The organism is Rhizobium sp. MHM7A, from assembly GCF_005862215.1.
GTDB lineage: Bacteria > Pseudomonadota > Alphaproteobacteria > Rhizobiales > Rhizobiaceae > Rhizobium > Rhizobium bangladeshense.
This window is the reverse complement of sequence record NZ_VCHT01000010.1, coordinates 57,118-113,034: the sequence shown is the minus strand read 5'-3', so window position 1 is coordinate 113,034 and position 55,917 is coordinate 57,118. Positions and strand designations below refer to the sequence as shown.

Here is a 55,917-nt window from a genome sequence, read left to right as displayed (position 1 = left end):
CCGCGAGCGGTGCGATCGCCGTCTATCTCAGGCGCGGCAGGACGGCCGCGGCCAATCTTTTCTTCGGCGTGTCTGCCAAGGCGCTGGGCATACTGACGGTCGTTGCCGGCGTGCATCTCGCCAATGTTCCGCTGCTGCTGATCGGAACGGTCCTCACCGGCGCCGGTTTCGGCACCAATTTCCTCGGTTCGATCGGCACCATCATGCCGCTCGCCAAGGCGGATGAGCGGGCGGGGCTGCTGTCGGCCTTCTACGTCCAGAGCTACCTTGCCTTCAGCCTGCCTGCAATCCTTGCCGGGTTCCTGGCGAAATCCGCCGGCTACCAGGTGACGACGGATATTTATGCGAGCGTCATCCTGTTGTTGCTGGCCGTCGGGATCGTCGCCCTTCGCACCCGCCGGTGGAGAGCCACGGAAGGCGCGGCTTAGAGATAACTCGTCACTTCAGGCTCGTTCCACCAGGCATCGTGCCTGCCGTCATAATAACGGACCGGCAGTGCCGCCAGTTCCTTCGGTGCGATATCGTCCAGGCAGGCGATGTTGATCGAGACATAGGCGCCGCCGATCGCTTCGATATAACCGTCGCCGAAGGCCGGCACGCCGCAGGTGCGGCAGAAGCGGTGATGGCCGTTCATCGTGTTGAACTGGTAATCTGATGTCTCCGCCTCGCCGCATATCAGCCGGAAATCCTCCGGCTTAACGTTGGCGCCCCAATAGCGGCGCTTGGCGCAGATCGAGCAATTGCAGCGGCCGGTCCCGGCCTCAAGGTCCATATCCACCTCGTAGCGCACTTTACCGCAATGGCAGCTTCCCCTGTAAGTTTTCTTCATGGCAGTCTCCTCCTTCGCGTTGCCTTCAGGGTCGTCATGTGACAATATGTTGTCATTATGAATGAGATACAAAATAGACAACATGTTGTCAAACAGAATCGACCGGAGCGGACGATGGAGGGGGACGCCTTTTCATTTTTCGCGATCACGGCGCTGCGGCTCGCCGGCCACCTGACGGCCGCCGGAGACCGGCTGGCAAAGCCTTCCGGGCAGACCAGCGCACGCTGGCAGGTGCTGGCGGCGGCAAGGCACGGCGACCTTTCGGTGGCGCAGATCGCCCGCGCGCTCGGCATCACACGCCAAGGCGTGCAGCGGCTTGCCGACGTGTTGGAGGGTGAAGGGCTGATCGCCTATGCCGGCAACCCACAGCACCAGCGCGCCAAGCTGGTGCTGCTGACGGCCAAAGGGGCGGAGCGGCTGGGTGCGATCGAGATCGCGCAGGCCCGGTGGGCAAACGAGTTGGGTGCGGCGCTCAAGCCGGCCGAACTCGATGCCGCGCGTGCTGTCATGGGTACTGTCATGCAGATGTTGGAGGCCGACGAAGCCTCTCAAGGCTGAGATGGCACTGGCGGAAAAACGAAAAAAGGCCGGGCGAACCCGACCTTCCCTGCCATCTCGACGAACCGTGCCAGTACATCCGTGGTCACGATCCGGAGATGATATTCAAAACTCCACGCGTCCAACCGGACGCGCTAAGTTCAGGCCGCCTGAAGGCGGTCTGCCGACATCTTGCCGGACTTGTTGTCGCGGACGAGATCGTAGGAGAGCTTCTGGCCATCCTTGAGGTCACGCATGCCGGCGCGCTCGACGGCGGAGATGTGGACGAAAACGTCGGCAGCGCCGTCATCCGGCTGAATGAAGCCAAAACCCTTGGTTGCGTTGAACCACTTAACGATACCTGTGTTCATGACGATATCCTTTCGAATCGCTCATAGAAGATTGCAGCCCGGAGAAATGCCGAGCGGCGATGAAAACCGATTTTGGAGGAAGTTCGCCAGGAACGACGCACACGCCGTTTCAAAGTTCATCTAGCAAGATCGATGTAGGGAGGTGTAATTGGAAATTGTGTCCGGGGCAAGGCGTCGGCGAGGAAAAGTTGGATTAGCCGGCTTGGACCAAACGCAAGATCCTTTTGCGCCCGTGCCGTGGCGCGCCACGGCACGGTGTCAAGATAGTCTCCTCAAAACCAACCCACAAAAGCTTAGGCCGCCGCTTTCGCCCCCGCATAGGGATCGAACCGCCCATAAAACGTCTCGCCCTTGTCAGCCAGATCCTTCAGCAACGGCGTCGGCCTGAAATGCTCTCCGTAAGCTTGCGCTAACCTTTCCGCCAGTTCCACGAAGGCCTTGGCGCCCATTCCGTCGATATAGGAGAGTGCGCCGCCGGTATAGGGGGCGAAGCCGAAGCCGAGGATCGAGCCGACATCGGCTTCGCGCGGATCGGTAACGATGCCTTCTTCCACGGTGCGGGCGGCTTCGAGCGCGATGGTGACGAGGAAGCGTTGTTTGAGCACGGTGATATCTACCTCGCCGGCCTTCTTCTGCGGATAGAAGGTCTTGAGATCCGGCCAGAGCGACTTCTTCGCCGGTTTCGGCGGGTAATCGTAGAAGCCCTTGGAATTCTTGCGGCCGAAGCGGCCCTCCTTTTCGACCATGCGAGAGATGAGCTCCATGTGCCTGGGGTCGATCGCTTTTTCGCCGAGATCGGCAACGGTCGCCTTGAGGATCTTCAGCGAAAGGTCGATCGCCACCTCGTCATTCAAAGCCAGCGGTCCCACAGGCATGCCGGCCATCTTGGCGGCATTCTCGATCATGGCGGGCGGCACACCTTCGATCAGCATGTCATAGCTTTCCGACATGTATCGCAGCACGCAGCGATTGACGAAAAAGCCGCGGGTGTCGTTGACGACGATCGGCGTCTTCTTGATCGCCGCGACATAATCGAGAGCGACGGCGAGCGCCTTGTCGCCGGTTTCGCCTCCGAGGATCACCTCGGTCAGCATCATCTTTTCGACAGGCGAGAAGAAGTGGATGCCGATGAAATCGGCGGGACGTTTGGAATTCTTCGCAAGGCCCGTGATCGGCAGGGTCGAGGTGTTGGAGGCGAAGATCGCGCCCTCGGGCAGCACCGCTTCGACCGCCTCGATAACAGCCTTCTTCACTTCGCGATCCTCGAACACGGCCTCGATAACGAGGTCGGCATTGGCGAGATCGGCATAATCGGCCGAAGGCGTGATGCGGGAGAGCAGGGCCGCCGCCTCAACCTGCGTAAATCGTCCCTTACCAACGGAATCCTTGACCAGGCCTTCGGAGACGGCCTTTCCCTTGGCAGCCGCTTCCATATCGCGGTCGATCAGGGTCACCGGAATGCCAGCAGCGGCAGTGACATAGGCGATCGAGGCGCCCATGAAGCCGGCGCCGACGACGCCGACATGCTTGAGCTCCGTCTTCGGAATGCCGGCGGGGCGGCGGGCGCCCTTACCGAGCTCCTGCATGGAGATGAACAGCGAACGGATCATCGAGAAGGCTTCGCGGGTCTGCAAAACCTCGGTGAAATAACGCTGCTCGATCTTGAGAGCCGTGTCGAACGGAACCTGCAGGCCTTCATAAACACATTTCAAGATGGCGAGTGCTGCCGGATAATTGCCCGACGTCTCGCGACGCAGGATCGCCGGCGCGGCCGGCCAGAGTTGGGCTGACGCCGGCGTCCAGATGCCGCCGCCCGGCAGCTTGAAGCCTTTCTCGTCCCAGGGGGCGACCGGCTTCAGGCCGTCCTTGATCATCTGCTTGGCGGCGGGCATCAGCTGGTCCGGCTCGACCACCTGATGCACGAGGTTCATCGCCTTGGCGCGCGAGCCGCTCAGCGACTGGCCCGTCGTCATCATCTGCAGCGCGTCCTGGGCGTTGGCGAGTCGCGGCACACGCTGGGTGCCGCCGGCGCCGGGGAAGATGCCGACCTTGACCTCGGGCAGCGCGATCTTGACGCTCTTGGCATTGGAGGCGACGCGGCCGTGGCAGGCAAGCGACAGTTCGAAAGCGCCGCCCATGCAGGTGCCGTTGATCGCCGATACCCATGGCTTGCCCGAGGTTTCGAGCTTGCGGAAGAGGCCGCTCATCCGGCCGACCAGACCAAACAGCGTCTGCACCGCCGTCTCCGGGCTCTTTGCCTTCTCCTGCTGATAGGAGCTGAACATCGACTTGATCATCGAAAGATCGGCGCCGCCGGAGAAGGAGGATTTGCCTGACGTGAAGACGACACCCTTGACGGCGGCGTCAGCGGTGGTCGCGTCGATGATCGCGTTGAGCTCTTCCATCACCTCGGCTGTAAAGACGTTCATCGATTTGCCGGGCATGTCCCAGGTGACGAGAGCGATGCCATCGGCGTCGGTTTCGAGCGTGAAGTTGGTGTAGTTGCTCATTGGGAATTCCTCTCCCTGAATTCTCTTGCGGTGAAGCCCCTCCCCTTGTGGAGGGGCCCCGTCCCATCAAACGCGTTCGATAATGGTTGCCGTGCCCATGCCGGCGCCGATGCAGAGCGTTACCAGCGCGGTGTTGAGGTCGCGGCGTTCCAGCTCGTCGAGCACGGTCCCGAGGATCATGGCGCCGGTGGCGCCGAGCGGATGGCCCATGGCGATGGCGCCGCCATTGACGTTGATCCTGCCATGGTCGATGTCGAAGGCTTGCATGTAGCGCAGCACGACGGCGGCGAAGGCCTCGTTCAGCTCGAAGAGGTCGATATCGGCAAGGCTCATGCCGGTCCGTTTCAACAGCTTCTCGGTGACGTCGACCGGCCCTGTCAGCATCAAAGCCGGATCGGAACCGATATTGGCGAAAGCCTTGATGCGGGCGCGCGGCTTCAGCCCCATGCTTTCACCGCCGGGTTTCGAGCCGAGCAGCACGGCGCCGGCGCCGTCGACGATGCCGGAGGAATTGCCGGCATGGTGGACATAGTTGATGCGCTCGATCTCGGGATGGGCCTGGATGCCGACGGCTTCGAAGCCGCCCATCTCGCCGGGCATCTGGAAGGACGGGTTGAGGGAGGCGAGCGCCTGCATGTCGGTGCCGGGGCGCATATGCTCGTCCTTATCAAGGATCGTCAGGCCGTTCTGGTCCTTGACAGGGATAACCGACTTGTCGAACCAGCCCTGTTGCCAGGCGTGGGCGGCGCGCTTCTGGCTCTCGACGGCATAAGCGTCGACATCGGTTCTGCTGAAGCCGTATTTGGTGGCGATGAGATCGGCCGAGACGCCCTGCGGCATGAAAAAAGCCGGGAAATTTACCGAAGGATCCATGAACCAGGCGCCGCCGGACATGCCGAGGCCGACGCGGGACATGCTTTCCACGCCGCCTGCGATGACGATGTCATCGGCGCCCTGGGCGATCTTGCCGGCGGCGAAATTGACGGCGTCGAGGCCGGAGGCGCAGAAGCGGGAAATCTGCATCCCGGGCGCTCTTGTGGAATAACCGGCTTCGAAGGCGGCAGCCTTCGGGATGACCGCGCCGGCATCCATGACCGGATCGACGCAGCCCATGATGATGTCGTCGACGGTCGTGGTGTCGAGCCCGTTGCGGTCGCGGATCGCTTCCAGCGTCTTGGCCGCGAGGCGCACGGAGGGCACCTCATGCAGGGCGCCGTCCTTCTTGCCGCGGCCGCGCGGCGTGCGGACGTGATCGTAAATGAAAACCTCGGTCATTGTCTCGTCTCCCTGGCGGCGCCAACGCGCCTTCAAAATCTGCGAAGACCAAATAGCCCTTCGTTTTAAACTCAGGGCGTTCGGCGCTCGAAACGATTCACCGGATCGTTTCGTCGGCTGCGCCGACCGCTTCTCACCCCCAACCCTCCCCACGAGGCGAGGGAGAACCGGCTCAAAACGCTTCCGCGGCCAGTTCCATCATCGTGTCGGCGCCGGCTTCGATGCGGGCCTTGCGAAGTGCCGTTTCCGGCATGATCCGCTCCATGAAGAATTTCGCCGTGATCAGCTTGTTCTTCAGATAAACCTCGCGGCTTGCGTCACCGGAGGCAAGGCCCTCCTCGGCGGCCTTCGCCATCTTCGCCCACATATAGCCGAGAACGACGAGGCCGAAGAGGTGCATGTAATCGGTCGAGCCGGCGCCGGCATTGTCGGGCTTGGCCATGGCGTTCTGCATGAACCACATGGTCGCGCCCTGGACGTCGTTCAAGCCCTTCTTCAGGTGCTTGGTGAAGAAGGAGAGCTTCTCGTTGCTGCGGTTCTCCTCGCAGAAGTCGCCGATCTCCTTGAACAGGGCCATGGCGGCGCGGCCGCCGTTCAGGGCGAGCTTACGGCCGACGAGGTCGAGCGCCTGGATGCCGTTGGCGCCCTCATAGATCATGGCGATGCGGGCATCGCGCACATACTGGCTCATGCCGTGCTCTTCGATATAGCCGTGGCCGCCGAAGACCTGCTGGGCCATGACGGCGTGATCGAAGCCCCTGTCGGTCATTACGCCCTTGAGGATCGGGGTGACGAGGCCGAGTATATCGTCGGCGGTCTGGCGCTCCTTCCCGTCGGTGGCGCGATGGGCGATATCGGACTTGAGCGCCGTCCAGAGCAGGAAGGCGCGGCCGGCCTCGTTGAAGGCGCGGATGGTCATCAGCGACCGGCGGATATCCGGATGGACGATGATCGGATCGGCCTTCCTGTCAGGCGCCTTGGGGCCGGAGAGCGAACGGCCCTGGATGCGGTCGCGGGCGTAATTCGCGGCATTCTGATAGGCGATCTCGGAAATGGCGATGCCCTGCAGGCCGACCATCAGGCGAGCCTCGTTCATCATCACGAACATGGCGTTGAGGCCGCGGTTTTCGGCGCCGATCAGGAAGCCCGTCGCCTCGTCGTAATTCATGACGCAGGTGGCGTTGCCGTGGATGCCCATCTTGTGCTCGATCGCGCCGCAGGAAACGGCGTTGCGGGCGCGAAGCGTTCCGTCCTCGCCGACGAGGAACTTCGGAACGATGAAGAGCGAGATACCCTTGGTGCCCTCGGGCGCACCTTCGATACGGGCCAGGACCAGATGGACGATGTTGTCGGTCAGGTCGTGTTCACCAGCGGAGATGAAAATCTTCTGGCCTGATATCTTATAGCTGCCATCGGCCTGCGGCACCGCCTTGGTGCGCAGCATGCCGAGATCGGTGCCGCAATGCGGCTCGGTCAGGTTCATGGTGCCGGACCAAGAGCCGTCCACCATCTTCGGCAGATAGGTGTCTTTCTGCTCCTGCGTGCCGTGGACGAGGATCGCGGCGATCGCGCCCTGCGTCAGGCCCGGATACATCATCAGCGACATATTGGCGGCGGAGGTATATTCGCCGACGGCGGCATGCAGCGTATAGGGAAGCCCCTGGCCGCCGAACTCCTCCGGCACCGCAAGGCCGATCCAGCCGCCTTCGCGATAGGACCTGTACGCCTCCTTGAAGCCGCTCGGCGTCGAGACGCTCGCATCGTCATGGCGAACGCAGCCTTCCTGGTCGCCAGAATAATTCACCGGGAAAAGGACTTCTTCGGCAACCTTCGCCGCCTCGCCGAGGATCGCCTCGATCATATCGGGCGTTGCGTCGGCAAAACCGGGAAGATTGTTGTAGCGTTCGAGGCCCAGCACATCGTTCAGAACGAAAAGCGTGTCGGTCACCGGGGCCTTGTAGACTGGCATCTTCAGAATTCCTCCATTCGACTGACCGGATCGCTCCGGCCTCGGGCACTGTCTTACAAAATATTGACGTTTGCGTAAACGTCAAATTCTGCAGCTTCGCTCCCTTTTCTGAAAAAAATCTTGGCCCGGCGAATCTGGGCGGATGGAGGAGACGTCATCTCCCCTTCCTTGTCCATCTGGGAACGGCATATAAGCGGAAGCGTCTTTCAATCCGGAAGTCGCGCAACGCGTCAGGGGGAACCGCCGGGATGATCAGATTCGAGGCGATAAGGCAGCGTGCAGAGGAGCGGAAGGGCGGAGCAGCCGCGTTGCAGGCCATGCTGGAGAAGCACCGGCCGGATCACGACCGGCTGCGCGCCACGTCAGACGATCGCATCCTGGCGGATATGACCCGGCGTATCTTCTACAGCGGCTTCGTGCAGAAGGTGATCGATGCGAAATGGCCGGGCTTCGAGGAGGCCTTTTCAGGCTTCGACCCGGCGGCGCTGAATATCGCGCCCGACGATTATTGGCACGAGCTGACATCGGACGAGCGGATCATCCGCAACTGCGCGAAGATCATGTCGGTTCGCGCCAATGCCGCCTTCGTCCGAGAACTGGCAAGGGAACACGGCAGCGCCGGCGCCTTCTTCGCCGGCTGGCCGCGGGAAGATCAGATCGGCCTTCTCGAGCTGTTGACCAAACGCGGCAGCCGGCTCGGCGGCATGACCGGGCAATATTTCCTGCGCGGCATCGGCCGCGACAGCTTCGTCGCCACGCTCGACGTGCTCGCATGCCTGAGATCGGCCGGTGTGCCGCTCTCCTCCTCCGGCACAACGAAGAAAGATCAGCAGCTGATCCAGCAGGCCTTCAACGAATGGGCCGACGAAACCGGCCTTTCCTACATCCACCTCTCGCGCATCAGCGCCTATTCGATTGACGCGCCGCACTGAAATTCGGCTGGGCGGTGGGGTGGCGCGGCCTCGTCGGGCTTCCTACGTCTTTCCGACGATCCATCGAGGACGATATCATGACCGACTTTCCTTATCAGAGCGCCCTCATCGTCGGCGCCGGCTCCGGCATCAGCGCATCGCTCGCCCGGCAACTGTCGGGGCTGGGCGTCAAGGTCGGGCTCGCCGCCCGCAATATCGAAAAGCTGCAGACGCTCTCAGAGGAGACCGGCGCCAGGGCATTTACTGCTGACGTCTCGCAGCCTGCCAGCGTCGGGTCGCTATTCGACGAGGTTGCCGCGGCAATCGCTGGGCCCGAAGTGGTGATCTTTAACGCCAGCGCCCGACTGCGCGGGCCGCTCGCCGAACTCGACCCCGCCGAAGTCGGGAAGGCGATTGCGACGACGGCGATGGGCGGCTTTCTGGTGGTGCAGCAGGCGGCGCAACGGATGATACCACAGCGCCACGGCGCCATTCTCATCACCGGCGCGTCGGCGAGCGTGAAGGGCTTCGCGCAATCGGCGCCCTTCGCGATGGGAAAATTCGCGCTGCGCGGCCTTGCCCAGAGTGCCGCCCGCGAACTCGGTCCGATGGGCATTCATGTCGCGCATTTCGTCATCGACGGCGCGGTGCGCTCGCAAATCCGGCCGGACCGGGCAGACAAACCGGATGCGACGCTCTTGCCGGACGCAATCGCCCACACCTATCTCGACGTGCTTCGCCAGCACCGCAGCGCGTGGTCGCTGGAGGTGGAAGTCCGGCCGTGGACGGAAAATTTCTAATTGGGCTCGCGCGGCGTATGGCCGACGGAGAAGACAACTTTCACGGCATCTGGACGAACGACCCGTCATCGATCTCCTGCTGACCCCGCGCAGCACCGATTTTCCGCCCGGCATTTTCAATCATGTCGCCTTTAGGCTTTACGAATTCGAGCCGGCTCTGGAGCGCATCAAGGCGAGCGGCTATCGTTACGAATATGACGATATTCCCGACACCGACCTCGGCCAGGTCTTCGTCTATGGCCCGACGGCGTGAAGATCGAGCTGCAATATCCGAGGCCGGCCTGATCGGGTATGGCCGTCCGACCTGACCAATTCTATGGCAACTGGCGGGCAAATTGGCGTCTGGAATGCAAACGTTAAAAAATTCTCATCGATATTAACGGCTTGTTTACCACGTTTCGTGAAAGGTGCGCATTGAGCCGTAGTGATCCGCATTCCTTCTCCCCGTCTCGCGTTTCCCAAGGATGCCGCTACATCGTCCAGCGTGAGGAAAGTCTGATGGCTGATTTCTCGTGGATGAGGCGCTCCGGTCCGCGTCACAAGCGCGGGCCACAGACGGAAAAGCCACGGATCGGGCTCTAACGAGAGGTCGAGCAGTCGAAGCGAGCAAGAAGATGAACGGATCGCGATCAAATCCTTCCCGACAGTCCGACCGGACCTCGCTCGATGCGCTGAACCGCACGATCGAAGGGCTGGAGGCGCGCATCGAAGGTCTGATGGGCAGCGGACGCGATCAGCGGCCGCGCACGCCGACGGCCGAGCGCGATTCTTATACGGCCCCCATTGCGGCACGCCCGGCAAGAGCGCCGCTCGAGCAGCGACCGGATCCGCTGGCGGAAATCCGCCAGCGCCAGCGGGCATTGGAAGCAGGGCGCGAACGTTCCTACGGGCGCGAGCACGCCACGCCGCGCGAACCCGCGCCGCGCGCCATGCCGGCCGCCGCCCCCGCCTTCCGCGCCGGCGACGATACGATGACGGAGATCGCCCAAGCACTCGTCAATCTGCGCCAGGACCTGAAGCGCGACATATCCGAAGGCGTGACCCGAGAAATGAACGCGCTACGCGCCGAACTTCGCGAGATCAAGGCTACCGCCGGAGACAGCCGCTTCGCCGACGAGATTCGCACCGACATGAACCGCCTTGCCCAGAGCATCAGCCAGCTAACCGGCCGCTCGAGCGGGCCGGAGGCTGCCGGCCTGCGCGAGGATTTCGAGGAGCTGCGATCGCTGATGGACGGGCTGGCGCGCGAGGAATCGCTGCGCCACATGGAAAACCGCTGGGACGGCGTCGAGAACCGGCTGGCGGCACTCGATACCGAGGGGCTGCAGGAAGAGCTCGTTTCGCTTGCCTACCGGCTCGACGACATCAAGCGCCATATCGGCGGCATGGGCGAAAGCCCAGCGGTCCGGGCCCTGGAAGACAAGCTCATCGCCATCGCCACGGCGATGGAGCAATTCGGCAACATGATCCAGCCACATGACCGGGTCATGTCGGAACAGTTCGCCGCCATGGACATGCGGCTCGACGAGATCAGCCGGGCGATCGCGGCCAGCGGACGCGCGGCCGCCGGCAACGATCCGACGCTGCTGCAGCGGCTGGAAAGCCGCCTCTCGTCGCTCGCCGATCAGATCGACCTGATGAGCCACGATGCGGCCAGCCGCGCAAACCCAGCCGACGAGCTGGCGATGCGGCTGGAAGCGCTGACGGAGCGCGTCGAGGAGTTGACCAAGGCGGAAGCGACGTCGCGGCTCGACGAGCGGCTGGAACAGCTTTCCTATCTGTTGGAGCGCACGCAGAAGGCGGCGCAACCCGACCTCACCGGACCGCTTTCCGACATCTCCCGCAAGATCGACGCGCTCGAGAACGGCGCCGTCAACGACGTGCTGGCACAGCGGCTCGATTATCTCGCCCGGCGCATCGACGAGATGGCCTATCAGCAGCCCGCACCTGCCGCAGTGATCGATGACGGCACTTTTCAGCGTCTCGAAGGCCGGCTGAGCGACATTGCCGCCCGGCTGGAAGAGACCACAGCGGCGGCGCCCGCCGATCCGCGGGCGCTGAAGAATCTGGAAGACCAGATCGCCAATCTTTCGGCTCTGATGAGCCAGCCTCGCGAAAGCGCTGCGATCCCGGCCGACCTCGACCGGCGCATGGGCGCGATCGAAGACTATATGGCGACAAGCGACGAATATATCATCGAGGCGGCACGGCAGGCGGCTGAAGCCGTCGTCGAGGCCTATTCGCGCAACGGTGGCCTGCAGGGAGCCGTGCCCGCCGCCGACATGTCGGCGCTGACGGCGCTGGCCGAGGATCTGCGCCATCTCGAGGACATCAGCCGCGACAGCGAAGAGCGCACGCACAAGACCTTCAAGGCGCTGCACGAGACGCTGGTCCATATCGCCGACCGCCTAGACGGCATGGAAGAGCGCGGGCGGCCCTCCGTCCAGATGCCGATGGCCGACGTCGATTTCGATGTCGACCCCTACGCGCTGATGGTGGCCGAAGCCGCCCGAACGCCGGACGTGGCTACGGCAACGAACGCCTCACCGGTCATCCGCACGGCAGAGGTCGCAGCGGAACCCGCCGCCCCGGCCCCGGCCCCAGCCGCGGCCAGGAGCGCAACGAGCGCAATCGCAATCGAAGCCGCAGCCGGGACGCCGGAGTCCGCGACACCGGTACCGGCGAAAGCGGGTCTGCTCGCCAACCTTGGCAAGCGGTTGCGCCCAGGCAAGAAAGCCGAGACCAAGGCCCCCGAACGCGCGATGATCGACCCCGCACCGTCGATCGACCCTGCCGACGTGGTGCCGACGGATGCGGCGAACGAACTGCTCGAACCGGGGTCGGGTGCGCCTGACGTCAAGAAAATCCTCGAGCGGGTGCGCGCCAGCCAGAGTGCTCAACGCGGCAAACCTGCCGTCGAGACCGGTCGGGCCGACTACATTGCCGCTGCCCGCCGAGCGGCGCAGGCGGCCGCAATGGAAGTCGACGCCAATCCGAAGCAGGCGAACGCCAGGAGCGAGAAGAAGGGCGCGAAGGCCGACAAGGCCAACAGCAACGATAAGGCGGGCAAGACCAGCGCCTTTTCGCGCTATCGCCGGCCGATCCTTCTCGCCGTCGGCGCTGTGCTGCTCGCCATCATGGCCTTTCCGCTCGCCCGGACGCTGACGAGCGGCGAGCCGGCGCCGCAGCCGCCGGCGGAATTGTCGGCACTGACGGGGGCGACGGACAACGCGCAGCAGACCTTGCCTGAGGCGACACCCGCCCAGCCGGACACCGGTGCTGCCGATACGGACGCCCCGGCAACGGCGAGCGCGCCCCCGGCCGCCGAACAGAGGCAACCGGAAGCAACCCCGCCCGGCGCCGGCGATCATCTGACCGATACGGCGCCGCTCGACGGCGAAGGGGCTGCAACCTTTGCTCCCGCCGGTTCGTCCGGCGCAACGCAAGAAACATCCAGCTTCACTCCGAACAGCCCGACCGCTGCGGCACCCGCGCCGCAGGCTGCGATCACCATTCCCGAGACCGTGCAGCCGAAATCGCTTGCGGATGCGGCGCAGGGCGGCGACGCCCTGGCGCTGTTCGAGATCGGCGCACGCTATTCGGATGGCCGCAACGGTATGACCGTCGATCAGAAACAGGCGGCGAGCTGGTACCAGCTTTCGGCCGAAAAGGGTTTTGCACCGGCGCAATACCGTCTCGGCAGCATGTACGAGAAGGGCAACGGCGTCGAACGCGATGTCAACAAGGCGAAGGCCTTCTACGAGCAGGCGGCGAACCAGGGCAATGCCAGCGCCATGCACAATCTCGCCGTCCTCTACGCCTCCGGCGCGCTCGGCCAGCAGGATTATGCGACGGCCGCCTCGTGGTTCACCAAGGCTGCCAACCTCGGCATCACCGACAGCCAGTTCAACCTGGCAATCCTCTGTGCCCGCGGCAACGGCGTTCCGGCGGATCTCGAAGAATCCTACAAGTGGTTTGCGATCGCGGCGAAGGCCGGCGACAAGGATGCGGCGCAGAAGCGCGACGAAGTGGCCAACGCCATGAAGCCCGCGCAACTCGAATCGGCGCGCGCCAAGGCCGACCTCTGGAAGCCGCAGCCGCTGGACCATCGCGCCAACGGCATCGACATCCCCGACGAATGGGCGGGCACGGGCGTGAAGACGGCAACCGTCGACATGAAGAAAGCGATCCGCAACATCCAGGCGATCCTCAACAATAACGGCTTCGACGCAGGTGTGCCCGACGGCGAAATGGGCGCAAAGACCGTCACCGCGATCAAGAACTTCCAGAAGTCGATCGGCCAGGAGCCGGACGGCAAGGTGACGGACGCGACCGTGAAGGCATTGCTCGAGCGCAACAAGCAAGGCGCCAAGGCGATCTGAGGCGCATCGACGCGGGAAGGCCTGTCCGTCCGCTGCCGGCACCGTGCCTTGATCGAGCAAGCCACAGGCTTCGCCCGTCCTTGGGGGCCCCTTAACAGAGCAAAGGGAAATGCCGCAGCGTTTCGACTCCCTCTTCTCTCCTCGGGGAGAAGGGGACGTGCCGCGACCTCTCCGTTCACCCGCCAAGTCTCTCAAAATTTAAGCTGGGTTAGGCAAGGAGCAGCCATCGGCGCTGGCCTGGCAGCGCTCTGCCGCAAGCTTTTCCGAATTTTTCCAACCCTCGTCACAAAACCTGAAAAAAGCCGAATTATGCCGGACATATCGATCCGCGCATCGCCGAATCTCCTGCCGTCGATCTCCATCAATCGGGGCCGATCGAAAGCCTCTGGCAACGATTTCACAGTATGGTGCGCATTCGAACGGGGACGTGCCAGAACCGCCCGGCAGGAGCGGTCATCATTCGGGGTCGGTTGTGACAATCTATCTGCCTATCGCAGAATTGTCGGTGAATATATTCATCATTCTCGGCATGGGGGCGGCCGTCGGCTTCCTGTCCGGAATGTTCGGCGTCGGGGGCGGCTTTCTCATCACCCCGCTGTTGATCTTCTACAATATCCCGCCTGTCGTCGCAGTCGCCACCGGCGCAAACCAGGTTGTGGCGTCGTCGATATCGGGTGCGATCACCCATTTCCGGCGCGGCACGCTCGACGTGAAGCTCGGCACGGTGCTTTTGGCCGGCGGTCTTTCAGGTGCCACGGTCGGCATCTGGATCTTTTCGCTTTTGCGGAGGGTGGGTCAGCTCGATCTCATGATCTCGCTGATGTACGTCATCTTCCTCGGCACTGTCGGTGGGCTGATGCTGCTCGAAAGCATCAATGCCATGCGGCGGGCTGCCCGCAACGAACCGCCGGCGCCACGCAAGCCCGGGCACCAGCACTGGGTGCACAAGCTGCCGCTCAAGGTGCGCTTCAAGAAATCGAAGATCTATCTCAGCGTCATTCCGATCATCGCGCTCGGCTTTGCGATCGGCATCCTGACCTCGATCATGGGCGTCGGCGGCGGCTTCATCATGGTGCCTGCGATGATCTATCTCCTGCGTATTCCGACCAATGTCGTGGTCGGCACCTCGCTCTACCAGATCATCTTCGTGACCGCCTATACGACGATCGTGCAGGCGGCGACGAACTATTCCGTCGATATCGTACTCGCCTTCATCCTGATGGTGGCAGGGGTCATCGGCGCGCAATACGGCGTGCGCGTTGGCCAGAAGCTGCGCGGCGAGCAGCTGCGCGCCCTGCTGGGGCTGCTGGTTCTTGCCGTCGGCCTCCGTCTGGCGATTGCGCTGGTGGTGACACCTGCCGACGTCTATTCGGTCGTGATGGGAGCAGGCAACTGATGCACCTGCTTGCCTCGATCCTCCTGTTCCTTTGCCTGCTGCCGGCCGTTGCCGGGGCGCAGTGGCTGCCCGGGCAGGCGACGGAAGCGGTGCGCGAAGGCCTTGAGATCGGCACGTCGACCAGCGAAATCGCCATCACTTCGGATTTCCACGGCGCCGATCTCACGATCTTCGGGGCGCTTTCGAACACCGACCAGCTGCTGCTCGCCATCGGCCAGTATGACGTGGTCGTGGTGCTGGAAGGCCCACGCGAGGATGCTACGGTGCGCAAGAAGGAGCGCGTCTTCGGCATCTGGGTGAACAGGCGCTCGATGACCTTCGAGGCGGTGCCGCATTCCTACTCGATGTCGAGCTCGCGCATGATCGACGACCTGACGACGCCGCTCGAACTGACCGATCAAGGGATCGGCATCGACCACATTCCGCTGACACCGGTGGGCTTCGTCGGCGACGGCAGCAATCTCGGCGAGTTCCGTCAGGCTTTCCTGCGGCTGCAGCAGGGAGGCGCCCTTTACGACCGGAACCCGAGCGGCGTGCGGTTCGTTTCATCGAACCTCTTCAAGGCGAGTCTGCGCCTGCCTGCAAATATTCCCAACGGGGTGCATACGGTGCGCGCCTATCTCTTCAAGAGCGGCAGTCTCATCACCGAAAAATCGCTGCCGCTGCGCGTCATCAAGACGGGCATCGAGCAGACGATCACCGATGCGGCCCATGAGCAGCCGATCCTCTACGGCTTTGCAGCCGTATTGCTCGCGATCGTCACCGGCTGGAGTGCCAGCCTGATCTTCCGCAAGGACTGATCCGGCGCCACATGGCAAAAACGTCGCGCCTGCATCTCATGCCTTCAGAAAGGCGAGCCGCTCATCGACGCGGGCCGGGGCAATTTCCAGAATATCGGCGCTGACGACGCCTTCGGCTACAAAAGGATCCTGCTGAATCCGGGTTTCAAGTTCGGAGCGTGAGGTGTTGTGCGCGACGACCGCTCCACCTGCGCTCGGCTGAAGGCCGCCGGCGAGAAGAAAAATTCCGTCGTCGAAGCCGCGTTTGAGCCAGGCATTGTGCGCCTCCATCAGAACGGGCGCTTTCGCCTTGCCATCAGAAAACTTCAGTGTGATGAAAAACATGCAAGGGCTCCTTTAGGAAAGCTGTCGGGAAAGAGTTTCGGGAAAAACGGGTATTCCGGGCCGCTGCGCCGCCAGCCATCCGCGCATGTTTTCCACCTCGTTTCGAACAAAGATTTCGTCGCGGTAGGCGGCTGCGAGCGTCGCAACGCCCTGGCTTCGCATCAGAATGTGCATGGCAAGCGCATCGGCCTCATTCTCGCGGCCGAACGCAATGAACTGACGTGAGAGCCAATGGCGAAAGAGATCGAAAAGCTCGGTTGCCCGGCCCTTGGCAAGGTGATCCAGCTTGGCGAGTTCGTTGCAAAGCGTACCGACCGGGCAACCGTGGGCCATGATCTTGGTCCGGTTCACGACGAGGAGATCGACGAAACTGAGAATGCGCTCCTCAGGCGTCTCGCCGTTCGCCTCCCACACATTGAGCATTGACCTCGTTTTGACGAGGCGATGGGTGATCACCGCATCGAGAAGCTCGTCCTTCGTCTTGAAATGATAGTAAAAATTGCCTCGGGAGAGTCCGACTATCCCCGCAATGTCGGCAAAGGACGTTGCCTCGAAGCCTCTCTCGTAGAAAAGCCCGTCGGCGGCCTCCACTATCTGCTGTCGTGTGGCCGCGGCAACCATTCTCATCCTCCCGCTGTTTCCAAAGGCGCCAGTACAACTCGTAGGTCAATTGACCTAGAAGGTGTTAGGACAATCGACCTAGGGAAGTCAAGCGCCGAAACTGGCCTCAATGTCAGCCGCCCGCATTAAAACCGCTTGCAAATTGATATCGGTCTCTCTATGCTGAACCAGTTGCCTATTGAAAGCAGTTCATGCCGCGAAGGAGGATAAAATGCGGAAGCTTGTCGTCTGGAATCTGATGACGCTCGATGGCTATTTCGAGGGAGCTAAGCCGTGGGATATCGACTTCCACAATCTCGCCTGGGGGCCGGAGCTCAAGCGCTATGCCGAGCAGTTCGGCGAGGAAGGCGATCTCCTGGTCTTCGGCCGCAAGACCTATGAGGGCATGGCCGCCTATTGGCCAACCGCCGAGGACGACGACAAGATCAAGGCCTATATGAATGGCATTGCCAAGATCGCCGTCTCTCGAACGATGACCGAGCCCGGCTGGAACAATGCCCGTATCGTCAGCGATCCTATCCCCGAACTGACCAGGCTGAAGCAGGAGGACGGCAAGACAATCTTCATCTTCGGTAGCGCCGCGCTCGCCGACAGTCTGCTGAAGGCCGGTCTTATCGATGAGATCAGGATATGTGTGGTGCCGGTCATTCTCGGTGGCGGCAATCCGCTCTTCAAACCAGGACAGGATCAGGTGCCGCTGAAATTGCTCGAATCGTCGACTACGGCAAGCGGCGCGTTGATCCTGCGCTACGAGCCGGTCAAGGCGTAGGCAAGGGTTGCCTGGAGAAGTTCGTATTCGACTAAAAACCGCTCCTTAACATTTACGAGTTAGTAATCTCTCGGAAGCGAGAGGTTTTGTCATGCGTACTCGTATCATTCTGACCGCCCTGGGTCTCGCGCTGCTTGCCGGCTGCGCGACTGCGCCCAGGCAGACGAGGAACATCTGCGCCGTCTTCGACCAGCGTGAAGGTCTTTTCTCCAGCTGGCAGAGGGCAGCGGAGCGGACGGAGAAGAAGTACGGCGTGCCCGTACCGATCCTGATGGCAACGATGTACACAGAATCCGGCTTCCAGCCTTATGCGCGGCCACCGCGCACCAAGCTCTTCGGCTTCATTCCCTGGACCCGGCCGTCGACCGCCTACGGCTATTCGCAAGCGCTCGACGGGACATGGGATCACTACCAGTCGCAGACGGGGAACTGGGCGGCGCGGCGGACGAATTTCACCGACGCAATCGATTTCATCGGCTGGTATCATTACCAGAACAGCGCCGAGACCGGCATTCCGCTCAACGATGCCTATAACCTCTATCTCGCCTATTATTCCGGTCCGACCGGATATAAGCGCGGCGACTGGCGCTCGAACGGCCAATTGCAGCAGACGGCGCAGAAGTTTGCGCGGATGGCGGCGACGTATCAGCAGCAGTTGCGGGGGTGCGATTGAATTGAAAAGCGCGCCATCGGCACGCTTGATTCAGGACAGGCATTACCCCCGCAAATTCCCGTACCGGACCGAATAGATCCGGTCCCGCCCCAGCAGATGCGCCACCAACGACGGTTTGTCGAATAGGCCCTTCATCGCCTGATGGCCAAGGTCGAGACCGCCGCTCATCACCCCGAATGCCGGCATGAGGAGCCGGGCGCCGTCGGTGGCGAAACAGGGGCGGCGGATGGATCTTTCGCGCCGGCGCACCGTCGCCGAAGGATGGAGATGGCCGGCGATTTCGCCGCTCTGCAAGCCATTCCTGGGCTCGTGGCGGAAGGTCAGGCCGGCATAATGCATCTCGTCGACCGAGGCGCCCGGCAGATCGACAACACCATCTGGATCGTGATTCCCATTGACCCAGATCCATTCGCGGCCGCGCGCCATCGTCACGATCAATGCGCGGAAATTTTCCGGCAGATGCGCGGAACCGACGCGATCGTGGAAATTATCGCCGAGGGAGACGACGAGCTTGGGATTGTAGCGGGAAATGACGGCGGCGAGCACGGTCAGCGTCGCCAGCGTATCATAGGGCGGCAGCATCATGCCGCGGCGAGCGAAGGCTGCCCCTTTTTCGAGATGCAGATCCGAGACGACGAGCAGGCCGGTATCCGGCAGATAGAGTGCGCCGAGCGGATCGCAGACGGCAGCAACGCCGTGGACCGACGTCTCGACGGCCGCTGTCGCGGCCAGTCCCGATGTGTCGCGCGCCAGCGCCAGGCGGTTCATCACTTCCCAATCCTCGTCAGGCCAATTCGGTCAGGCCCCAATCTTACGCCAAGGCCTCGGCGATCAGATCGTCCGCTGCCTCAGCCAGCAGCGCGTCATGGGCCTCGCCAGGCACGGCCTCTCGTCCGATTTCCAGCATCACCGGCACGGCGAGCGGGGAAATATGGTCGAGAGGGCGATGGGTGATGTGGCCCTTGATTCGCATCAGCATATCGCCAAGACGGCTTATATCCAAAAGCCCCGTCGCCGCATCCTGGCGCGTCGCCTGCAGCAGGATGTGATCCGGCTCATGGCTGCGCAGCACATCATAGATCAGGTCGGCCGAGACGGTGATCTGGCGGCCGCTCTTCTCTTTGCCCGGATGGCGACGCTCGATCAAGCCTGCAATCACGGCGCAATTGCGGAAGGTGCGCTTCAACAGGAAGGATTCGTCAAGCCAGGCTTCGAGGTCGTCGCCGAGCATGTCTTCGTCGAAGAGGTCGGAGAGGCTGAGGCGACCATTGGCGATCATCAGCCCCATATCCTCGAGGCCCCAGACGGCGAGCGAATAGTCGGTGGCGACGAAGCCAAGCGGCTTGGCACCGGCCCGCTCCAGCCGGCGGGTCAGCAGCATGCCGAGCGTCTGGTGGGCGAGACGCCCTTCGAAGGGATAGGCGACCATATAGCCGCGGCTGCCGCGAGGAAACGTTTCGATCAGGAACTCGTCACGCTTCGGCAGCATCGACTTGTCGTTCTGCAGCGACAGCCAGTCGCGCACCTGATCCGGCAGATGGCACCAGCGGTCGGGATCGGCAATTATCGCCCGCACTTGCTCGGCAAGATAGGTCGACAGCGGAAACTTGCCGCCATTGTAGGACGGGATCTTCGGATCGAGCGAAAAGGCCTGCGAAGCCAGGCATTCATTTTCCCGAATGCCTTCGAAGCGCAACACCTTGCCGGAGAAGACGAAAGTATCGCCCGGCGACAATTGTTCGAGGAAATATTCCTCGACCTTCCCCAGCGTGGCGCCGCCACGGCCGATCCGTCCACCCTCGCCGCGCTTGACCATGCGGATGTTCAGCATCGGGCTTTCGACGATGGTGCCGAGGTTGAGGCGGTATTGCTGGGCGACGGCAGGATTGGAGACGCGCCAGCGGCCCTCCTTGGTCTTTCGGATGCGGGCGTAACGCTCGTAGGTCCGGAGCGCATAGCCGCCGGTCGCGACGAAATCGACGACACGCTCGAAGGTCTCCCAGCTGAGATCGGCATAGGGCGAGGCGCTGGTGATTTCATCATAGAGTTCCAGCATGTCGAAGGGTTCGGCGCAGGCCATGCCGAGCACGTGCTGGGCGAGCACGTCGAGCGCGCCGCGGCCGACGGGCGGCGTGTCCTGGGCGCCGATATAATTGGCGTCAAGCGCTGCCCGACACTCCATCACCTCGAAGCGGTTGGCCGGCACGAGGATTGCCTTCGAAGGCTCGTCCATGCGGTGATTGGCGCGGCCGATGCGCTGGGCAAGACGCGAGGCCCCCTTCGGCGCGCCGACATGGATGACGAGATCGACATCGCCCCAGTCGATGCCGAGATCGAGCGTGGAGGTGGCGACGACGGCACGCAGCCGGTTTTCAGCCATGGCTGCCTCAACCTTGCGGCGCTGGGCGACATCGAGGGAGCCGTGGTGGAGCGCGATCGGCAGATTGTCGTCATTGATCGTCCAGAGTTCCTGGAACAACATCTCCGCTTGGCTGCGGGTATTGACGAAAAGCAGCGTCGTCTTGTGATCAAGAAGTTGGCGGTAGACGTCGGGGATGGCATATTTGGCGGAATGGCCGGCCCAAGGAATGCGCTCCTCGGTCGGCAGGATCGAAATATCGGGTTTGGCGCCGCCTTCCACGACGACAAGCCCCGCATGATGCTCCCTCCCCTCCTCCTGGGCGACCAGCCATTTCTGCAGGTCCATCGGCTCAGCGACGGTCGCCGACAGACCGATGGTCTTGAGATGGGGAGCAAGGCGGCGCAGACGGGCAAGGCCGAGCGAAAGCATGTGGCCGCGCTTGGAAGTGACGAGCGAATGCAGCTCGTCGAGGACGACATATTTCAGGTCCTTGAAGAAGCGCTCTGCCTCCCTGTTCGCCAGAAGCAAGGCGACCTGCTCCGGCGTTGTCAGCAGAATATCCGGCGGGTTGAGCTTCTGGCGCTGGCGCTTGGCGTTCGGCGTATCGCCGGTGCGGTTTTCTATCGTGACGGGCAGGCCCATTTCCAGAACGGGCTTCATTAGGTTGCGCTCGATATCGATCGCCAGCGCCTTCAGCGGCGAGACATAGAGCGTATGGATGCCGGTGAAGGCGGAGCCGGGCGGGATCCTGCCGCGGCGGGTGAGATCGGTGAGCGAGGGCAGGAAACCGGCAAGCGTCTTGCCGGCGCCGGTCGGCGCGATCAGCAGCGTGCTTTGGCCGGCCTCGGCGCGCGCGAGCAGCTCCAGCTGATGGGCGCGCGGGCGCCAGTCCTTTTCCGCAAACCAGCGGGTAAAGGCGGCAGGAAGCAAGGCGTCGGAATCGATCTGGTCCACGCCCTGAAGGTAGTGAAAAGCGGGCGAAAAAGAAGAGCAGGGCCGCCGCTTACATCGCGATATAGCGGTCCTTGCGGTGATTGATGGCGAGCGTCAGGTTGAGCACGACGGCGCCAAGCACCGAACATGCGATGATGAAGGGGCTGGCGACGAAGAAGGAGAGCGCCAGCACGATGGCGTCGAAACCGAGCTGGACGAGGCCGGCCCGCCAGCCGAAGCGATCCTCGATATAGAGGGCGAGAATGCCGATACCGCCTAGACTGGCGCGGTGGCGGAAAAGCGCCAGCATGCCGGCGGCGATGACCAGGCCTCCGAATAGCGCACCGGCAACCGGGTGGACCTGCGTCACGCCGATGAAGTCAGGCACGAATTCGGACAGGAGCGAGGTCAGCCCGATCGCAAGGAAGGTCTTGATGGTGAAGGCTGGGCCTAAACGGCGGAAGGCAAGATAATAGAAGGGCAGGTTTACGGCAAAGAAGCAGAGCCCGAAACTGATCCCGGTCGCGTAATGCGCAAGGAAGGCAAGGCCCGCAGTGCCGCCGGCAAGCAGTCCGGCGCCGGACAGCAGCGAGACGCCGAGGACGGCCAGCATGCTGCCGGCGACGATACCCTGCGCGTCGTCCAACAGCGAGTGGCGTTCTGCGCTGGAGTTCAGAAGGCCTGCGAAGGCGTTGGATGCCATGAAATTCCCCTATCTGCTTTTGCCGTTTTCTAGCCGGCGCAGGGATAAACACAAGGGCCAGCGAGACGCCGGTTGACAATGCACTTAATCATGGATATTTTTTATCCACGAATTGAGGAGGCAGTGTCGGATGAAAATGAGCGATGGAGTCGAGCAGGCCATTCACAGCGTGGCCATGCTCTCCGGCCTTTCCGAAGGCGGCGTGCTTTCCGCCGCCGCGCTGGCGGAATTCCATGGCGTGTCGACAAGTTACCTTTTGAAACATCTGCAGGCACTCTCGGGCGCCGGCATTCTCGATACCGTGCCGGGGCCGAAGGGCGGCTATCGCCTGGCGAAGGCGCCGAAAGAGATTTCGCTGCTCGACATACTGCTTGCCGTGGAGGGACCGGCGCCAGCCTTCCGCTGCGCCGAAATCCGCCAGCGCGGACCAAACCCGGTCTCCGACCGCTTCTTTGCCAAGCCCTGCAACATCAGCGCGGCGATGCTGCGGGCCGAACGGGTCTACCGGGCCGAACTCGCCAAGACCAGCATTGCCGACATCGGCATCGAACTCGCCGCCCTCGACGACGGATCGATCGCAGCCCGAGGCTGCGCCTTCCTTCAAATCCATGAACGCAAGGCGGCTCGTTGAGCCACAACACAGGAGAAAGACATGCAACCCCGTTTCAACTTCGCCAAAGCCGCTCCCGATGCCTACAAGGCAGTCGCCGCGCTCGAGCAATATGTCCAGTCCTCCGGGCTGGAGCGCCGCTTCATTCACCTGATCAAGCTGCGCGCCTCGCAGATCAACGGCTGCGCCTATTGCGTCGACATGCATGTGAAGGAGGCCCGCCACGACGGGCTCAGCGAACAATGGATCAATCTGATGTGCGTCTGGCGGGAGTCGCCGATCTATGACGCGCGCGAAAGGGCTCTGCTCGGCTGGGTCGACGCCGTGACCAATATCGCCAAGACAGGCGCGCCGGATGCCGATTACGAGGCGCTGAATGCCCATTTCTCCGAGGAGGAGATGACAAAAATTACCGTGGCGATCGGCACGATCAATATCTGGAACCGGCTTGCCGTCGGCTTCCGCTCGCAGCACCCCATCGATCAGGTGACGAAAGCCGCGTAATCGCTATTGACGGGAACCGACCCGAAAATCTCGGGTCGGTCGAATATCAGGTCAATCGTGATCCGCAGCGGCCCGGGCGGCAATGGCGTCAGACCCATTGTCCGAGAGGTCGATGCTGTTGAATATGTCGCGGACGACCTTGGTAATTTCCTCTGCGGAAGCGCCCTTGGCGTATTCTTCCTGCATGCGGCGTCTTACGAATTTTTCCAAATCTGACATAGTTCACCTCATCAAATCCGGCGCAGGAGGAGTGTTGCGCCGGAGCCGATCACAGGCAAGTTACGTTTTGTTTAGAATGGCTTACCGATTTGTAAGGTTTGATCGTTGCTCGCAATGTCGATTGGAGCAAAGTCGTCTTTCCCCGTAAGACGAGGAGGGGACGCGCCAGACGCGGCGTCGCAGGCCCACGGAGAGAGCGGGTCACCTACAGCGCGATGTAGCGGTCGGCGCGGTGATTGATGGCAACGAAGAGGTTGAGGACGATGGCGCCGAGGACCGAATAGAAGACGACGGGCGGCGTGGTGACGAAAAAGGAGGCGGCGAGCACGCACATGTCGATGGCGAGCTGGACGAGGCCGGCGCGGACGCCGAAACGCTCCTGCAGATAAATGCCTAGAATGCCGACACCGCCGAGGCTGGCGCGGTGACGATAGAGCGCCAGCAGGCCGAAGCCGAGCAGCAGGCCGCCGAGAAGAGCCGCCCAGGCAGGATGGATGCTCGAAATCGAAAAGAAGCGCGATTGCACGTCTGATAGCACCGCGGTCAGGCCAATGGCGACGAAGGTCTTGAGGGTGAAGACCATGCCGAGGCGCTTCCAGGAGAGATAGAAGAACGGCAGGTTGAGCAGGAAAAAGGCGAGGCCGAAATTGACGCCGAAGGCATAATGCAGGAGGAAGGCGACGCCGGCGGTGCTGCCGGTGAGAAGGCCTGCACTGGCAAGCACATAGAGGCCGAGAGCGGCAATGAGGCTGCCGGAGAAGATACCCTGCACATCTTCGATCGGCGTATGGCGCGTCGCGCTGGTATTCCAGACGCCAAGGGCATTGATGAGCTGTGTCATATCGCCAGACTCCACGGCAGACGAGTTCGCGGACGCCCCCCAAAAAATCCTGAGGCGGTGAGGTTTTCCGATGTGAAAAGAGCCGGAGAGCGCGGCCTATATTGCCCCGCTCTTTACGGATATCAGAGCAATATCAGGCTTCTGGCCTTGCGATCAAGCAAAATAGGTAAGCAATATTGACCTATTTGAAAATAGCAAGAATTGTTCGCTCACGCAGTCTTGCGCGTAAGGAACAGAATGCCGGAAACCGGTTTTCCGCCATCTTTGCGAATGACCGTCTTTACGATCTTGAGGATTTCGAAGCCGTGGCAGGAAAGCAGCTGCGTCACATAGGCTTCCGAATGGGCATACCGCAGCGACGGGGCGAGATGGAAAGCCTCTCCATCGCCCGCATCCTCGACGGAAAAGGCGAAATCTGCACCGGCGGCGGCGAGTTCACCGACGATCGAAAACACGCTCTCGAGATTGCCGAGGTACATCAGCACGTCGGCTGCGGTCACGAGGTCGGCGCGCCGGTACGCCGCAGCGTCAAACAGGCCGGAGCGATCGGGCGCAAGCGACAGATCGGCCTGGGCGAGGTGATCATAGACCCGTTTCTCGGAAGCCTTGGCGAGCATGTTCTGCGACAGATCGAAGCCTTCAAGACGGCCGGCGAGAGCACGGATCTCGGGGCCAAGCAGGCCGGTGCCGCAACCGAGATCGACGGCACATTCGTAACGCCTGTCGGTGGAAGCGACGAGGGCTGCAAGCTTCTGCGGGACACTATAATCGAGTTTGTCGACGAGGGCGGTTTCGAAACGGTCGGCATAGTCGTCGAACAGGCGCTCGACATAGCGGCTCGGCGGCCGGTCGGGGATCGCAGCGTCGCCGAGAAGGGCAAGCTTGAGGGTGGCGCCGAATATATCCTCGGAATCGAGGGTGAGCGTCCGGCGATAGGCCTCGATCGCGGCTTCCCCCCTTCCCGCCTTTTCCAGATAGGTGGCGAGCCGATACCAGCCGGCGGCCCAGGCGGGCGCGAGTTCGAGCGCCTGTTCCATCAGTTCCGCCGCCGCCTCCGGCTCTCCGCCTTCTTCGAGCATCCGGGCATAATCTGCGCGGCGGTCGGCGATGACATCGCCTGAGGAAAGCTGGTGGGACTGCATGGCGGACCTATCGTTTCGCTGCATTTGGCGGCGGCCACAAAAAAACTCAAGTCCTATTTCACAGGCGAAGCGGCCAATCCCGGAAAGGGCTTGCGGGCGGCGCACCGCGACCTTATTCCAAGGGCAAACAGGAGATGGCGCATGTCCGATCAGGTGAACAGGTTCCTTGGCGATTCGCTCGGCCGCACATTGATTAAACTCGTCGTGGTGTCGCTGATTGTCGGTTTCGTGATGACCGTATTCGGCCTGACGCCATGGAACATCATCTATGGGTTCCGCGACTTCATCCTGGAACTCTGGTACCGCGGCTTCGCCGCACTCGGGCGGGTCGGCGACTATCTTCTCCTTGGGGCGACGATCGTCATCCCGCTCTTCGTCATCCTTCGCCTTTTCAGCTATCGCCGGTAACATGACACCCATCGATTTTTCCAGACGCAGCTTGCTGCGCTTCTCCGGACTTGCGCTCGCCGCCGGCATCGCCGGCTGCAGCACGACCCCGCGTCTTTCCGGCACGCCTTCGAACGGCGAGGACGAGACGACGAGCGTTCTGCCGCTCGTCAACCAGCTGAGGGCGAAGAACGGCCTGCCGCCGCTAGAGGCCGATCCGGCGGCGCAGACGGCCGCTCTCTTCCAGGCCAAACGCATGGCCAGCGCCGGCAAGATGGCGCATCTGATCGGCATCACCGACAGTTTCGGCGCACGCGTCAAGGCAAGCGGCGTCAGGCTGCCAGCGGCGGAAAATATCGCGTCCGGTCAGCAGAGCGTCGATGCCGTGGTGACTGCCTGGATCAATTCGCCGCATCACCTGGAAAACATGCTCGGCCGTTATGGCGGCCTCGGCGTCGCCGTCGCCCATAATACGTCTTCCAGGAACCTGCCCTATTGGGCCATGGTGCTTTCCAGCCGAGGCGATTCTGCCTCAATATGAGGCCGGTATGGATACGCGCAGCAAGCACAACGCACTCGCTTTCGATGTGACGCACCGGCTGGTGCTGTCGCTTGCCATTCCGATGACGCTCGGCTTCCTGACGACGCCCATGCTCGGGCTGACGAACACTGCCGTCGTCGGCCATATGGGCGATGCGGAAGCGCTGGCGGGGCTGGCGATCGGCGCCATGCTCTTCGATCTCATCCTCGGCAGTTTCAATTTCCTGCGCGCCTCGACGACGGGGCTGACCGCCCAGGCCTATGGGCGGCGAGACCCGCACGAGCAGCAGGCGGTTTTCTCGAGGGCGATGATCTCCGCGCTTGCCTGCGGGCTGGCGCTCCTCTGTTTGTCGCCGCTGCTGAAGGTGGCGGGGCTGAAGCTGATGGGGGCGGAAGGAGCAATCGCCGAGGCCACCGGCACCTATTTCTCGATCCGCATCCTTGCTGCACCGGCCGCACTCGCCAACTACGCCATTCTCGGCTTCGTGCTCGGGCGCGGACAGGGCACTGCCGGGCTGCTGCTGCAGGGGCTGATCAACGGCATCAACATCCTGCTCTCCATCTATCTCGGCCTGTCGCTCGGCTGGGGCGTGGCGGGTGTCGCCTGGGGAACGATGGCCGGCGAGACGGCGGGCGCGCTTGCCGGGCTGTTCATCGTGCTCACCGGCTTTGCCAAGGCGGAGCGGCCGGCATGGCCGGAAGTGTTTTCCCGGCACCGGCTGGCGGAGCTCTTCGCACTCAACCGCGATATCCTGATCCGGACCTTCGTGCTGATCGGCGCTTTTACCATCATGACGCGGATCGGCACCAGCTTCGGGGCGGTGACACTTGCCGCCAATGCCGTGTTGATGAATTTCTTCCTTCTATCAGGCTATTATCTCGACGGGCTTGCCAATGCCGCCGAGCAGATCACCGGCCGGGCGGTCGGCGCCCGCTACCGACCGGCCTTCGATCGCGGGCTAAAGTTGACGACCTTCTGGTCCTTCGGGCTGGCGGCAATCATTTCCGCTTTCTTCTTCCTCGCCGGACCCTGGCTTATCTCGGTGCTGACCACTTCGCCGGAGGTGCGGGAGGCGGCCGAAACCTATCTGCCCTGGGCGGCGGTAACGGGGCTGACGGGGGCGCTCGCCTTCCTCATGGACGGCGTCTTCATCGGCGCGACCTGGTCGGCCGACATGCGCAACCGGATGCTGATGTCCTTTGCCGGTTATCTCTTAATGCTCGCCATCTTCGTGCCGCTCTTCGGCAATCACGGCCTGTGGCTCGGCATGAACGCCTTCCTGCTCTTCCGCGGCTTCTTCCTCGCCATGCTGGTCAGACCGCGGGCCGATCAGATCTTCCGCACCGCCCAGTAGTCCATCCTGCTGTCGCGCAGCTCGCGGATCGAACCGGCTTTCTCGCGGTCCATCAGCGCCGACAGGCCGCGAACGATATCGCCGGGCAGGCCGGGGCCTTCATAGACCATGCAGGAATAGAGCTGCACGAGATCGGCGCCCGCCCGGATCTTCTCCAGCGCGGTTTCGGCCGAGGAGACGCCGCCGACGCCGATGATCGGCAAAGCCGGGCCGACACGCTTGCGCATCCTGGCGAGCACCGCCGTCGATTTTTCGAAAAGCGGCACGCCGGAGAGGCCGCCCGCCTCCTTGGCCTGGCGCTGATCCCTGAGGCCCTCGCGCGACAGCGTCGTGTTGGATACGATCAATCCATCCAACGCATGCGAAAGCGCTTCCGCGGCGATGTCGTCCATGCCTTCCTCGGTCAGGTCGGGGGCAATCTTCAAAAAAACGGGGATTTTCCGGCCGGATGTTTCGGCCATCTCGTCACGCGCCGCAAGCACGGCCGAAAGCAGCGCCGCGAGGCTTTCGCGCGCCTGCAGGTCGCGCAGGCCGGGCGTGTTCGGCGAGGAGATGTTGGCGGTGAAATAGCGCGCAACGGAATAGAAGCGGCGGATCCCGGCGACATAATCGGCAATGCGGTCGTCGCTGTCCTTGTTGGCGCCGATATTGACGCCGACGATGCCGCCGCTCTTCAGCGCGGCGAGGCGCCGATAAGCAGCGTCATGGCCTTCATTGTTGAAGCCGAGGCGGTTGATGACTCCTTCATCCTCGACCAGTCGGAAGATGCGCGGGCGCGGGTTGCCGGGTTGCGGCTTCGGCGTCACCGTGCCGATCTCGGTAAAGCCGAAGCCGAGCTTCAGCAGCGCCTCCGGCACCTCGGCATTCTTGTCGTAGCCCGCCGCCATTCCGAGCGGATTTTCGAAGGAGAGACCGGCGACGGTCTGGCGAAGGCGCGGATCGGGAGTCATCCGGCAGGCAGGCACGAGGCCTGATTTCAGCGCGGCGAGCGACATGCCGTGCGCGGTTTCCGGATCGAACAGGAAGAGACCTTTACGGGCGACGCGCTTGAAAGGATCGATCATGGCTGCAGCTCCGGGAAAATATGAACGCCCTTCTTATCGAGCGGCAGCGCCGCGTCCCAGAGCACGGCCGCAAGCGGCAGATCGGCGTAGAGATGAGGGAAGAGATCGCCGCCACGGGAGGGCTCGAACAGGAGCTTGTCACCGAAGCCGCTGCCGTCGACGGCGACCAGCACGAGGCCGGGCTGGCCGGCAAAATGAAGGGCGGCTGTCTGTTTCACCTGGTCCGCTGTCGAGAAATGAATGAATCCGTCCTTGAGATCGATGCCGGCGCCATGAAAAATGCCGCTTTGTCTGGCTTGCTGCCAGAGGGTCTCCGTCACGATCTTGTAAAGGGTCGGTGTCACGGTCATCATGGCCTCGCGATTGCTGATCCATTGGGTCATGAGCGCTTTGCCGGAAAGAGGCGGCGATGTCCACGCCCTGGCACTCAAAAAGCGGGACCAGCTCAGGCAAAATCCGGAGGATGAGACGATGAAGATTTTGGTTCTCGCACTTGGCGCTGTTCTCCTGCCACTCGCGGCCGCGGCGGCCGAGACTGATGTGGCCCGGTTCCAGTTGGAGAAAAGCGGCGACCATTTCGTCCGGCTCGATCGCCAGACCGGCGCCATGTCGATCTGCCAGGACAAGGACGGCGCCCTGGTCTGCCGGATGGCGGCCGACGAGCGGGCGGCCTATGAGGACGAGCTCGACCGGCTTTCAGAGCGGGTGACCAAGCTGGAACAAGGTGGCCTTATCCAGCGCGCGCTGCCGAGCGACGCCGAGATCGACCGCTCGATCAGCATCATGGAGCGGATGATGAAGAGTTTCATGGGGATGGTGAAGGAGTTCCAGGCTGACGAAAACGCCAATCCCCTTCCGCAGAAGACATGATCTGATATAGTCTATCAGAAAGCATGCATGCAACGCTGAGGGGATGGCGCGCATGCCGGCACGATCGGACTCTTGGGAGGGAGTTTTCGATGCAGGAACAGACCATCATCATTGCGGATGATCATCCGCTGTTTCGCGATGCGCTGCGCCAGGCGGTCATTGGCATGGAGGGCCGCCAGTCGATCGTCGAAGCCGGCGATTTCGCGGCCGTACGCACCGCCGCCAGCACCCATCCTGATGCCGACCTGATGCTGCTGGATCTAGCCATGCCCGGCGTCAGCGGCTTTTCCGGCCTGATGGCGCTGCGCGCCGAATTCGCCAGCCTGCCGATCATCATCGTCTCGGCGACCGACGATGCAACGACGATCCGCCGGGCACTTGAACTCGGCGCTTCCGGCTTCATTTCAAAATCCTCGGGCATCGAAGACATCCGTCGCAGCATCCAGACGGTGCTTGCCGGCGATATCGCGACGCCGGAAAGCTATCGCGACGGCCAGGAGCAGGATCCCGACGTTGCCGATCTGATCCATCGCCTGCACACGCTGACGCCGCAGCAGAGCCGTGTGCTGACCATGCTCGGCGAAGGCCTGTTGAACAAGCAGATCGCCTATGAACTCGGAGTCTCCGAGGCGACGATCAAGGCGCATGTCTCGGCGATCCTGCTGAAACTCAATGTCGACAGCCGCACACAGGCTGTCATCCAGCTCGGCAAGATCAACATGGCGATGGTGGCCTGAGGGTGGCTGAAACCCGCGATAGCAGGATTTTATTCCTTCTTACCTTTACGGGCGTGGTACGGTCGGTTATTATTTCGTCCGGCTGAAAGCGCGGCCTGAGACAGGCTGCACGGAACCGGGCGCATATGCTGTCACACAAGCAGATCTGGGAGGCGATCGACAGGCTTGCCGAACGGCACGAGCTGACGCCATCCGGTCTTGCGCGCCGCGCCGGCCTCGATCCCACCTCCTTCAACAAGTCGAAACGGCTTTCCGCCGATGGGCGGCTGCGCTGGCCGTCGACGGAATCGATCGCCAAGGTGCTCGATGCCACAGGGGCAAGCATGGAGCAGTTTCTCGCCTTCATGCAACCGAGCGCCAATTCTTCCGGAGAGCGGGCCGGCGAGCGCGCCGGGCGCCCGCCAGGCAGCTCCATTCCGCTGCTCGGCTTCGCGCAGGCTGGCGCCGGCGGCTTCTTCGACGATGGCGGCTTTCCGGCCGGTCAGGGCTGGGACGTGGTGGAGTTCCCGGCCAATCCGTCGCAGAGATCCGGCGTCTATGCGCTGGAGGTGCAGGGCGAGAGCATGATGCCGCTCTATCGCGACGGGGATGTGCTGATTGTGGAGCCTGGGGCGCACGTGCGCCGCAACGACCGCGTCGTCGTACGCACATGCGGGGGCGAGGTGATGGCCAAGGTGCTGCTGCGCCAGAGCCCTCGGTCGATCGAGCTGATGTCGCTCAACCCCGAACATCCCAATCGCACTCTTGATCTTTCCGACGTCGATTGGATCGCCCGCATCATCTGGGCCAGCCAGTAGGAAGATATTCCATGCGTCCTGCCGCCATCTTTACAGGTATCACGGGGATGGCGGTGGTAGTCGGCCTGCTGATGGCAGGCGAAGCGAGGCTTCGCGGCGGCACAGCAGGGGAAGAGACCGCACCCGCAGGGGAGACAGCGGCTGCGCCGGATGCTGCCCCCGAGCCCACCGAACGGGCGGCGACGATATCCGATGAACGCGCCGAAATGATCGCACGCTCAGTGGTACCGGCGGGCTCGCCCCCTCCGGAACCGCCTGATCGCGCGGCGCCCAAACCCGAGACCATCACGCAACAAGCCGCGCCGGTCGAGAAAAAGGCGATGGAGCTGCCGAGGCCGCTGGTCGAAAATGCCGGCAGCCTTTCCTTCGGCGAGCGCCGGCTCCATCTTGCCGGCATTGTCCCAACGCCGGCCGACAGGATATGCGGGCCGGCAGGCCGGCAATGGCCTTGCGGCATGATGGCGAAGACGGCGCTGCGCCAGCTCTTGCGCAACCGCAGTATCACCTGCGACCTCGACGCGGTCGAATGGAAGGGAACGGCGATCGCCACCTGCCGGCTCGGCACGCAAGATCTCGGTACGTGGCTTGCGGAAAACGGCTGGGCGGAAGCTGAGGCGGGTTCGCCGCTTGCACCAATCGCCGAGAAGACGAGGCAAGCGCAGAAAGGCATTTACGGCGGAGACCCGCGCCGCAAATGACAGGCCGCCCGCCGGTGCGAGATGCTGCCGATCCCTTGTAATGGCCGTCGCCAATTCCTAATCTCGGCTGATTGAAAAAGGAATCACCAATGAATAAGCCGCTTTCCGCCCATGACGCCCTGATCTACGTGATGGTGATGGCATCCGCCGTCGACAGCACGATGAACGACCGGGAGATGACGAGAATCGGCCAACTGATCGGTTTCCTGCCGGTTTTCAAGGATTTCGACGACGACAAGCTGATTTCGATAGCGCGCGACTGTGCCTCGCTGCTTGCCGGGCCTGAGGGCCTCGACGTCGTTCTCGAAACCGTACGCGACACGCTGCCGACAAAACTCTACGACACGGCCTATGCACTTGCCGTCGAAGTGGCCTCCGCCGATCTCTCGGTCAAGGCTGAGGAACTGCGGCTGCTCAGCCTGCTGCGTGACCGGCTCGGGCTCGACAAGCTCACCTGCGCGGCGATCGAACGCAGCGCGATTGCCCGCTTCCGCAAGGGATAAGCGGAGAGCCTTTCCTGGTCAGATTGAAGCATTCTGCCGGAGCAAGTTTTCGTCAGGGCAGAGATGCCCGGCCCACCGACCGCATCGCTTCGCCATGCGAAGCGATAAGTGCGTCCGGCGATTCCAAAGTCTTGCAGATTTGCCAGGCAAATCTGCGGGAGGGTTGGCTGAAACGGGCCAGGCTGATGAGCCAACAGAACGCTTCAATCTGACCAGGAAAGGCTCTAAGGCTCAGTAGAGGCCGTAGGGAAAATACCGCAGATAAATTTCCTGAAGACGGCCGTTGCGCGACAGTGCGGCAAGCGCATGGTCGATGGCGGAAGTGAGCACGGTGTCCTTCTGCCGCAGCATGATCGTCATTCCCTCGCCGAGGAAATGTTCGGAGAGGTAAGGGCCGTCGAACAGCGCGCAGCATCTGCCAGAGGCCGGCGAAGAGACCCAGAAAGAAAGCTGCAGCGCATCGGCGAATGCGGCATCGACCTTGCGCTCCTTCAACGCCGCAAGCAGGGCGTCCTTGGTGTCGAAGGTTTGTGCCTTCAAGGCCGGGAAAAAGGTGGCAAGCATCGCCTCATGTACCGTGCCTTTGACGACGCCGACCGAATGGTTCGACAGTGCGGCAGCGGTCTTTCCATCGAACGGAGCGCCAAGATTGCGCACGAAACGCGCCGGCAGCATCAGATATGGCCTGGAGAATAGAAATTGCCGACGCAACTCCGGGGTCACCGCAAGGCCGGCGATGACGGCATCGCCCTGCGAGGCGGCGAGCGCATCCTTGAGATCGGCGAAAGGCATCGCCTGGATCTGGCACTTGTCTGAAATCTCGAGCTCGCCGCAAATTTCGCGGGCGAGATCGACGTTGAAACCGGAAAGCTTGCCATTCTGATCGGTGAAATTAAATGGCGGGAAATCAACCGACGTCAGAAAGCGCAAGCGGACCAGCGAGGAGAGATCAGGCCTGGCGAGACGCTCGCGGGCATCGAAGAGCAGCGGCAGCGAGGGGGCAGCCTGCTGGGCGGATGCGGCAAAGCTTGAAAACAGCGCTACCAGAAACAGGCCGGCCGCCAGAAAGGCCCTGAGAGTCGGGGATGCCTGCTGGGTTTCAATCATGGTGATCCAGTCTCGGGGTTCAGCGTCGAAACGTTGCGGGGTCGATGAGATGTAACAGAGTCATGCTCGGCGGGGAATATGTATGGGATTGGGCGAACGCATGAGGCTCAGGAACTGATTGGCCGCGGCATCCTCCCACGCCTCGAAGGCAGGAGCCTCGAGGAACACGCTCCAGCATCGCCCCTTGCATTCCGCAACCACGCCGCACCCGTCTCGCCCTTCGAGGCCCCTCTCGAGCGGATGGCGCAAACCTCCTGCTCCCCTCAAAATTAAGGGCGGGCCAGCGCCTCCACGTTAGCGCGGAATTAAAGAATATCGCCTCTATTTGTCGCGACGACACGAGGCGCCCGCTGGCCGATGGCATGATGCACGCGTCACTCCACTTCCGGCGCCGCGACAGCCAGGCAGCGCTCTTTACGACTATAATCTCCAAACACCGGACGCGCGGCGAGCCGGGCAAAATCGGGTGACATTTCCCATGTTGAAGCATCTGAAGATCCGCACCAAAATCATCTCGGTCGTGGCGCTCATCGGGCTGATCACGATGGCGGGGCTGGTCTATATCATCTCCGAGTTCCGCCGGGCGGACGCCGCCTATAGCGTCTTTATCGATCATGAGGCACAGGCCTCGATGCTGAGCGCGCGCGCCAGCGCCTCTGTCGTAGCTTCGGTGCTGCAGGTCACGTTGGTTGCCGAAATGCAGCCCGACACGCCGACGTACCAGACAGCGCTTGCCACCCCGAGCAAGCTGCCGCAGGCTCGCGACCGGATGAGACAGGCCCTCGCACTCCTTCCGAGCCGCAAGGCGGCGATCGACGAAATTCAGGCGGGCATCGATGAAATCGAAGCCCTGGCCAATAAGATCATCGAGCAGAGCAAGGGCGAGGATCGGGCCGGCGCACTCGCCAATGTTGCGCTGATCAATGCCAGGCTCGATGCGCTGACGCCGAAGATGATCGCCAACAATGATGCGATGATGGCGATGCTCAACGACGGCGGCGACGCGCTTTCGGCGTCCGTCAGCGGCCGGATCACCTTCTGTTTCGTCCTGATCGGCATTGCCGTTCTCGCCGCGATCGGCTTCTCCGTTGCCGTGGCGCAAAAAGGCATCGCCGGCCCGATGACGAAGCTCAGCCTGCGCATGAAGCGGCTTGCCGAAGGCGACACCGATAGCGATATCAGCGGTCTCGATCGCCGCGACGAAGTCGGCCAGATGGCAAAGGCGGTTTCGATCTTCCGCGACAATGCGATCGAGCGTCGTCAAATCGAGGCGCGCGCCGATGCGGACCGCAGTGTCAGCGAGCGCGAGCGACGCGAACGCGAGGCGCAGAAAGCTCGCGAGGCGGCCGAGCTCGAACGCGCCGTCGCAGCCCTTGGCGACGGCCTGCGCCGCCTTGCCGCCGGCGATCTCGCCTCATCCATCGGCGAGCCCTTCGTCGCCCATCTCGATGCGTTGCGCCAGGATTTCAACCACTCGCTCGAGAAGCTCAACGAGACCATGCAGGCGGTCGGCGCCAATGCGCGGGCCATCGGCGCCGGCGCCAACGAGATCCGTTCTTCCGCAGATGAGCTTTCCCGGCGAACGGAACAGCAGTCGGCCTCCGTCGAAGAAACCGCAGCGGCGCTGGAAGAGATTACCACGACGGTGCGCGACGCGGCCAAGCGCGCCGCGGAGGCGAGCCAGCTCGTCACCCGCACACGCCTCGGCGCCGAAAAATCCGGCGAGATCGTCCGCAAGGCCGTATCCGCCATGCAGGAGATCGAAAGGTCCTCCGGCGAAATTTCCAATATCATCGGCGTCATCGACGATATTGCCTTCCAGACCAACCTGCTGGCCTTGAATGCCGGTGTGGAAGCCGCGCGCGCCGGCGAGGCCGGCAAAGGTTTTGCGGTCGTAGCCCAGGAAGTGCGCGAACTCGCCCAGCGCTCGGCCAATGCCGCCAAGGAGATCAAGTCGCTGATCACCAATTCCGGCTCGCATGTGCAAACCGGCGTCACGCTGGTCGGCGAGACCGGCAAGGCGCTCGATGCGATCGTCACCGAGGTGCAGGAGATCAACCAGCACGTCCACGCGATCGCCGAAGCCTCCCGGGAGCAGTCGATCGGGCTGCAGGAGATCAACACCGCCGTCAACACCATGGACCAGGGCACGCAGCAGAATGCGGCGATGGTCGAGCAATCCACCGCCGCCAGCCACAGCCTCGCCAGCGAAGCGGCAGCGCTCAACACGCTGCTCGGCCAATTCCGGCTGACCGGCACAGGCGGTTTTGCCGCCGCTGCACCGATCGCGTCCGTCCGGCCGCCGGCCGCGGCACCTCGCGCGGCAGCGCGCCCGGCAGTCAGGGCAGCCCCGATCCGCATCGCCAAGGAAGGAACGGTGCGCCCCGCCGCCTCCCCGGCCCGCGCGCTCGGTCAACAGCTCGTCAGCGCCTTCGGCCCCAACAGCAGCACGCCGATAAGCAAGGATGGCGACTGGACGGAATTCTGAGCCGGTTGAAAGTATCGCGCGACGTTCCAGGCGCCACTTCCCGAAGGAGTGATGGCCGAGGCGCCGTTTCATCTGGTGCGCCTGTTCCGATCGGGAGTAAGATCGCGGCGTTCGGCGCACCGGAAGGGATAGACATGAAACCGGCAATCATCGGCCTCATCGGCACTCTTGTTCTCGCGGGATGCAACACCGTCAGCTACAGTGGACCGGGTCTTGAACCGATCCCGGGCAGCATCACCTATAATGGCCAGCCGCGCAGCAAGCTCACCAAATCCCCGCCCGGCTCCAGCTTCCCGCATAATTTCATCGACCAGTATGGCCGGGAGGTGGAGGAAACCTACATCATCCAGCCCGACCGGAGCCTGATCATCGCGCATCGGCAATACAAACCGATACGGTTTTTCGGGGATTAGGTTTTAATCGCATCACTGGGAAATTGGAGCGGGTGAAGGGAATCGAACCCTCGTATTCAGCTTGGGAAGCTGCTGCTCTACCATTGAGCTACACCCGCGATGCGCTGAGATTTCCAACAGATGGGGGCCGCTGTCAAGTCGCGACCCTCCGGCAGGCGTCAGATGCGGAAGTGCTTCGAGAGCTTGAGGCCCTGGGCCTGGTAGTTGGAGCCGAGACCGGAGCCGTAGAGGCTGGTGGGTTTTTCCTGCATGTGCTCGTAGACGAGGCGGCCGACGATCTGGCCGTCTTCGAGGATGAAGGGCACTTCGTGGCTGCGCACTTCCAGGACGGCGCGGCTGCCGCGACCGCCGGCCGGCGCGTGGCCGAAGCCCGGATCGAAGAAGCCGGCATAATGGACGCGGAATTCGCCGACCAGCGGATCGAAGGGGGTCATCTCGGCGGCATAATCCGGCGGCACATGCACGGCCTCACGCGAGACGAGGATATAGAATTCGTCGGGATCGAGGATCAGTTCGTTGCGACCGCGGCTGTAAAGCGGCTCCCAGAAATCGAAGATGTCGTGCTGGTCCTTTTCGTCGACATCGACGACGGCGGTGTGGTGTTTGCCGCGATAGCCGATCAGGCCGTCCTTGTCGCCGGAGAGATCGATCGAAAGCGCGATGCCGCCGCCGGAGACGTTCGGCTGCTTGCTAGCGACGAGCGTCTCGCTTTCATGCAGCTTCAGAAGTTCCGGCTCCCCGAGCACGGACTGGCCGACGCGGAATCGGATCTGCGAGAGGCGCGAGCCGCGGCGCACGACGATCGGGAAGGTGCGCGGGCTGATTTCCAGATAGAGCGGCCCGGAATAACCTGACGGTATCTTGTCGAATTCCTGGGCGTAGTCGGTGATGACGCGGGTGAAGATGTCGAGCCTTCCGGTCGAGCTCTTCGGATTCGCCGAGGCCGACATGTCGGCCGGCAGCGCCAGGCTCTCCATCAATGGCACGATATAGACACAGCCGGTTTCGAGCACCGCGCCCTGGGAAAGGTCGATCACGTGCAGGCTCAGCCGGTCGAGCTTGTCCGACACCAGATGCGAGGGGCCGGGCATGAACGAGGCGCGCACTCGAAAGGCCTTTGCGCCCAAGCGAAGGTCGAGGCTTGCCGGCTGGATCTGATCGCGGTCCAGCTCCCGCTCGGAGATAAGACGCCCCGTTTCAAACAGCGCCGAAATCGCGCGGTCCGCCAGAATTCCAGTGTCGCGAGCCATCATGCCCCATCCATCTTTTGCGCCGACAAAACCAAACTCGGGGAATTGACGCAAGCAGCTAACAGCAGTATTGCAGAATTATCCCGTGGTGATTTGGCCGGTCGGCTTGCAGCCACGTTAAACAAGTGGCTAAAAAGACCGGGTTATGAAACCGGTCTGCTTTTGCGGCCGGTTTTTTTGTTATGTGAAGGTGATGGCATGAGCAAGACCTGGCGCCCGGCAACCCAACTCGTCCATGGCGGCACGCTGCGTTCGCAATATGGCGAAACGTCCGAGGCAATCTATCTCACGCAGGGTTTCGTCTATGAGACGTCGGAAGCGGCCGAAGCCCGCTTCAAGGGCGAAACGGACGGCTTCATCTACGCCCGCTACGGCAGCCCGACCAACGACATGTTCGAAAAGCGCATGTGCGCATTGGAAGGCGCCGAAGACGCCCGCGCCACCGCTTCCGGCATGGCGGCCGTCACCGCCGCCGTCCTCTGCCAGGTCAAGGCGGGCGACCATATCGTCGCCGCCCGCGCTCTGTTCGGCTCCTGCCGCTGGGTGGTGGAAACGCTGGCACCGAAATACGGGATCGAATGCACGCTGGTCGACGGCCGCGATCTCGCCAACTGGGAGAAGGCCATCCGGCCGAACACCAAGGTGTTCTTCCTGGAAAGCCCGACCAACCCGACGCTCGAGGTGATCGACATATCAGGCGTCGCCAGACTCGCCAATCAGATCGGCGCCAAGGTGGTGGTCGACAACGTCTTCGCAACGCCGCTCTTCCAAAAGCCGCTCGAACTCGGCGCCCATATCGTCGTCTATTCCGCCACCAAGCATATCGACGGCCAGGGCCGGTGCCTGGGCGGCGTGGTGCTCGCCGACAAGGCGTGGATCGACGAGAACCTGCACGACTACTTCCGCCACACAGGCCCGGCCATGTCGCCATTCAATGCCTGGACACTTCTGAAGGGCATCGAGACGCTGCCGCTGCGGGTGAAACAGCAGACTGAGAATGCAGCAAGGATCGCCGACTTCCTGGCCGACCAAAACAAGATTGCCAAGGTGATCTATCCCGGGCGCGAGGATCACCCGCAGGCCGACATCATCGCCAGTCAGATGACCGGCGGCTCGACGCTTGTTGCCTTCGAGCTGAAAGGCGGCAAGGAAGCTGCCTTCGCCCTGCAGAATGCGCTCGAGATCATCAAGATTTCCAACAATCTCGGCGACAGCAAGAGCCTGATCACCCATCCGGCGACGACGACGCACAAGAACCTGACGGAAGAAGCGCGTGCCGAACTCGGCATTTCTCCGGGCACAGTGCGCCTTTCGGCCGGCATCGAGGACACGGAAGACCTGATCGAGGATTTCGCGCGGGCACTCGCCAAGGTCTCGGGCTGACCGACGACAATGGCGGCCGGGCTTCATGCAAATCCGGCCGCCCATCTGCGGGAACAAGTTCACCCGCGCCGGCGTTGCGAAGTAAAATTAACGCTGGCAATTAGGCTTAACGATCGAAAACCATTCGATCATGAGCATTTGACCGCTGATCAACGTTCCGTTTCTTGACGGGCAGGCCCTTCTTATAAGATACGGGTAACATATCTTGACTAAGGTGCAAGGCATGTATCGCGCCCTCACAAGAGATATCGAAGTCGTGGTCGAACCGTTCTATCTGGAGGAGCAATCCGATCCGGAAGACGATCGCTATGTCTGGGGTTACCGGATTGTTATCAGCAACAATTCCGGCGTCGCTGTCCGCCTGGTCAACCGCTACTGGAACATCACCGACCAGAACGGACAGGTGGACGAGGTGACCGGTCCGGGGGTCGTCGGCGAACAGCCGCGGCTCAGCCCGGGCGACACCTATGAATATTCTTCCGGCTGCCCGCTCGACACGCCGTCAGGGCTGATGTTCGGCCATTACCAGATGGAAACGGATGAAGGCGAGCTGTTCGACGTCGACATCCCCGCCTTCTCGCTGGATTCGCCGGGTCTGCTACGCGTGCTTAATTGAACGCGTAGCGTAGAAAATGCTACTCATCACTGCAAAGTAGCAGAACGTTCTGGTGGACGTGCGACCCAGATTGCGGAGCCTTGCCCCTTCATCCGCGTGCCGGCGCCGACCAATACCTGGGGGATGCAAGATCGATCTGGTCGCACAGCCGTGGATCCCAGGCTTGCCCAATTATCAATCTACTAAAGATCGAAAGGATCCGAGGCCTGAGTACCTGGCTTTGCTTCGAACGGATCTTTAGATTGCGGCGGTGCTGGCTGTTTTGCGACCGCATCGTTTACCGCCTTTTGGCAGGCGAGCAACTCATCCGCTGCCCTGGCGGAATCTTTCAGACCGAGGGCTACAATCTGCTTTCCTCTAAAGCTGGCGCGGAAACTCAGTTTACCCGCAAACTCCGCAATCAAGTCAGGATCCTTGGAATCAATCCATAATGATTTGAAGCCAGGGAGATCCAGACCTGTCGCATCAGCCGTCCATTTATACTCGCCTAACGAGAGTTCGAGGGGATAGCGCTTCCCTTTCTCCAGGGATTTCCAGTTTGGATTTCCGAGCATGATGTAAAAAGGGTTGTCCTTTTTCCGGAGATTGAAACCAAGACGAAAAATGGTGTCGTCATCAAAGGAAGTCAGAACAAAACAGCCATTGTCTAAGGTCGGATCGACAGCCACGCTCCAATCGCCGATCTCTTTCCATTGGTTTGTCTCGTCAGCCAAGCCAATTCGTGGCATCGCAGCCGTTAATGCGAGTACGAAATATAAAAAGCGCATAAGGCCCACCCCAAAGTACCAGTTGGGGAATAGGCGCACAGTAACTACCGAAAGTCGAGCCACGGTGCCGCTGCAATGCCATTTTTTTCGCGCGCTGCGCGCGACCGATGTTATTCCGCCGGCTGAAGCTCGGCCGCCTGGAAGCGATAGGTGGTCGAGCAGAATTCGCAGGTCACGGCGATTTCGCCATTTTCCTGGCTGGCCTCGATCTCCTCGGCGGTGAAGCCCTTCAGCACGTTACCGATCTTTTCCCGCGAACAGCTGCAGCGGTCGAAGACGGCGCGCGGTTCGTAGACGCGCACGCCGCGCTCGTGGAACAGGCGGAACAAGAGCCGTTCTGTGCCGACCTGCGGATCCGTCAACTCATCGGCGTCGATGGTCTCGACAAGCGAACGCGCTTCGACCCAGGCGTCGTCCTCGCCATGGGGGCGGTCGCCGTTGTCGCCGTCACCGCCGTGGAGATCGGGGTGGCGCATGCGCTCCGGCGCCTCCGGCAGGAACTGGGCGACGAGACCGCCGGCGCGCCAGCGATGGCGCGGCTTGCCGGCGTCGTCACGGTCCAAGAGTTCGGCCGCAGCCAGGCGCACGCGCGTCGGGATCTGCTCCGACTGGCGGAAATAGACACCGGCAATCTCTTCGAGCGAGGTGCCATCGAGCGCGACGATGCCCTGATAGGGTTGAGCGAACTTGCCTTGATCGATGGTGAAGGCGAGCACGCCCTTGCCGAGCAACTGCTCCGGCTCGGTCTCGCCTGATGCGACGGCCTTGTCGAGCAGCGACCGGTCAAAACGGGCATAAGCACGGACGTTGTCAGGCGTCGAGAAATCGGCGACGAGGAGATCGACCGGGCCGTCGCCCTTGGTCTGCACAGTGAACTTGCCGTCGAACTTCAGCGAGGTGCCGAGCAGCACCGTCAGCACGACCACTTCGGCAAGCAGCCGGGCGACGGGCGCGGGATAGTGATGGCGCTCGAGAATGGCATCGAGCATGGGCCCGAGCTGGACGGCGCGACCGCGCACATCCAGACCCTCCACCTGAAAGGGGACGACATGATCATCGCCGGCGAAATCGAACTGGCCGAGGGCGGCTGCAGCTTCTGCCATGGCATTCACTCCTAGTTCTCAAGCAAAGGGTCAGCGTGCCCTTCGCTCGCGCGGCCGCAAGTCCGTGACTTACAGGCTTCCGATTATGGTTCAGATCGCGCCCAGGCACCAAGCAAGAATCGACTTCTGCGCATGAAGACGGTTTTCCGCCTCATCGAAGACCACGGATTGCGGGCCGTCGATCACCTCGTCCGTCACTTCCTCACCGCGATGAGCGGGCAGGCAATGCATGAACAATGCATCATTGCCGGCCTTGGCCATCAAGGCCGCATTGACCTGATAAGGCTGGAAGACGTTGTGACCCCGGGCCCGATGTTCCTGATTCATGGAGACCCAGGTATCGGTCACCACGCAATCGGCGCCGGCGACCGCACGGTCGGCATCATGGCAGAGCATGATTTCGGCGCCCTCATTGCGGGCCCAGTTCAGATAGTGATCCTTGGGCTCCGAACCAAGGGGCACGGCCATGTTCATGCGGTAGCCGAAGCGCGCGGCGCCTTCGACCAGCGAATGCAGCACATTGTTGCCGTCGCCGGTCCAGGCGATGGTCTTGCCCTTGATCGGGCCGCGGTGCTCCTCGTAGGTCATGATATCGGCCATGATCTGGCAAGGATGGGTATCATCCGTCAGCGCATTGATGACAGGCACGGTCGCGTGCTCGGCAAGCTCCAGCAGGCGCGAATGCTCGGTCGTGCGGATCATGATTGCATCGACATAACGCGACAGCACCTTGGCGGTGTCCCCGATCGTCTCGGCGCGGCCGAGCTGCATTTCGGTGCCCGAAAGGAAGAGTGTTTCGCCGCCGAGCTGACGCATGCCGACGTCGAAGGAGACGCGGGTGCGCGTCGACGGTTTCTCGAAGATCATCGCCAGCATCTTGCCGGCGAGCGGCTTGTCGTCTTTGCCGGCCTTGAAGGCCTGCTTGCGGGCGAGCGCGTCGTTCATGATGGTTCTGAGGTCGGCTGATGTGACCGCCGAAAGATCTAGGAAATGTTTGGGAGCCATGTTCTTACCTGTCGTGCGCCCGAAGGCGGCGATCCTTTCAAGCCGTCTTCTTGACCTTGGAGGCGCGGATGCTCTCGGCGGCGCGCTCGAGGCGCGCGAGCCCTTCGCGGGCTTCCTCGGCAGTGACGACGAGCGGAGGAAGAAGGCGGATGACGTTGTCGCCCGCCGGCACGCCGAGCAGGTGCGCGGCGCGGATCGCCTGCAGCAGTTCGGCGGAGGAAACCGCAGCCTTGACGCCGAGCAGAAGCCCCTCGCCTCTGATATCCTCGATCACGTCGGGATAACGATCCTTGAGCGAGGCAAGCCCCTGACGGAAGACGAGCGCCACGTCGCGCACATGCTCAAGGAAACCATCCGCGAGAATGATATCGAGCACGGCGCTGCCAACGGCCATGGCAAGCGGATTGCCGCCATAGGTCGAACCATGCGTGCCGGCCTTCATTCCGGAAGCGGCCTCCGCGGTGGCAAGGCAGGCTCCGAGCGGGAAACCGCCGCCGATGCCCTTGGCAACGGCCATGATGTCGGGTGTGATGCCGGACCATTCATGGGCGAAGAGCTTGCCGGTGCGGCCGACGCCCGTCTGCACCTCGTCGAGGATCAACAGCAGGCCCTTTTCGTCGCAGATCTGGCGAAGCGCCTTCATGAACTCGTTGGTTGCAGGACGCACACCGCCCTCGCCCTGCACCGGTTCGATCAGGATTGCTGCCGTCGCATCGGTAACGGCGGCGCGGACGGCATCGATGTCGCCAAAGGGCACCTGATCGAAACCCGGCGCCTTAGGGCCGAAGCCTTCGAGATATTTCTCCTGGCCGCCGGCGGCGATCGTCGCGAGCGTGCGGCCGTGGAAGGCGCCTTCGAAGGTGATGATATGGAAGCGCTCGGGGTGGCCCTTGGAGAACTGATAGCGGCGCGCCGTCTTGACGGCGCATTCGAGCGCCTCCGCGCCCGAATTGGTGAAGAACACCTTGTCGGCAAAGGTTGCGTCGGTCAGGCGCTTGGCGAGGCGCTCCTGGCCGGGGATCTCATAGATATTGGAGAGGTGCCAGACCTTATCGGCCTGCTCCTTCAGCGCTGCGACAACGTGCGGATTGCTGTGGCCGACCGATGTCACGGCGACGCCGGCGCCGAAATCGAGATAACGCTCGCCGCCTTCGGTGATCAGCCATACGCCCTCGCCTCGCTCGAACCGCAGCGGGGCGCGAGAATAGGTGTCATAAAGCGGCGCGGCTTCAGCCATGGCGCGGGTCTCCCAATGTTGTCATGCCCGGACTCCGGCTAAAGACACCAAGCCCGACAAATTAAAAATGCCGCCTTTCGGCGGCAAGCGGTACTATTTCCTTTTCGCGCTGCAATGTCAACAAAACTGCGGCCTTAGCGCATGCAGCAAGCTAGTACAGGGGCGTTTCCGGCCTTCAACAGGCATTATTGCAGAAATGACACGCGGAGGCAGCAAGTTGGGGAAAACTTGAAATTCGATTCATCCGGATTCCCGCGACTCTTGTCACGGAGTCAGCCTCACACTAGGTTAAAGTTCAATTACTAGACTGCATGCGGCGGAACTAGTCACCAAAATTGATCAGGCGTTTCTTGTTTCGGAGGCTTCCGGGACAACGGTGAGGGATTCTGCCATCACCAACGCAAAAGGTGGAGACAGGGCATGAACTGGACAGACGAGCGGGTCGAGAAACTCAAGAAGCTTTGGTCGGAAGGACTGAGTGCCAGCCAGATCGCGGCGCAGCTTGGCGGGGTCAGCCGAAATGCCGTCATCGGCAAGGTGCACCGGCTGAGCCTTCCCGGCCGTGCCAAGGCCGGCGGCACAGCCACAGCGGCGCGCACGCCGAAGCGCCAGACTTCAGCGCCGCGTGCGCCGAACTACGCCTCCCGGATCACCACCCGCACCGTTACCCGCCAGCAGGGCGCAACGATGCTGAAGGAAGAGATCGAGGTCGATGCGGTCGAGGAGATGGAATATGTGCCGGCCGGCAACGTAGTCGTGCCGATTTCCCGCCGCCTTGGCCTGACGGAGCTGACTGAACGCACCTGCAAGTGGCCGGTCGGCGATCCGCTGAAGGAAGACTTCCATTTCTGCGGCTGCGAGTCCCCGGACAACTCACCCTATTGCGGCTATCATCAGAAGCTTGCCTACCAGCCGGTCAACGAACGGCGCCGGGCGGCTGCACGGGCAAGTTGAGCGGGCTGCATCCACGGACAAAAAAACGGGCCGAGTGGCCCGTTTTTTATGATCGGAGTGGGGAAGCGACCTTTGTGTTTGGCAGCAAAGCCGACCACACTTTCCGTCATCCCAGGGCTTGACCCTGGGATCCACAACCAAGCACACCACTTCAATTGTTTCCCTGCAGTTCGATGCTATCGCGCTTCTCACAGTGCCAGCCGCATGGATCCCAGGGTCAAGCCCTGGGATGACGGAGGGGAGATGGTGCCTGGACAGGTTGGCTCTGCAGGCGCGATGGAGAGGTGGCGCCGAGACGCACAGCCCTCGCAGGCGCGATGAATTTGCGGCAAAAGCGCCGCTTCACAAGCTGCATCAGCGGGCGTTAGGCTAGAACGCCAACCCACACTCCGTCATCTCAGGGCTTGACCCTGGGATCCACAACAGGCACTCGGCTTCGATAACTTCCCTGCAGCTGAATGCCATCGTTCCTCCCGCAGCGCCAGCCGCATGGATCCCAGGGTCAAGCCCTGGGATGACGGAGGAGAGGTGGTGCCTGGATGACCGAGGTGAGGCCGTGCTGGCTCATACCCAGCGCCGGTGCGATGAAGGGCCTGGGAACCGCTGCACGGGCGGGAGCGCCGGCCACATGCACTCTCCTCAACCTCAGGCCTCCATCGAGTAACCGGCGCCGCGGACGGTGCGGATGACGTCCTGCATGTTGGAGAAATTCAGCGCCTTGCGCAGGCGGCCGACATGGACGTCGACGGTGCGTTCGTCGACATAGATGTCGTGGCCCCAGACGCCGTCGAGCAGCTGCGAGCGGGAAAAGACCCGGCCTGGCGACGACATCAGGAATTCCAGCAGGCGGAATTCGGTCGGTCCGAGGCGGACCTCGCGGCTCTTGCGGTGGACGCGATGGGTTTCGCGATCGAGCTCGATATCGCCGCATTTCAGCACCGACGACAGCACTTCAGGGCGGGCACGGCGCAGCATCGCCTTGACGCGGGCGACGAGTTCGGGGGTCGAGAACGGCTTCACGACGTAATCGTCGGCGCCGGTGGACAGCCCGCGCACGCGCTCGCTCTCCTCGCCGCGCGCCGTCAGCATGATGATCGGCAGCCGCTCGGTTTCCGGCCGCATGCGCAGGCGCCGGCAGAGTTCGATGCCGGAGACGCCGGGCAGCATCCAGTCGAGGATCAGAAGGTCGGGCGTGCGCTCCTGAAGCCTGATTTCGGCCTCGTCGCCGCGCAGGATGGTATCGACCTCGAAGCCTTCCGCTTCCAGGTTATAGCGAAGAAGTACGCTCAGGGCTTCCTCGTCTTCAACAACTGCGACTCTCGGGATCATGCGTGTCCGTCTCCTCGCGCAAAAGCCTTAAACCGGGGCGATTAAGCAGGCGTCCTGCGCATCTTCAGAAATTGGCTGCGACCTCTTTGCGCGCCCCGAACGGGCGCGCACGCAAGTGGTTGGTCCGGGCGGCTGGCCCGGTCCGCTGGTTCGTGACGATTATTCCGTCGCGGCGCCGACAGTGTTGGCGCTGTCATCCTTGGGGCGATCGCCTTCCGGCTGGGCGCCCGTTGCCATGTAGTAGATAGTCTCGGCGATGTTGGTGGCGTGGTCGCCGATGCGCTCGATGTTCTTGGCGCAGAAGAGCAGATGCGTGCAGCTCGTGATGTTGCGCGGATCTTCCATCATGTAGGTCAGCAGCTCGCGGAACAGCGACGTGTACATCGCGTCGATCTCGTTATCGCGTTCGCGGATGGCGGTCGCCTTGTCGGCGGCGCGCGTCGTATAGACGTCGAGCACTTCCTTGAGCTGGACCAGCGCCAGCTCGGACAGGTGCTCGAGACCGCGGGCGAGCTTGCGGGGAACGCCGGTGCTCTGCACGGCGATGACGCGCTTGGCTGTGTTCTTGCCGAGGTCGCCGACGCGTTCGAGATCGGCGGCGATGCGGATCGAACCCATGATTTCGCGCAGGTCTGCGGCCATCGGCTGGCGGCGGGCGATGGTGACGATCGCCTTGTCGCCGATTTCGCGCTCGGTGTGATCAAGGATCACATCGTCGGAGATGACCTTCTGCGCCAGCGCCGTGTCGCCGTTGACCAGCGCCCGGACGGATTCCGCGACCATCTGTTCGGCCAGGCCGCCCATTTCGGAAATCCGCCTGGACAGGAACTTCAGATCATCATCATAGGCAGAATAAATATGTGTCGATGCCATTGGGCTTTGTCCTCGAATAACGGGAAGGCTTCGGATCGCCGCAATCAGCCGAAGCGACCCATGATGTAGTCCTGGGTACGTGGATCGTCCGGATTGGTGAACATCTTGTCGGTGTCGTTCTCCTCGACGAGGTTGCCGAGGTGGAACATGGCGGTGCGCTGCGAAACGCGCGCGGCCTGCTGCATGGAGTGGGTGACGATGACGATCGTGTAATTCTCGCGCAGCTCGTGGATCAGTTCCTCGACCTTGGCGGTGGCGATCGGGTCAAGCGCCGAGCAGGGCTCATCCATCAGGATGACTTCCGGGCTGACGGCAACGGCGCGGGCGATGCACAAGCGCTGCTGCTGGCCGCCCGAGAGGCCGGTGCCGGACTCGTGCACGCGGTCCTTGACCTCGTTCCAGAGGCCGGCGCGCTGCAGGCTGGTCTCGACGATCTGGTCGAGATCGGCCTTCGACTTTGCGAGACCATGGATGCGCGGGCCGTAGGAGACGTTTTCGTAGATCGACTTCGGGAACGGGTTCGGCTTCTGGAAAACCATGCCGACGCGGGCGCGAAGTTCGACGACGTCGATATCCGGATCATAGACGTCGTCGCCGTCCAGCGTGATCTTGCCGGTGACGCGGCAACCCTCGATCGTGTCGTTCATGCGGTTGAGGCTTCGCAGGAAGGTCGACTTGCCGCAGCCGGAAGGACCGATCAGGGCGGTTACGGTGTTTTCGCGGATGTTCAGGTTGACATCGAAAAGCGCGCGCTTCTCGCCGTAGTATACGGAGACATCCTGTCCGATCATCTTATACGGGACGTTGCTCATCTTCTGATCCAGCGCCTTTTCAACTGCAGCTTCCGTCAACATGTTCATGATGTTTAACTCCGTTTACCAGCGGCGCTCGAAGCGACGACGCAAGAGAATGGCACCCATGTTCATGGCAACCAGGAACAGGAGCAGGACGATGATGGCACCCGAAGTACGCTCCACGAAGGCGCGTTCCGCCTCGTTCGCCCACATATAGACCTGCACGGGCAGCGCCGTCGAGGGATCGAGCGGCGTGGTCGGTGCATTGGCGACGAAAGCGACCATGCCGATCAACAGCAGCGGCGCGGTTTCACCGAGCGCGTGCGCCAGACCGATGATCGTGCCGGTGAGGATGCCGGGCATGGCAAGCGGCAGGACATGGTGGAACACCATCTGCATCTTCGAAGCGCCGAGGCCCAGGGCTGCAGCGCGGATCGAGGGCGGCACGGCGCGCAGTGCGGCGCGGGTGGCGATGATGATCGTCGGCAGGGTCATCAGCGTCAGCACCAGGCCGCCGACCAGTGAAGCCGAGCGCGGCAGACCGATGAAGTTGATGAAGACGGAGAGGCCGAGCAGACCATAGACGATCGACGGAACCGCGGCGAGGTTGTTGATGTTGACCTCGATCAGGTCCGTCAGCTTGTTCTTCGGCGCAAACTCCTCGAGGTAGATCGAGGCTGCCACGCCGATCGGCAGAGACAGAACCAGCACGATCAGCATCAGATACAGCGAGCCGATGAGGGCGACGCCGAGGCCGGCAGCCTCCGGGCGGCTGGAGTTGCCATTGACGAAGAGACCGGTGTTGAACTCCTTGGTCAGCGCACCGCTCGCCTTCAGCTCGTTCATCCAGCCGACCTGCTTGTCGCTGACCTTGCGGTTCTTCTCCTCGACCGAAAGGTCGATCTGGCCCTTGTTGGCGCTGTCGATATTAGCATCAGCGAGCAGCGTGACGTTGACGGTCTTGCCGATGATCGAAGGATCGGCGACCACCATGTCACGCAGCTGGATCGGCGCGCCCTTGGAAAGCATGGCCGTGGCCTCACGCACATCGGGACGGCTGGATGCATTGATGTTCAGCTGCTTGACGATCGCATCGCGCAGCAGAACCGGATAGTTGGCGGCGATCAGCACCGAAGGGTCGGTCGCGCGCTTGTTGTTCGGGTCGATCGTCTTCTCGGCGAATTCGATCGGCAGGGTGATCGACGTCTGCTGGAAGGCCGTGTAGCCCTTGCCGATCACCGTCCACAGCAGGATGAAGAGGAAGATGAGGCCGAAAGCGATGGCGGCGATGCCATAGGCCTGGAACCGGCGCTCGGCGGCATAGCGGCGTTTGATGCCGATATCGCGGCGCGGCGGCGCCTTGGAAATGGTTCCGGCGACGGGAGAAACAATATTCGTCATTCGTACTGCTCCCGATATTTGCGCACGATGTAGAGCGCATAGATGTTGAGGCAAAGCGTGATGCAGAACAGCGTGATGCCAAGGGCGAAGGCAACCAGTGTCTGCGGCGAGGTGAACTCAAGGTCGCCGGTGAGCTGGTTGACGATCTTCACGGTCACCGTCGTCATCGGCTCGAAGGGATTGATCTGGATGCGGGCGGCGACACCGGCGGCCAGCACGACGATCATGGTTTCGCCGATGGCGCGCGAGGCGGTCATCAGCAACGCCCCGACGATACCGGGGAGAGCCGCCGGCAGGACAACCTTCTTGATGGTTTCGGAGCGCGTGGCGCCGAGACCGAGCGAACCGTCACGCAGGGCCCGCGGCACGGCGGTGATGATGTCGTCCGACAGCGAGGAAACGTAGGGGATCAGCATGATGCCCATGACGATACCGGCTGTCAGCACGCTCTGCGCCTGGATGAAACTCGCATAATTGCCGGAGAGCAGGCCGCTGATCTGAGCGGAGAAATCGCGCAGGAACGGGCCGACGGTGACGAGGGCGAAGAAGCCGTAGACGATCGTCGGAATGCCGGCGAGCACTTCGAGAAGCGGCTTGGCGATGCCCCGCAGCTTCGGCGAGGCATATTCGGCCATATAGATGGCGGCGAAAAGGCCGACCGGCACGGCAACGAGCATGGCGACAAGGCCGATATAAAGCGTGCCCAGCAAGAGCGGGATCAGGCCGAACTGGCCGAAGGACGAGCTGCCAGCGCCGGCAAAGCGCGGATCCCAGACGGTACCGAAGAAGAATTCGTTGGCGGGAACGACCGCAAAGAAGCGCGCGGCTTCGGACAGCATGGACAGCACGATGCCCACCGTCGTCAGGATGGCGATCGACGAGGCCAGCAGCAGCCCCCATAGCATGACGCGCTCGACGCGGTTGCGGGCGCGGAAACGGGGCGCGATGGCGCGCAGCGCATAGAAAGCGCCGGCAACGGCGAGAGCGAAGACCACCGCTGTCATGGCAAGCCGGCTCGTCATGCTCATCGAATTGAGCGTCTTTGCGGCTTCGACCATGTAAGGCTGCGGCTGGCCGGCGAGCGGCACGCCCTTTTCGCTGAGCTTGGCCTGCAGCGCCGCCGGGTCGGTGGACACTGCCGCTACCTCGTCGGGAGTGAGCATCGTCAGCCCGCGCGCAACCGTCGCTACCATCGAGTAGCTCAGATCCTGCTCGACCGAGGCCTGCGCCTTGACGTCGGCAGGGAAGGCGTCGCGAACCGAGGACTGGACAATTCCAGGGCTGACGGAGAGCCAGACGCAGAGGACGATGAGGGCAGGAAGAACAGCCCAGATCGCGGCATAGGCGCCGTAATAGGCCGGCCGTGAATGCAATGCGGAGGACCTGCCTCCGGCAAGTGCTGCGGCACGGCTGCGCGCCACCAGATAGGCGGCGGCGCCGATCACCACAAGGCACAAAAGTATGACGGATGTGCTCATTCGTTACGTCCCCAGGCCCGAAGCCCCAATAAGCCCGGCGGCTGCATCAGCCTGCCTTCAGCTTCCAATCATTGGAGAAGGAAAACCCTGCAGCGAAAAAGCCGGCACGCAGGGGCATAAAGCAATGCCGGCGCGGGCTTGAAGCACCGCGCCGGCAAAGTCATTACATGGCCTTACCAGCTTCGACGTCCTTGCGGATCGCTTCGCGCTCGGCATCCGGAGCGGCAACGAGGCCGTATTCGGCGAGCGGGCCGTCAGGGCCGATCATCTGGTCGGATACGAAGAAGTTGACGTATTCCTTCAGGCCCGGAACAGCGCCGAGATGTGCCTTCTTGACGTAGAAGAACAGCGGGCGGGAAACCGGATAGGTGCCGTTGGCGATCGTTTCGGTGGACGGAACGATACCGTTCACGGTGGCGACCTTCAGCTTGTCGGCATTGTTTTCGTAGAAGGAAAGGCCAAATACTCCGACCGCGGTCTTGTTGGCAGCGATGCGAGACAGCGTTTCGGTGTAGTCACCGTCGATGTCGACTGCAGCGCCGTCCTTACGGACTGCGATGCAGGCCTTGCCCTGAGCGGCCTTGTCCGAAACGGCGGCTTTGATGACTTCTGCAGCGCCCGATGCTTCGCAGCCAGCTGCCAAGACCTTTTCCTCGAAGACTTCGCGAGTCCCGTGCTTTTCGCCCGGGATATAAGCGGCGATATCAACAGCCGGAAGCTTCGGGTTGACTTCCGACCACTTCTTGTAGGGGTTTGCGACGAGCTTGCCGTCGACGACGACCTGGGCGGCGAGGGCCTTGTAGATGTCGGCCGGAACGTAAGCGACATCGGGGTTGCCGGCATCGGTCGCGAAAACGATGCCGTCATAACCGATCTTGACTTCCTGGATATCCGTCACGCCGGCTGCCTTGCAGGCTTCGATCTCGCTTTTCTTAATAGCGCGAGATGAGTTAGCGATGTCGATGGTGTTTTCGCCGACGCCCTTGCAGAATTCCTTGAGGCCGGCGCTGGAGCCGCCGGATTCGACGATTGGCGTCTTGAAGTTGGTGAAGGTCTCGCCGAAGGACTCGGCAACGATCTTTGCGTAAGGCAGGACGGTGGACGAACCGGCAACCTGAATCTGGTCACGGGCGACGGCTGTGCCAGCGAAAGCAGCAGTTGCAGCGAGCGCGGCAACGGTGAGCTTGAAGGTGTTCATTTGAATCTCCCGGGCATTGGGCTTGTGTGATGCGGCCTGTAGAGAGGCCCTCGCATTGCCTTTTTTCATCGGCGGGACTCTCTTAGCGCTGTAAGCACCGTCCTTTTATGTCAAATCGGTGAAACATTTATGACAGGTTATGTTTTTGATATCACACCTAAATTTTCAGTGATGCTGTCCGATTTCTTCCAAAAGACAGCGACGTTCGATCACCAGCCCACCTCACGTTGCAGAAACGTGCAAAGATGGGTGGTCGGTTGTAGCGCGCGTGGCTTCATTGAAGTCGTGACGTGTGATCTGCCCCTCATCCGCCTGCCGGCACCTTCTCCCCATAAACGGGGCGAATGGGATATGCCGCACCCTGTCCGTCCACCGCGAGCCTCTCGCGGGGCACGTCCCCTCTCCCCGTCAGAACGGGGAGAGGGTTAGGGTGAGGGGCAAATCACATGGCACGCCATCGCTGCCCCGGAAAGAACCCTCGCCGCCTTAACATCCATCCCCGCCTCAGAAGCGCACCGTGAAATCGGTGCCCTTGCCGACTTCGGACTTCACGATCAGCCGGGCGCGGTGGCGGGTCAGGATATGTTTGACGATGGCAAGGCCGAGGCCGGTGCCCTTCTTCGAGCGGCTGTCCTCGATGCTGACGCGATAGAAGCGTTCGGTCAGACGCGGCACGTGCTCGGCCGGGATGCCCGGCCCCTTGTCTATTATGCTGACCTCCACGGGCTGACCGGCGTCGTTCTTCAGCCAGACATCGACGATCTTGCCTTCCTGGCCATATTTGCAGGCATTCTCCATCAGGTTCTCGAAGACCTGGACAAGTTCGTCGCGGTCTCCCAGCACCTCGACCTTGCCGTCGGGCAGATGCAGGTTAATGTCGACGCCGACATCCTTGGCGAGCGGTACGAGCGAGTCGCGGACATGGCCGAGCAGCGGCACCAGATCGACCTTCTCATCCGGCGCGATGTGCGATTTCAGCTCTAGGCGGGAGAGCGACAGCAGGTCATCGACCAACCTGCTCATGCGGGTGGTCTGATCGAACATGATGCCCAGAAACTGCGCCTGGGCCTTCTGATCGTTCTTCGCCGGGCCCTGGATTGTCTCGATGAAGCCGCGCAATGAGGCAAGCGGCGTGCGCAGCTCATGGCTGGCGTTGGCGACGAAGTCCGATCGCATACGGTCGATGCGGCGGACCTCCGATATATCGCGGAAGGACAGGATGAAAAACCGCTCATGCTGCCCCTCGGCCTGGAATTCGACAGGTGCGCTTCGGACGATATAGACACGCTCGGACGGCAGCCGCTCAGAGTGCTCGATCTGGTTCGGCGCATTGGTGGCGATGGTTTCGCGCACCATGTCGAGCACGCCGGGCGAGCGAAGCCGGGCCGATATGTGGGCGCCAAGTGCCACCTCGCCGAAAGCCTTTTCGGCGGCACGGTTCTGGAAGAGCACGGAAGCGTCGTCCGACAGCACCATGACGGGAATATCGAGGCCGGCAAGCGTAGCGGAAACCTCGGGCAGGCGGCTCGGCGGCGCTTCCGGCTCCGTCTCCACCGGCTCGACGGGCTCGGCCGTAAGGACGGGCGCCTCATTGAACAGCGCGGTGAAGATCATGACGAGCAGGAGGACGAGCACGACCCACTTGTTCATCCCGGCGGCAAGAGCGGCAAGCGCGCTGAGGATGGCCGCAAGCAGCACCGGCCGGTCACGCCGGATGCGCGCCAGCAGGCTCTTTCTCCAAGGGATCTCGTCTTGCAAGTGGGCCTCGCGGCGTCGATTCGTTTTTCTTTATATTGAACTCTGCCTGATAGCGGCAATTCATGACAGAAGTTTTCGGCTGGCATGTTCCGGTGGCAAAAGCAGCAGCCGAAAACCGCGAGAAATGACCTGACGAAGGCGAAAGATTTGATTTCCAATGGCAAATATGTTCGCCTGCTACAAGGAAACGATCGACCGCAGGAGGAGCATATGGACGAGGACGTGAAAAACAGGGCGGTGGAGCTGAATATCCGGGGAACGAAACGCATCTTCGATGTCGACGATCCCGTTCTGCCTGACTGGGTCGAGGAACACGCGCTTGAATCCGGCGAATTTCCCTACAAGAAAAAGCTCAAGGAAGAGGATTATTCGGAGCAGCTGGAAAAGCTGCAGGTGGAACTCGTCAAGGTGCAATTCTGGCTGCAGGCGACCGGCAAGCGGGTGATGGCGCTGTTCGAGGGACGCGATGCGGCCGGCAAGGGCGGTGCAATCTCGGCCTCTTCCGAGAATATGAACCCACGTCTTGCGCGGGTCGTAGCCTTGACCAAACCGACAGAGCGCGAACAGGGACAATGGTATTTCCAGCGTTATGTCGCGCAGTTCCCGACCGCAGGCGAATTCGTGCTGTTCGACCGCTCGTGGTACAACCGCGCTGGCGTCGAGCCCGTCATGGGTTTCTGCACTCCGCAACAATATGAGGACTTTCTCAAGCAGGCGCCGCAGCTCGAAAAGATCATCGCCCATGAGGGCATCTTCTTCTTCAAATTTTATCTCGATATCGGTCGCGAGATGCAGCTCAAGCGTTTCCACGACCGCCGCCACGATCCGCTGAAGGTCTGGAAACTGTCCTCAATGGATATCGCGGCGCTGACGAAATGGGACGACTACAGCGACAAGCGCGACCGGATGCTGAAGGAAACCCATACGGATTTCGCGCCCTGGACGGTGATCCGCGCCAATGACAAGCGGCGGGGGCGTCTGGAATTGATCCGCCACATGCTGAACAGGATCGACTACGATGGCAAGGACAAGAAGGCGCTCGGCGAAGTCGATAACGAGATCATCGGCTCCGGCCCCGGCTTTCTGAAGTAAGCCGCCGCCCCGAGTAAAGCCGAGTCACTGCCCTGGCAGGATGCGAATGGCGAAGAGGTTGATGCCGCGCGACTTGCCGTCGAGATCGCTGTTGATCGTCAAGGTACCGGGCGAATTCGGCGCGAGCGAACGGTCGAACTTCACCTGCAGCAGCGCATCCGACTTTTCGCGGGTAACACTGAAGCGATGGCGGGCGCAGTTGCCGAGCGACTGGAAATTGCACTCGACCGTAACCTGCGTCGGCTCATCGGTGGTCGATTGCAGCGTCAGTGCGATGGTCGAGGATTTGCCGGCAAGCTGCTGCAGCACGGAGGCCGGTACGCTGACCGAAATATTGCCGTCAGCCGCACCGCTTTCGGAAATCAGGCGCAGGGCGGGGCCATCGTTCTCGGTGATGCTTTCGGTGCGCGCCCGCGGGCCGGATTTGATCTTGTCGGCCTCGTCGGGCTTGAACACCGGAATCCAATCGGCCGAAAAACTGTTTTGAGGATCGATGGTCACTGGCTGCTCGGTGTTGGTGGCCGCATTTCCGCCGCTGTCGTCGTTGCCGGTGAAGTCCTCCGGCTGGGTGCTGGCCGGCGGATTGGCGACGCTGGTGTCGCGCTCGGCCGCCGTGAGCAGCAGGCCCGACGTATAGGCCCACCAGGCGCCGATGCCGATGAAGGCCAGCAGGACGCACCAGACGAGAAGCCTCGAAAAGAACTTGCGGGGCTTGCGACGGCCTGCCGCCCGCTCCGGACGAAAATCCATATCGGCTGCGCGCTGGCCGCGCTGAAGCCGCTCATCGCCGGCCGGGGCGGCTGCGAGATGATCGGCATTGCTCGCATGCACGTCGTCGAGGCTCGACTCGTCGCTGCGGCTCATGATCACCTCGGGGGCGCGGGTCTCGCCTGCCGCCACCGGGCTATCGATCAGGCTGTCGATATCGGCCACGTCCCCCCGATGAACCGGCGGCGCCGGCATTTCGACGACCGGCGGCACCGGCACTTCAGGCGGCCTCTGGCGAGGGTGAAGGCGGTCGCGCTCTTCGCTTTCGATGGCGTGGATGGTGCTTTCCAGGCGATGGCGGTGATGGGCGACAGCATCGGCATCAGTGATATCCTGCTTGCGCAGGCCGGCTTCCAGCGCCTGGCGGGCCGACTGGTAGATCCTCGCTCGAACCTCCGGATTGTCGCGATCGGCATTTTCGAGCGCTGTTCTTATGGCCGTTTCTAATCCGCTCACGTCAAGTCCTTCACT

54 protein-coding genes, 1 tRNA gene, 1 pseudogene and 1 riboswitch (1 of these 57 only partly in view) are annotated in these 55,917 nt (G+C 62.2%); of the genes and pseudogenes, 26 read left to right on the top strand and 30 right to left on the bottom strand.

Annotated elements, in window-relative coordinates:
- Positions 1-428, top strand: the 3' portion of a protein-coding gene (locus FFR93_RS27285) for an MFS transporter (protein WP_138395448.1). The gene continues 775 nt to the left of window position 1, outside the view; the window shows 428 of its 1,203 coding nt (coding positions 776-1,203); the start codon falls outside the window, past its left edge; it ends in the stop codon at positions 426-428.
- Here the strand turns inward: FFR93_RS27285 and FFR93_RS27280 are convergent.
- Positions 425-829 carry a GFA family protein gene (locus tag FFR93_RS27280; RefSeq protein WP_138395447.1) on the bottom strand — a complete coding sequence of 135 codons (405 nt, stop codon included), beginning with the start codon at positions 827-829 and terminating at the stop codon, positions 425-427. The genes FFR93_RS27285 and FFR93_RS27280 overlap by 4 nt on opposite strands.
- A gap of 57 nt (positions 830-886) precedes the next feature.
- On the opposite strand from FFR93_RS27280, the gene FFR93_RS27275 reads away from it, so the two are divergent.
- Positions 887-1,387, top strand: coding sequence for a MarR family winged helix-turn-helix transcriptional regulator (locus FFR93_RS27275; RefSeq protein WP_171049269.1), 501 nt, complete (start codon positions 887-889; stop codon positions 1,385-1,387).
- A gap of 140 nt (positions 1,388-1,527) precedes the next feature.
- Here the strand turns inward: FFR93_RS27275 and FFR93_RS27270 are convergent, their stop codons facing one another.
- The 4 genes from FFR93_RS27270 to FFR93_RS27255 form a co-directional block, all read right to left on the bottom strand.
- Positions 1,528-1,737: a cold-shock protein gene (locus FFR93_RS27270; RefSeq protein WP_138395445.1), complete on the bottom strand. Its 210-nt coding sequence runs from the start codon at positions 1,735-1,737 to the stop codon at positions 1,528-1,530.
- A 293-nt stretch (positions 1,738-2,030) separates the two neighbouring features.
- Complete coding sequence (locus tag FFR93_RS27265; protein WP_138395444.1) at positions 2,031-4,247, bottom strand: 3-hydroxyacyl-CoA dehydrogenase NAD-binding domain-containing protein; 2,217 nt, start codon at positions 4,245-4,247, stop codon at positions 2,031-2,033.
- A gap of 66 nt (positions 4,248-4,313) precedes the next feature.
- Positions 4,314-5,522, bottom strand: coding sequence for an acetyl-CoA C-acetyltransferase (locus tag FFR93_RS27260; protein WP_138395443.1), 1,209 nt, complete (start codon positions 5,520-5,522; stop codon positions 4,314-4,316).
- 172 nt (positions 5,523-5,694) lie between these two features.
- On the bottom strand, positions 5,695-7,491 hold the full coding sequence (locus FFR93_RS27255; RefSeq protein WP_138395442.1) for an acyl-CoA dehydrogenase C-terminal domain-containing protein: 1,797 nt from the start codon (positions 7,489-7,491) through the stop codon (positions 5,695-5,697).
- Positions 7,492-7,739: 248 nt separating this feature from the next.
- Between FFR93_RS27255 and FFR93_RS27250 the strand changes: the two genes are divergently transcribed.
- From FFR93_RS27250 to FFR93_RS27225, 6 genes and pseudogenes are all read left to right on the top strand, one after another.
- A complete protein-coding gene (locus FFR93_RS27250) occupies positions 7,740-8,423 on the top strand; it encodes a DNA-3-methyladenine glycosylase I (protein WP_138395441.1) in 684 nt (227 codons plus the stop codon).
- A 77-nt stretch (positions 8,424-8,500) separates the two neighbouring features.
- Positions 8,501-9,202 carry an SDR family NAD(P)-dependent oxidoreductase gene (locus FFR93_RS27245; RefSeq protein ID WP_138395440.1) on the top strand — a complete coding sequence of 234 codons (702 nt, stop codon included), beginning with the start codon at positions 8,501-8,503 and terminating at the stop codon, positions 9,200-9,202.
- A 46-nt stretch (positions 9,203-9,248) separates the two neighbouring features.
- Positions 9,249-9,487: pseudogene (locus FFR93_RS27240) on the top strand (glyoxalase); the annotation flags it as partial.
- Positions 9,488-9,816: 329 nt separating this feature from the next.
- On the top strand, positions 9,817-13,584 hold the full coding sequence (locus FFR93_RS27235) for a peptidoglycan-binding protein (RefSeq protein WP_138395439.1): 3,768 nt from the start codon (positions 9,817-9,819) through the stop codon (positions 13,582-13,584).
- A gap of 472 nt (positions 13,585-14,056) precedes the next feature.
- Positions 14,057-14,980, top strand: a complete 924-nt coding sequence (locus FFR93_RS27230; protein WP_064709774.1) for a sulfite exporter TauE/SafE family protein — start codon at positions 14,057-14,059, stop codon at positions 14,978-14,980.
- Positions 14,980-15,780 (top strand): TIGR02186 family protein, encoded by an 801-nt coding sequence (locus FFR93_RS27225; RefSeq protein WP_138395438.1) that lies wholly within the window; start codon positions 14,980-14,982, stop codon positions 15,778-15,780. The genes FFR93_RS27230 and FFR93_RS27225 overlap by 1 nt, the downstream gene beginning before the upstream one ends.
- 36 nt (positions 15,781-15,816) lie before the next feature.
- Here the strand turns inward: FFR93_RS27225 and FFR93_RS27220 are convergent, their stop codons facing one another.
- Both FFR93_RS27220 and FFR93_RS27215 read right to left on the bottom strand, forming a co-directional pair.
- Positions 15,817-16,104, bottom strand: a complete 288-nt coding sequence (locus FFR93_RS27220; RefSeq protein WP_138395437.1) for a YciI family protein — start codon at positions 16,102-16,104, stop codon at positions 15,817-15,819.
- Positions 16,105-16,116: 12 nt separating this feature from the next.
- Positions 16,117-16,725: a TetR/AcrR family transcriptional regulator gene (locus tag FFR93_RS27215; protein ID WP_138395436.1), complete on the bottom strand. Its 609-nt coding sequence runs from the start codon at positions 16,723-16,725 to the stop codon at positions 16,117-16,119.
- Positions 16,726-16,936: 211 nt separating this feature from the next.
- On the opposite strand from FFR93_RS27215, the gene FFR93_RS27210 reads away from it, so the two are divergent.
- Positions 16,937-17,494: a dihydrofolate reductase family protein gene (locus tag FFR93_RS27210; RefSeq protein ID WP_138395435.1), complete on the top strand. Its 558-nt coding sequence runs from the start codon at positions 16,937-16,939 to the stop codon at positions 17,492-17,494.
- A gap of 91 nt (positions 17,495-17,585) precedes the next feature.
- Positions 17,586-18,167 (top strand): transglycosylase SLT domain-containing protein, encoded by a 582-nt coding sequence (locus FFR93_RS27205; RefSeq protein ID WP_138395434.1) that lies wholly within the window; start codon positions 17,586-17,588, stop codon positions 18,165-18,167.
- Positions 18,168-18,209: 42 nt separating this feature from the next.
- Here the strand turns inward: FFR93_RS27205 and pdeM are convergent, their stop codons facing one another.
- The 3 genes from pdeM to FFR93_RS27190 are packed head-to-tail and all read right to left on the bottom strand — an operon-like array spanning position 18,210 to position 22,165.
- Positions 18,210-18,935: a ligase-associated DNA damage response endonuclease PdeM gene (gene pdeM / locus FFR93_RS27200; RefSeq protein WP_138395567.1), complete on the bottom strand. Its 726-nt coding sequence runs from the start codon at positions 18,933-18,935 to the stop codon at positions 18,210-18,212.
- Between the two features lie 43 nt (positions 18,936-18,978).
- A complete protein-coding gene (locus tag FFR93_RS27195; RefSeq protein ID WP_138395433.1) occupies positions 18,979-21,483 on the bottom strand; it encodes a ligase-associated DNA damage response DEXH box helicase in 2,505 nt (834 codons plus the stop codon).
- Between the two features lie 49 nt (positions 21,484-21,532).
- On the bottom strand, positions 21,533-22,165 hold the full coding sequence (locus tag FFR93_RS27190) for a YitT family protein (protein WP_138395432.1): 633 nt from the start codon (positions 22,163-22,165) through the stop codon (positions 21,533-21,535).
- A 130-nt stretch (positions 22,166-22,295) separates the two neighbouring features.
- Between FFR93_RS27190 and FFR93_RS27185 the strand changes: the two genes are divergently transcribed.
- The gene (locus FFR93_RS27185; RefSeq protein WP_138395431.1) at positions 22,296-22,796 is read left to right on the top strand and encodes an Rrf2 family transcriptional regulator; all 501 of its coding nucleotides are present in this window, start codon (positions 22,296-22,298) and stop codon (positions 22,794-22,796) included.
- A gap of 21 nt (positions 22,797-22,817) precedes the next feature.
- Positions 22,818-23,279 carry a carboxymuconolactone decarboxylase family protein gene (locus tag FFR93_RS27180; RefSeq protein ID WP_138395430.1) on the top strand — a complete coding sequence of 154 codons (462 nt, stop codon included), beginning with the start codon at positions 22,818-22,820 and terminating at the stop codon, positions 23,277-23,279.
- 51 nt (positions 23,280-23,330) lie between these two features.
- Here the strand turns inward: FFR93_RS27180 and FFR93_RS41050 are convergent, their stop codons facing one another.
- The 3 genes from FFR93_RS41050 to FFR93_RS27170 all read right to left on the bottom strand — a co-directional run bounded on the left by FFR93_RS41050 (position 23,331) and on the right by FFR93_RS27170 (position 25,481).
- Positions 23,331-23,498 (bottom strand): hypothetical protein, encoded by a 168-nt coding sequence (locus tag FFR93_RS41050; RefSeq protein WP_171049267.1) that lies wholly within the window; start codon positions 23,496-23,498, stop codon positions 23,331-23,333.
- Between the two features lie 205 nt (positions 23,499-23,703).
- The gene (locus FFR93_RS27175; protein WP_138395429.1) at positions 23,704-24,339 is read right to left on the bottom strand and encodes a YitT family protein; all 636 of its coding nucleotides are present in this window, start codon (positions 24,337-24,339) and stop codon (positions 23,704-23,706) included.
- Positions 24,340-24,548: 209 nt separating this feature from the next.
- A complete protein-coding gene (locus tag FFR93_RS27170) occupies positions 24,549-25,481 on the bottom strand; it encodes a methyltransferase (RefSeq protein ID WP_064711705.1) in 933 nt (310 codons plus the stop codon).
- Between the two features lie 141 nt (positions 25,482-25,622).
- Here FFR93_RS27170 and FFR93_RS27165 point away from each other — a divergent pair, with 141 nt between their 5' ends.
- The 3 genes from FFR93_RS27165 to FFR93_RS27155 are packed head-to-tail and all read left to right on the top strand — an operon-like array spanning position 25,623 to position 27,763.
- Complete coding sequence (locus tag FFR93_RS27165; RefSeq protein WP_064709762.1) at positions 25,623-25,889, top strand: DUF6460 domain-containing protein; 267 nt, start codon at positions 25,623-25,625, stop codon at positions 25,887-25,889.
- Position 25,890: 1 nt separating this feature from the next.
- Positions 25,891-26,409: a CAP domain-containing protein gene (locus tag FFR93_RS27160; RefSeq protein WP_064709761.1), complete on the top strand. Its 519-nt coding sequence runs from the start codon at positions 25,891-25,893 to the stop codon at positions 26,407-26,409.
- 7 nt (positions 26,410-26,416) lie between these two features.
- Positions 26,417-27,763, top strand: a complete 1,347-nt coding sequence (locus FFR93_RS27155) for an MATE family efflux transporter (protein ID WP_138395428.1) — start codon at positions 26,417-26,419, stop codon at positions 27,761-27,763.
- Here FFR93_RS27155 and FFR93_RS27150 read toward each other — a convergent pair.
- Positions 27,739-28,827 (bottom strand): quinone-dependent dihydroorotate dehydrogenase, encoded by a 1,089-nt coding sequence (locus tag FFR93_RS27150; protein ID WP_138395427.1) that lies wholly within the window; start codon positions 28,825-28,827, stop codon positions 27,739-27,741. The genes FFR93_RS27155 and FFR93_RS27150 overlap by 25 nt on opposite strands.
- On the bottom strand, positions 28,824-29,177 hold the full coding sequence (locus FFR93_RS27145; RefSeq protein WP_138395566.1) for a DUF952 domain-containing protein: 354 nt from the start codon (positions 29,175-29,177) through the stop codon (positions 28,824-28,826). Before FFR93_RS27145 ends, FFR93_RS27150 begins: the two co-directional genes overlap by 4 nt.
- A gap of 121 nt (positions 29,178-29,298) precedes the next feature.
- Between FFR93_RS27145 and FFR93_RS27140 the strand changes: the two genes are divergently transcribed.
- The 5 genes from FFR93_RS27140 to FFR93_RS27120 all read left to right on the top strand — a co-directional run bounded on the left by FFR93_RS27140 (position 29,299) and on the right by FFR93_RS27120 (position 32,432).
- Positions 29,299-29,697 carry a hypothetical protein gene (locus FFR93_RS27140; RefSeq protein ID WP_064709929.1) on the top strand — a complete coding sequence of 133 codons (399 nt, stop codon included), beginning with the start codon at positions 29,299-29,301 and terminating at the stop codon, positions 29,695-29,697.
- An 89-nt stretch (positions 29,698-29,786) separates the two neighbouring features.
- Positions 29,787-30,434 carry a response regulator transcription factor gene (locus FFR93_RS27135; RefSeq protein ID WP_064709758.1) on the top strand — a complete coding sequence of 216 codons (648 nt, stop codon included), beginning with the start codon at positions 29,787-29,789 and terminating at the stop codon, positions 30,432-30,434.
- A 125-nt stretch (positions 30,435-30,559) separates the two neighbouring features.
- Complete coding sequence (locus FFR93_RS27130) at positions 30,560-31,231, top strand: helix-turn-helix transcriptional regulator (protein ID WP_064711708.1); 672 nt, start codon at positions 30,560-30,562, stop codon at positions 31,229-31,231.
- 11 nt (positions 31,232-31,242) lie between these two features.
- The gene (locus FFR93_RS27125) at positions 31,243-31,929 is read left to right on the top strand and encodes a thermonuclease family protein (RefSeq protein ID WP_138395426.1); all 687 of its coding nucleotides are present in this window, start codon (positions 31,243-31,245) and stop codon (positions 31,927-31,929) included.
- Between the two features lie 89 nt (positions 31,930-32,018).
- Positions 32,019-32,432 (top strand): tellurite resistance TerB family protein, encoded by a 414-nt coding sequence (locus FFR93_RS27120; protein WP_064709755.1) that lies wholly within the window; start codon positions 32,019-32,021, stop codon positions 32,430-32,432.
- Positions 32,433-32,663: 231 nt separating this feature from the next.
- On the opposite strand, the gene FFR93_RS27110 is transcribed toward FFR93_RS27120, so the two are convergent.
- On the bottom strand, positions 32,664-33,539 hold the full coding sequence (locus FFR93_RS27110) for a transporter substrate-binding domain-containing protein (protein WP_138395425.1): 876 nt from the start codon (positions 33,537-33,539) through the stop codon (positions 32,664-32,666).
- A gap of 478 nt (positions 33,540-34,017) precedes the next feature.
- On the opposite strand from FFR93_RS27110, the gene FFR93_RS27105 reads away from it, so the two are divergent.
- Positions 34,018-36,027, top strand: coding sequence for a HAMP domain-containing methyl-accepting chemotaxis protein (locus FFR93_RS27105; RefSeq protein WP_138395424.1), 2,010 nt, complete (start codon positions 34,018-34,020; stop codon positions 36,025-36,027).
- A 134-nt stretch (positions 36,028-36,161) separates the two neighbouring features.
- On the top strand, positions 36,162-36,440 hold the full coding sequence (locus tag FFR93_RS27100) for a hypothetical protein (protein WP_064711712.1): 279 nt from the start codon (positions 36,162-36,164) through the stop codon (positions 36,438-36,440).
- A gap of 24 nt (positions 36,441-36,464) precedes the next feature.
- Here the strand turns inward: FFR93_RS27100 and FFR93_RS27095 are convergent.
- Positions 36,465-36,538, bottom strand: a tRNA-Gly gene (locus tag FFR93_RS27095).
- 60 nt (positions 36,539-36,598) lie between these two features.
- Positions 36,599-37,693, bottom strand: coding sequence for a 2'-deoxycytidine 5'-triphosphate deaminase (locus FFR93_RS27090; protein ID WP_064709752.1), 1,095 nt, complete (start codon positions 37,691-37,693; stop codon positions 36,599-36,601).
- A 72-nt stretch (positions 37,694-37,765) separates the two neighbouring features.
- Positions 37,766-37,844: riboswitch (SAM riboswitch) on the top strand.
- A 44-nt stretch (positions 37,845-37,888) separates the two neighbouring features.
- Here FFR93_RS27090 and FFR93_RS27085 point away from each other — a divergent pair.
- The gene (locus tag FFR93_RS27085) at positions 37,889-39,073 is read left to right on the top strand and encodes an O-succinylhomoserine sulfhydrylase (RefSeq protein ID WP_138395423.1); all 1,185 of its coding nucleotides are present in this window, start codon (positions 37,889-37,891) and stop codon (positions 39,071-39,073) included.
- Between the two features lie 223 nt (positions 39,074-39,296).
- On the top strand, positions 39,297-39,689 hold the full coding sequence (apaG, locus tag FFR93_RS27080; protein WP_011423893.1) for a Co2+/Mg2+ efflux protein ApaG: 393 nt from the start codon (positions 39,297-39,299) through the stop codon (positions 39,687-39,689).
- A gap of 182 nt (positions 39,690-39,871) precedes the next feature.
- Here apaG and FFR93_RS27075 read toward each other — a convergent pair whose 3' ends face one another.
- The 4 genes from FFR93_RS27075 to FFR93_RS27060 form a co-directional block, all read right to left on the bottom strand.
- Positions 39,872-40,456, bottom strand: coding sequence for a hypothetical protein (locus FFR93_RS27075; protein WP_138395422.1), 585 nt, complete (start codon positions 40,454-40,456; stop codon positions 39,872-39,874).
- 110 nt (positions 40,457-40,566) lie between these two features.
- The gene (locus tag FFR93_RS27070; RefSeq protein WP_138395421.1) at positions 40,567-41,559 is read right to left on the bottom strand and encodes an Hsp33 family molecular chaperone; all 993 of its coding nucleotides are present in this window, start codon (positions 41,557-41,559) and stop codon (positions 40,567-40,569) included.
- Between the two features lie 90 nt (positions 41,560-41,649).
- The gene (gene argF, locus FFR93_RS27065) at positions 41,650-42,564 is read right to left on the bottom strand and encodes an ornithine carbamoyltransferase (protein WP_064709749.1); all 915 of its coding nucleotides are present in this window, start codon (positions 42,562-42,564) and stop codon (positions 41,650-41,652) included.
- Positions 42,565-42,601: 37 nt separating this feature from the next.
- The gene (locus FFR93_RS27060) at positions 42,602-43,801 is read right to left on the bottom strand and encodes an aspartate aminotransferase family protein (RefSeq protein ID WP_138395420.1); all 1,200 of its coding nucleotides are present in this window, start codon (positions 43,799-43,801) and stop codon (positions 42,602-42,604) included.
- A gap of 420 nt (positions 43,802-44,221) precedes the next feature.
- On the opposite strand from FFR93_RS27060, the gene FFR93_RS27055 reads away from it, so the two are divergent.
- Positions 44,222-44,755, top strand: a complete 534-nt coding sequence (locus FFR93_RS27055; protein WP_064711717.1) for a GcrA family cell cycle regulator — start codon at positions 44,222-44,224, stop codon at positions 44,753-44,755.
- 645 nt (positions 44,756-45,400) lie between these two features.
- Here FFR93_RS27055 and phoB read toward each other — a convergent pair.
- The 7 genes from phoB to phoR form a co-directional block, all read right to left on the bottom strand.
- Complete coding sequence (phoB, locus tag FFR93_RS27050; RefSeq protein WP_004672768.1) at positions 45,401-46,084, bottom strand: phosphate regulon transcriptional regulator PhoB; 684 nt, start codon at positions 46,082-46,084, stop codon at positions 45,401-45,403.
- Positions 46,085-46,243: 159 nt separating this feature from the next.
- Positions 46,244-46,957 (bottom strand): phosphate signaling complex protein PhoU, encoded by a 714-nt coding sequence (gene phoU, locus FFR93_RS27045; protein ID WP_004672769.1) that lies wholly within the window; start codon positions 46,955-46,957, stop codon positions 46,244-46,246.
- Positions 46,958-47,001: 44 nt separating this feature from the next.
- Entirely contained in the window at positions 47,002-47,817 is an 816-nt protein-coding gene (gene pstB / locus FFR93_RS27040) for a phosphate ABC transporter ATP-binding protein PstB (RefSeq protein WP_064709746.1), read from the bottom strand.
- A gap of 15 nt (positions 47,818-47,832) precedes the next feature.
- A complete protein-coding gene (gene pstA, locus FFR93_RS27035) occupies positions 47,833-49,152 on the bottom strand; it encodes a phosphate ABC transporter permease PstA (RefSeq protein ID WP_064709745.1) in 1,320 nt (439 codons plus the stop codon).
- The gene (gene pstC / locus FFR93_RS27030) at positions 49,149-50,630 is read right to left on the bottom strand and encodes a phosphate ABC transporter permease subunit PstC (protein ID WP_064711719.1); all 1,482 of its coding nucleotides are present in this window, start codon (positions 50,628-50,630) and stop codon (positions 49,149-49,151) included. Before pstC ends, pstA begins: the two co-directional genes overlap by 4 nt.
- A 163-nt stretch (positions 50,631-50,793) precedes the next feature.
- The gene (locus FFR93_RS27025; protein ID WP_138395419.1) at positions 50,794-51,828 is read right to left on the bottom strand and encodes a substrate-binding domain-containing protein; all 1,035 of its coding nucleotides are present in this window, start codon (positions 51,826-51,828) and stop codon (positions 50,794-50,796) included.
- A gap of 504 nt (positions 51,829-52,332) precedes the next feature.
- Entirely contained in the window at positions 52,333-53,553 is a 1,221-nt protein-coding gene (gene phoR / locus FFR93_RS27020) for a phosphate regulon sensor histidine kinase PhoR (RefSeq protein WP_138395563.1), read from the bottom strand.
- 243 nt (positions 53,554-53,796) lie between these two features.
- Here phoR and ppk2 point away from each other — a divergent pair, with 243 nt between their 5' ends.
- Positions 53,797-54,678 (top strand): polyphosphate kinase 2, encoded by an 882-nt coding sequence (gene ppk2 / locus FFR93_RS27015; RefSeq protein WP_064709742.1) that lies wholly within the window; start codon positions 53,797-53,799, stop codon positions 54,676-54,678.
- A 24-nt stretch (positions 54,679-54,702) separates the two neighbouring features.
- Here ppk2 and FFR93_RS27010 read toward each other — a convergent pair whose 3' ends face one another.
- On the bottom strand, positions 54,703-55,902 hold the full coding sequence (locus tag FFR93_RS27010; protein WP_138395418.1) for a regulator: 1,200 nt from the start codon (positions 55,900-55,902) through the stop codon (positions 54,703-54,705).
- Positions 55,903-55,917: the final 15 nt, after the last annotated feature.

Bases quoted from the DNA above. Each gene is read 5' to 3' on its own strand.
- FFR93_RS27280 (WP_138395447.1), bottom strand. From the start codon at position 829: ATGAAGAAAACTTACAGGGGAAGCTGCCATTGCGGTAAAGTGCGCTAC.
- FFR93_RS27275 (WP_171049269.1), top strand. From the start codon at position 887: ATGAATGAGATACAAAATAGACAACATGTTGTCAAACAGAATCGACCG.
- FFR93_RS27270 (WP_138395445.1), bottom strand. From the start codon at position 1,737: ATGAACACAGGTATCGTTAAGTGGTTCAACGCAACCAAGGGTTTTGGC.
- FFR93_RS27265 (WP_138395444.1), bottom strand. From the start codon at position 4,247: ATGAGCAACTACACCAACTTCACGCTCGAAACCGACGCCGATGGCATC.
- FFR93_RS27260 (WP_138395443.1), bottom strand. From the start codon at position 5,522: ATGACCGAGGTTTTCATTTACGATCACGTCCGCACGCCGCGCGGCCGC.
- FFR93_RS27255 (WP_138395442.1), bottom strand. From the start codon at position 7,491: ATGCCAGTCTACAAGGCCCCGGTGACCGACACGCTTTTCGTTCTGAAC.
- FFR93_RS27250 (WP_138395441.1), top strand. From the start codon at position 7,740: ATGATCAGATTCGAGGCGATAAGGCAGCGTGCAGAGGAGCGGAAGGGC.
- FFR93_RS27245 (WP_138395440.1), top strand. From the start codon at position 8,501: ATGACCGACTTTCCTTATCAGAGCGCCCTCATCGTCGGCGCCGGCTCC.
- FFR93_RS27235 (WP_138395439.1), top strand. From the start codon at position 9,817: ATGAACGGATCGCGATCAAATCCTTCCCGACAGTCCGACCGGACCTCG.
- FFR93_RS27225 (WP_138395438.1), top strand. From the start codon at position 14,980: ATGCACCTGCTTGCCTCGATCCTCCTGTTCCTTTGCCTGCTGCCGGCC.
- FFR93_RS27220 (WP_138395437.1), bottom strand. From the start codon at position 16,104: ATGTTTTTCATCACACTGAAGTTTTCTGATGGCAAGGCGAAAGCGCCC.
- FFR93_RS27215 (WP_138395436.1), bottom strand. From the start codon at position 16,725: ATGGTTGCCGCGGCCACACGACAGCAGATAGTGGAGGCCGCCGACGGG.
- FFR93_RS27210 (WP_138395435.1), top strand. From the start codon at position 16,937: ATGCGGAAGCTTGTCGTCTGGAATCTGATGACGCTCGATGGCTATTTC.
- FFR93_RS27205 (WP_138395434.1), top strand. From the start codon at position 17,586: ATGCGTACTCGTATCATTCTGACCGCCCTGGGTCTCGCGCTGCTTGCC.
- pdeM (WP_138395567.1), bottom strand. From the start codon at position 18,935: ATGAACCGCCTGGCGCTGGCGCGCGACACATCGGGACTGGCCGCGACA.
- FFR93_RS27190 (WP_138395432.1), bottom strand. From the start codon at position 22,165: ATGGCATCCAACGCCTTCGCAGGCCTTCTGAACTCCAGCGCAGAACGC.
- FFR93_RS27185 (WP_138395431.1), top strand. From the start codon at position 22,296: ATGAAAATGAGCGATGGAGTCGAGCAGGCCATTCACAGCGTGGCCATG.
- FFR93_RS27180 (WP_138395430.1), top strand. From the start codon at position 22,818: ATGCAACCCCGTTTCAACTTCGCCAAAGCCGCTCCCGATGCCTACAAG.
- FFR93_RS41050 (WP_171049267.1), bottom strand. From the start codon at position 23,498: ATGTCAGATTTGGAAAAATTCGTAAGACGCCGCATGCAGGAAGAATAC.
- FFR93_RS27175 (WP_138395429.1), bottom strand. From the start codon at position 24,339: ATGACACAGCTCATCAATGCCCTTGGCGTCTGGAATACCAGCGCGACG.
- FFR93_RS27170 (WP_064711705.1), bottom strand. From the start codon at position 25,481: ATGCAGTCCCACCAGCTTTCCTCAGGCGATGTCATCGCCGACCGCCGC.
- FFR93_RS27165 (WP_064709762.1), top strand. From the start codon at position 25,623: ATGTCCGATCAGGTGAACAGGTTCCTTGGCGATTCGCTCGGCCGCACA.
- FFR93_RS27160 (WP_064709761.1), top strand. From the start codon at position 25,891: ATGACACCCATCGATTTTTCCAGACGCAGCTTGCTGCGCTTCTCCGGA.
- FFR93_RS27155 (WP_138395428.1), top strand. From the start codon at position 26,417: ATGGATACGCGCAGCAAGCACAACGCACTCGCTTTCGATGTGACGCAC.
- FFR93_RS27150 (WP_138395427.1), bottom strand. From the start codon at position 28,827: ATGATCGATCCTTTCAAGCGCGTCGCCCGTAAAGGTCTCTTCCTGTTC.
- FFR93_RS27145 (WP_138395566.1), bottom strand. From the start codon at position 29,177: ATGACCGTGACACCGACCCTTTACAAGATCGTGACGGAGACCCTCTGG.
- FFR93_RS27140 (WP_064709929.1), top strand. From the start codon at position 29,299: ATGAAGATTTTGGTTCTCGCACTTGGCGCTGTTCTCCTGCCACTCGCG.
- FFR93_RS27135 (WP_064709758.1), top strand. From the start codon at position 29,787: ATGCAGGAACAGACCATCATCATTGCGGATGATCATCCGCTGTTTCGC.
- FFR93_RS27130 (WP_064711708.1), top strand. From the start codon at position 30,560: ATGCTGTCACACAAGCAGATCTGGGAGGCGATCGACAGGCTTGCCGAA.
- FFR93_RS27125 (WP_138395426.1), top strand. From the start codon at position 31,243: ATGCGTCCTGCCGCCATCTTTACAGGTATCACGGGGATGGCGGTGGTA.
- FFR93_RS27120 (WP_064709755.1), top strand. From the start codon at position 32,019: ATGAATAAGCCGCTTTCCGCCCATGACGCCCTGATCTACGTGATGGTG.
- FFR93_RS27110 (WP_138395425.1), bottom strand. From the start codon at position 33,539: ATGATTGAAACCCAGCAGGCATCCCCGACTCTCAGGGCCTTTCTGGCG.
- FFR93_RS27105 (WP_138395424.1), top strand. From the start codon at position 34,018: ATGTTGAAGCATCTGAAGATCCGCACCAAAATCATCTCGGTCGTGGCG.
- FFR93_RS27100 (WP_064711712.1), top strand. From the start codon at position 36,162: ATGAAACCGGCAATCATCGGCCTCATCGGCACTCTTGTTCTCGCGGGA.
- FFR93_RS27090 (WP_064709752.1), bottom strand. From the start codon at position 37,693: ATGATGGCTCGCGACACTGGAATTCTGGCGGACCGCGCGATTTCGGCG.
- FFR93_RS27085 (WP_138395423.1), top strand. From the start codon at position 37,889: ATGAGCAAGACCTGGCGCCCGGCAACCCAACTCGTCCATGGCGGCACG.
- apaG (WP_011423893.1), top strand. From the start codon at position 39,297: ATGTATCGCGCCCTCACAAGAGATATCGAAGTCGTGGTCGAACCGTTC.
- FFR93_RS27075 (WP_138395422.1), bottom strand. From the start codon at position 40,456: ATGCGCTTTTTATATTTCGTACTCGCATTAACGGCTGCGATGCCACGA.
- FFR93_RS27070 (WP_138395421.1), bottom strand. From the start codon at position 41,559: ATGGCAGAAGCTGCAGCCGCCCTCGGCCAGTTCGATTTCGCCGGCGAT.
- argF (WP_064709749.1), bottom strand. From the start codon at position 42,564: ATGGCTCCCAAACATTTCCTAGATCTTTCGGCGGTCACATCAGCCGAC.
- FFR93_RS27060 (WP_138395420.1), bottom strand. From the start codon at position 43,801: ATGGCTGAAGCCGCGCCGCTTTATGACACCTATTCTCGCGCCCCGCTG.
- FFR93_RS27055 (WP_064711717.1), top strand. From the start codon at position 44,222: ATGAACTGGACAGACGAGCGGGTCGAGAAACTCAAGAAGCTTTGGTCG.
- phoB (WP_004672768.1), bottom strand. From the start codon at position 46,084: ATGATCCCGAGAGTCGCAGTTGTTGAAGACGAGGAAGCCCTGAGCGTA.
- phoU (WP_004672769.1), bottom strand. From the start codon at position 46,957: ATGGCATCGACACATATTTATTCTGCCTATGATGATGATCTGAAGTTC.
- pstB (WP_064709746.1), bottom strand. From the start codon at position 47,817: ATGAACATGTTGACGGAAGCTGCAGTTGAAAAGGCGCTGGATCAGAAG.
- pstA (WP_064709745.1), bottom strand. From the start codon at position 49,152: ATGACGAATATTGTTTCTCCCGTCGCCGGAACCATTTCCAAGGCGCCG.
- pstC (WP_064711719.1), bottom strand. From the start codon at position 50,630: ATGAGCACATCCGTCATACTTTTGTGCCTTGTGGTGATCGGCGCCGCC.
- FFR93_RS27025 (WP_138395419.1), bottom strand. From the start codon at position 51,828: ATGAACACCTTCAAGCTCACCGTTGCCGCGCTCGCTGCAACTGCTGCT.
- ppk2 (WP_064709742.1), top strand. From the start codon at position 53,797: ATGGACGAGGACGTGAAAAACAGGGCGGTGGAGCTGAATATCCGGGGA.